Genomic DNA, 55,601 nt, shown 5'->3' with positions numbered 1-55,601 from the left:
AGCGCCTCCACCCGGCGCGACGCGGGCAGCACCTCGCGCAGCCGCTGCGCCGCGCCCGCCAGCGGCAGCACCGCCTCCACGGTGACCAGCGCCGTCAACGCCAGTACCGCGACCGCGACCTCGTCCAGCCCGGCGCCCAGGCCCGTCCACGCGACCGCCGCCACCGCGACGCCCTGTACCAGGTACCCCGCTCCGGACACACCCGCCGCGACGCGCGCCGCGGCCCGTTCCGCCCGTTCCAGCCGCGCCGCCGACTCCCGCGCCGCACCGGTGAACCGTTCCGTCGCGCCGAACACCGCCAGGTCATCCGCGCCCTCCAGCACGTCCAGCGCCCGCACGGCCAGCCCCTGCCGCTCGGCCGCCGCCCTCGCCGACGCGCGCCCGCCCGCGAACGCCGCGACCACCGGCAGCGCCAGCCCCGCCGCCGCCACCCCGCCCGCCAGGACCAGCGCCCCCGCGGGCAGCACGACCGCGCACACCGCCAGCCCCGCCGCACCGCACGCCACCGCCGCCACCGCGGGCAGCAGGCACCGCAGCAGCAGGTCCTGAACGGCGTCGACGTCGGACACCATCCGCGTCAGCGCGTCCCCCTCCGCAGCACCTCCCCGCGCCGTCCGGCCCCGTCGCCCCCGTCGCCCCCGTCGCCCCCCTCGCCCCCTCGCTTCCGTCGCCTCGCCCGGCCGTTCCGCGCCGCCTCTCGCGGACGGCCCGCCGCCCGCCCGCCCCGGACCGGCGTGGGGGAGCGGACCGGGCGCCGGCGGCTCGAGCGGGCCCGCCGCGGCGAGCGCGTCGAAGACCCGCCCGCGCAGCTCCGCCAGCGCACGCAACGCCACATCGTGGCCCGCGAGCCGCTCCAGATACCGCAGCGCGCCCTTGGCCAGCGCGAACCCGCGCACCGCCACGATCGCCAGCGACAACGCCGCCAGCGGCGGCTGCTGCGCCGCCCGCGCGATCAGCCACGCCGCCGCCGCGATCAGCCCGAGCCCCGACAGCTCCGCCGCGACCCCCGCCAGCGCCGCCGCCACCAGCCGCGCCGAGTACGGACGGACCGCGCCCCACACGCCGTTCACGCCACCGCCTCCCGTCCCCGCCGCACCACATCCGCACCGCCCGCGCCGTCCGCGGCACCGACCCCGAGGCCGAGATCGGTGGTGAGGTGGCCGTCCTCCAGGCGTACGACGCGGTCCGCCGCGCTCAGCAGCGCCGGGCGGTGGGCCACGATGACCGCGGTACGGTCCGCCAGCAACCGCGCCGCCGCGTCCACCAGGACACGTTCGCTGTGCAGGTCCAGCCGGGCGGTCGGCTCGTCCAGCAGCATCACCGGCGCGCCGGTCAGGTACGCGCGCGCGATCGCGACACGCTGCCGCTGGCCCGCCGACAGGCCCGCGCCCCGTTCACCCAGCACCGTCGCGTACCCCTCGGGCAGCGCCCGGACGAACTCATCGGCCGCCGCCGCCCGCGCCGCCTCGACGACCCGTTCGTCGTCGGCGTCCGGCGCCCCGAGGCGGATGTTGTCGGCCACCGACGCCGCGAACAGGTGCGGGCGCTGCGGCACCCAACCCAGCCGCGCCCGCCACGCCTCGGCGTCCAGCTCCGCCAGGTCCGTCCCGTCGACCAGCACCCGCCCCGACTCCGGCCGCACCAGCCCGAGCAGGACGAGCAGCAGCGTCGACTTGCCCGCGCCCGACGGCCCGGTCACCGCCACCCGCTCGCCCGCCGCCACCCGCAGCGACACCCGGTCCAGCGCCGCGGCCTCCGACCCCGGGTACCGGACCGTCACCTCCTCCAGAACGATCTCCGGCACCGCCGCCACCTCCACCGGACGCCCCCCGCACGCGCCGCGCGGGCGTCCAGCGCGGCGAACGCCTCCCGCGCCGCCGCGACGCCCTCCGCGCTCGCGTGGAACCGCGCGCCCAGCGCCCGCAGCGGCAGATACACCTCCGGCGTCAGGATCAGCACCAGCAGACCCGTCGCCAACGCCATCTCCCCGTCCATCAGCCGCAACCCGACCGGCACCGCCACCAGCGCCACCGACAACGCGCACACCAGCTCCAGCACCAGCGACGACAGGAACGCCACCCGCAGCGCCCCCACCGTCGCCCGCCGGTGCTCATCGGCCAGCTCCCGCACCACCACCGACTGATGCCCCGTACGCCCGAACGCCCGCAGCGTCGACAGACCCGCCAGCACGTCCCGGAAATGCCCGCCCAGCCGGTGCAGCAGCCCCCACTGCCGGCCCGTCAGCGCGGCCGTCCGCATCCCCACCAGCGCCCCGAACACCGGCACCAGCGGCACCGTCAACGCGACCACCAGCGCCGACGCCCAGTCCGCCACCGCCAGCCGCGCCAGCACCAGCACCGGCACCACGCACGCCGCCAGCAACTGCGGCACGTACCCGGTGAAGAACGGGTCCAGCGCGTCCAGCCCCCGCGTCAGCAACGTGACCCGCGCACCCGCGCCCCGCACCCCCGCGCCCGAAGCCGCCCGCCGGGCCCACCGCGTCCGCGTCTGCGTCCGCGTCTGCGGCCGCCGCGGCCGGACCGGCCGCCGGGACGGCCAGCAGCGCCTCACGCAGACCCCGCTTCACCGACGCCGACGCGCGCCCCGCCACCGACGTCCCCACCCACGCCAGCACCGCACGCCCGCCACCGCCCCCGCCAGCCACGGCAACGGCCCCGCGTCCAGATCCGCCACCGCACGCGCCAGCAGACCCGCCTGCACCACCAGCAGGACCCCCTGCCCCACCACCAGCGCCAGCAGCACCGCCAGCACCCGGCGCGGCAGGAAACGCAGCAACCGCCGCTCCACAGTCTTCACACCACGCCCCTACAGGTACGAAGGCGACTCGACCCGCCCCGGAACGTCCACCACACCAGCGACTGCGCCCCCACCAGCAACGGCAGCAGCACCGCCGCCGTCACCACCGTCAACGACAGCCCGACCCCGGCGCCGCGAGCTGCGACCACGGCAGCCGCAACCCGCCACCACCGGAACCACCATCAGCACCGCCGCCGTCGCCGGATACTGCCCCGGCACCCGCCGCGCCCGCTCCGCCAACCCACCCGTCAACCGCAGCCCGCGAACGCCGCCCCATGCAGAACGAACAGCAGCGCCAACGGCAGCCCCAGCACACTGCCCGCGTTCAGCCCCTCACCACCGAACAGCACCGAACCCAGCACCGACGCCCACGCCAGCCCCAGCGTCCAACTCCCCGCCACGATCGCCCCATCGCACACCGAACGCCACCGGACCCCGTCCACCCGGCCCCGCAGCCACAGCCCCATGTCCCGCACCACCCAGCCGAACACCAGCGCCGCGAACACCGGATACAGCCCCTCCAGCAGCCGGTGCTCCAACCCCGGGAACGCCCCGGCCGCCAGACCGACCGCCGACACCAGCCACACCTCGTTCCCCAGGAAGAACGGCGCGAACGACGCGATCACCAACCGCCGCTCCCGCTGATCACGCCCCAGCCACGGCAGCACCATCCCCACACCGATGTCCGCCCCGGCCAGCACCAGGTACCCGACCGTGAACACGGCCATCAACAGCACAGCGAGAGATTCCATCGATCCGGCTCCTGTTCCGACCTACGCACGTACGGAAAGCTCGACACCCGCCCCGCGGCCCCGGCCACCACCGGAACCCGCGAAACCCGACCCCACACACGGACCCGCACCCGAGCCCGCACCCCGCGACCCGCCCATCAGAACGTCGGCGTCAACGACGGCGCCGACGCCTCCGGAGCCGGCGGCGCCGGCGGAGCCGCACCCAGCCCCGCACCCTCGGGCCCCCGCCGCGCGAACCGCGCCAGCAGCCACGCGTTCACCCCGATCAGCACCGCGAACAGACCCGTGAACGCCACGAACGACGCCACCACCGTCCCCGACCCCACATCCGAGATCGCATCCCGCGTCTTCAGCACCCCGTACACCATCCACGGCTGCCGCCCCACCTCACGGAACACCCACCCCGCGATCATCGCCACGTACGGCAGCGGCACCGCCACCATCATCACCACGTGGAACACCCGCCCCCGCTCCAGCCACCGACCGAACGGGAACTTCACCAGCGCCACCAGCCCCAGCAACAGCATCACCGACCACACCGACACCATCACCACCTGGCCCGCCTCCGCCAGCTTCGGCGCCTCGTAGTCGTCCGGCCCGAACCGCGCCGTGAAATCCGCCACCGCCGCCGCCAGATCGTCCCCGCCCGTCTTCGTCGGCTGCGCGTACTCGAACTGCGCACCCCCGAACGCCACCACCGGGAACACCGACAGCACCAACGTCAGCAACCCGATCCGCATCGACCGCCGGAAGAACTCCACCTCCGCCGTACGGCGCAGCAGGTGGTAACCGCTCACACCCGCCATGAAGAACGCCGCCGTCAGCAACCCACCGAACAGCACGTGCAAGAACGCCAGAATCGCCGTCGGATTCGTCAGCAGCGCCCCCGCGTCCGTCAGCCGCGCCACCCCGTCCACCATCTCGTAACCCACCGGACGCTGAAGCCACCCGTTCGCCACCAGCACGAAATACGCCGACAGATACGCCGTCAACGTCACCACCCAGATCAGCCCCAGATGCACCCACCGGTTCAGCCGATCCCACCCGAAAATCCACAACCCCAGAAACGTCGACTCGATGAAGAACGCCACGATCGTCTCCATCGCCAACGGAGCACCGAACACCCCGCCGACCATCCGCGACATCCCACTCCAGTTCAGACCGAACTGGAACTCCATCACCAGCCCGTGACGATCCCCACCGCATAATTGATCACATACAACTGCCCCCAGAACCGCGTCATCCGCGCGTGCACGGCACTGCCCGACACCGTCGCCCGCGTCTGCATCAACGCCACCAGCGTCGCCAGCCCAACGTCAACGCCACGAACAGGAAATGCGAGCCCGCCGTCAACGCGAACTGCACCCGGGCCAGCATCAGCGCGTCCATGCGCCCCTCCAGACGGATCGTCCACCGGTACCGCACGCATCCTGGGCCCACCGCCCGCCCCCACGAATCGGGCGCGAGCGTGCACCCGCACTGCGCCTTTCGCGTACCGCCGCGCCCCCGCCTACATCCCGAGGTGTAGACGAACGCCCCCCGCCTCCTCACCGACGCCGACCCCGCCCCGCACTAACCAGGCCCGCACTCCCGCGCCAACCGCCCCGCCACCTCACGCACCCGCCCCGCGACCTCCTCCGACGCCTCCACCGAGAAATCCGCCCCCAACGCCGCCACCGCCAACACCGACTGCACCACCAACTCCACCGAATCCGCACTCAACCGCACCACACACCCCTCCGCCCCGACATCCTCCACCTCACCCAGAACCGGCCCGAACACCCCGCCCGCACCCGCTCCGCCGACAACGCCACCCGCACCCGCGCCGAATACCGATACGACGCCCGCGCGAACGAACGCGTCAGAAAACCCGCCGCATCCTCCGCCGGCAACTCCCGCGCCTCAAAACGCCGATGCGTCCCACTCGGCCCCTCGATCCGATCCACCCGGAACGTCCGCCACCCCTCCCGCCCCGGGTCGTACGCCACCAGATACCACCGCCCCGCCATCGTCACCAGACTGTGCGGCTCCACCCGCCGCACACTCACCTCCTCCACCCGGCTCCGGTAACCGAACGACACCACCACCCGGTCACGGCAGCACGACGCCAGCGCCGCCAGCACACCCGGATCCACCCGCGGCGCGTCCCGCCGCGGCACCGCCACCGTCACCCCGCCCAACGCCGCCAGCCTCGGACGCAACCGCGCCGGAAGCACCCGCTCCAGCTTCGCCAGCGCCCGCATCGAACTCTCCTCGATGCCCGCCACGCTGCCGCCCGCCCCCGTCATCAACCCCACCGCCACCGCGACCGCCTCGTCGTCGTCCAGCAGCAGCGGCGGCACGTTCCGACCCGACATCAACCGGTAACCGCCCGCCGTCCCCGTCGTGCCCTCCACCGGATAGTCCAGCGCACGCAACCGCTCGACATCGCGCCGCACCGTACGGCCCGTCACCCCGAGCCGCTCCGCCAGCTCCGCCCCCGACCACTCACGCCTGCTCTGCAACAACGACAGCAACCGCAGCAACCGCCCCGGCAGGTCCTTGCGCGCCGACTCCTCACTCACACCCACCAGACTCCCACCCCTTGAGGACACGATCCGTCCTCAACACCCGGCGGCCATCACGGCGGGGGAGCGGGGGCCCGGCAGCGGCGGCGGGGGAGCGCTACCTGCCCATCACAGCGAATCCAAGGCCACCGCCTGCGCGATGTAGTCACGGAACGCCTCGCGATCCAGATCCTCCGGCCTCCTCAGCTTGACGTGCCGCGTCGCCTTGCCCACACCCTCCAGCGCACCATGGGCGTCGGCGAACTCGGCGCCGCGCGCGAACGCGAACGTCAGATGGGTCTTGCTCACGCTGATGACCGCCAGCGTCTTCGCGCCCTTCCAGGCGGGCGAACCGTAGGCGATGACCTCCCGGGCGTCCGGAGCGCACTCGGCCATCAGCGCGCGCAGGTCGGCGACGATGGGCCGGTGGGCGGGGGAGACCTTCGCGTTCACGTACTCGTCCACGGCGTCGCTGCTCATCGGGCCCTCCCAGGGGGTCGCGTACCGGTCGGCGGCGGGATTCGCCTTCGACGCGCCCCGACGGTATAGTCCAGATCGTTGATAGTCAATATTCATGACTAAAAGACGGAGGAGAACCACCATGGCCGACCCCGACCTGGGGATGCTCACCGGCAGACTGCTGTTCTCCATCCAGCAGGAACTCTTCGACACCCTCGCCGAACAGGGCCACCCCGACGTCCGCCCCCGCCACGGCGCCGTCCTCGCCTACCTCGACACCGAAGGCACCCGCGCCACCGACCTCGCCCAGCGATCCGGCCAGCACAAGCAGATCATCGGCACCATAGCCGACGAACTGGAGAAACTCGGCTACGTCCAACGCCGCCCCGACCCCCGCGACCGCCGCGCCAAACTCATCGTCCCCAGCGAACGCGGCATCGACGAGATCACCAAAGCCCGCGCCATCCTCGCCGGCGTCGAACACCGCCACCGCACCGCACTCGGCGACGACGCCTACACCACCTTCAAAGACACCTTCCAGCAGGTCACCCGCCTCCAACGCGCCTGGCGCGACAACCCCGCACCCACCGGCGAATGACACCCGCCGGCACCCGGCGCGGGGGAGTACCCGCTTGATTTCCACCACCCGCCCGTGCGCACAGTGCCGGTATGACCCATGATCGAGTCCTCTACCTGATCTGCTGCGGATCACCCGGCGCCCGCGACGCGCACACCATGGTCGAACTCGCCCAGGCCCAGGGATGGACCGTCTGCGTACTGACCACCCCGTACGGCCGACGCTTCGTCGACGTGCCGCGCCTGGAGAAACTCACCGGCCACCCCGTACGCAGCGACTACAAGCAGCCCGACGAACCCGACGTCCTGCCGATGCCCACCGCCCTCGCCGTCGCACCCGCCACCGTCAACACCATCAACAAATGGGCGGCGGGCATCTGCGACACCGTCCCCCTCGGCTACCTCGTCGAAGCCCACGGCCTCGGTCTGCCGACCGTCGCGCTGCCGTACAGCAACCAGGCGCACCTGTCGCACCCGAAGTTCCAGGAGAACGTGGCGGCACTGCGCTCGTGGGGCGTCACCGTCCTGACCGGCACCGACCTGCCCGAAGACCATGCCCTCCGAGGCGGCCCGTCCACGACCATCCCGTGGCAACTCATCCTGGACGCCCTCCCACCCGCCTGACACCCCAACAAGCCCGGAAGCGCCGCCACCCGTACCCCGCGCGCGGGCAGTGGCCGTACGGGGGAACCGGCGAGGCCGGGGGCCGGGCGCGCTTCGCCCCCGCCTCCACGACTTACTTAACATAATGTACATTATCGACCATCCAAACGATCACCAGAAGAAGGGGCGAACCGGACGCCGAACACCGCCGTCCGGCACGTCCGCCGCCCTCGCGCGCGCACCATGGCGGCTACGGCGGTAACGACGACGGCTGCGGCGGTTATGGCGTCGCGCGGTGCGGTTCCAGGGCGCGCATGTACTCGACCAGGCGGACGCCGATCTCGAACGCGACGTCGGTGCCGTCCAGGTCGGGATCGAGCCAGAGCTCCGAGACGCGCCGCCAGGCGGCCGGGCCGACGAACGGGCCGATCACCGCGTCGTCGCCGAGCTCCGGGCGCCAGCGTTCCTCCGCGGCTTGGAGCCGTTCGACGGCCGCGGCGTTGTCGGCCTCCTTGCGGTGCTCGGCGTGGAAGCCGATCTCGAGCGCGCGCGTCCGCGCGCCGGCGACGATGTCGGCGCCGATGAGCTGGGCCTCGTAGTGCTCCCTGGCGGATTCGGGATCGCCGAACCACGCCTTGACGCCGTTGTGGCGCACCCTCAGCCGCAGCTCGCCGAGCCCGGCCGGGACCGATCCCCTGACCACCTCGCCGACCTGGTCGAACAGCTCCCAATCAGCCACCGCCCACGCACCTCCGGGCGAAATCCTAAGCGGCCCCTCCGACAGCCTCCGCATCACTGATTCCGACAAAACAACACAAACCAGACAGAAGGTGGATTCTGTTCGGTTTGTTCAACCTGATCGGACGCGGTGACACGACCCGCGCCGGAGCCATCTCTTGGACCGTGCGCGCCGTTAACGCAGACCGGCCGCGCGGTACGCCCCGGGACGCGAGCTCGATCCCCCGGGCCGTACTTCGCCTTGCAGCGGCTGATCCACCTGCCCAGGTCTCCCCTCCTCCCCCGGCGGATGCCGGAGATGTTGCGTTGCGTCTCGTTCGTCGGGTGGGCGGGAGGTTTTGTCGGTGGGCGGTTGTAGCGTCCGGTGGGTGCGTCCCTCTGATGTTCAGCGGCTCACCGTGGCCGAGACTGTTGACCGTTACGCGGAGATGGTCCGCGCGAAGACGTCCACGGGTGCGCTGGCGCCCGGTACGGCGGAGGTGTACGCGCGTGACGTGCACACGTTCGCGGGGTTGGCGGGCCCGGAGCGTGTGCTGGACGACCTGTCGGGTGAGGACGTCGACGAGGTGCTGCTGCGGTTCGCGCGCAAGCCGGATGGGCGGCGGGTGCGGCCGCCGCGTGGCGAGGGCGGGGCCGCTCCTTTGCAGAGTGCCGCGTCGCAGGCGCGTTTCCGCAGGTCGGTGTCGGCGTTCTTCCAGTACGCGACGATCGCGGGGTGGGTGCAGCTCAATCCGATGCTGGCGGTGACGTTGAAGCCGAAGCAGCGGGGCGGGTTGCGGGCGGAGCGGCGCGCGTTGACGGCTGAGCAGGCGGAGGGGTTGCTGGGGGCGGCGCGCGGGCTGGTGGAGGCCGGGCCGGACGAGGGTCGGCGGGTGGATCAGCGGACCGAGTTGCGGGACGGGTTGATCGTTCTGTTGCTGGCGGCGGTGGGTCCTCGGGTGTCGGAGCTGACGCGGGCGAACGCGGAGGACTTCTTCGTCAACGGCGGGACGCGCTACTGGCGGGTGTTCGGCAAGGGTGGGCGTACGCGTGATGTGCCTCTCCCCCGGCCTGTCGCGGAGGTTCTGGACGCGTATTTGGCGGAGGGGCGGCCGCGGTTGGATCGGGGGCGTGAGCCGAAGGCGTTGCTGTTGTCGTGGCGGGGTCGGCGGTTGGCGCGGGGTGATGTGCAGGCGGTGATCGATCGGGTGCAGGCGCGGGTGGAGCCGGGGCGGCGGCGGAGTGTGACGCCGCATGGATTGCGGCATACGACGGCGACGCATCTGCTGGCGGCGGCGACCGACATGGACGCGGTGCGGCGGGTGCTGGGGCATTCGGACTTGTCGACGTTGGGCCGTTACCGGGACGAGTTGCCGGGCGAGTTGGAGGCCGCGATGCGCGTTCACCCGTTGCTGGGCCCGGTGCAGCACCGTCCCTAGTCCGTCTCCTGTCGTCGCTGGTCCGTGTGCGCGGGTCCGCGGCCGGTTCGTGGTCGCTTGTGTTCGTCGTGCGGCTTCGGTGCTCGCACGGAGTCTCGCCGGCGTCCCGTCTGGGGCTGGTTCCGGTCTCGTCGCTGAGCTCTGTCTGTCACCGGGTTTGGCGCGGGTCCCTTTTCGGCCGTACGGGTTGGTGCCCAGTGGCCGGTATCGCGCTCCTCCGGTCCGGTCATCGCGTCCGGGGGCGTCCGGCGGGGCGTGATCGTCCGCGTAGGGTCGTCTTTGAGGGAACCGGCGTCGCGGAGCGGACACCTGGTGGGTATGAACCCGCACACCCCCACGGATGTCGAGTTGTGGCGCCGGGCATGTGACGGAGACGAGCGGGCCTTCGGGGCGCTTTTCGACCGGCATGCGCGGACGGTCTACAACTACTGCTTCCGGCGTACGGCGAGCTGGTCGGAGGCGGAGGATCTCACCTCGGTCGTCTTCCTGGAGACCTGGCGGCGCCGCGCGCACGTCTCCATGCCGTCGGAGTCGCTGTTGCCCTGGCTGTACGGCGTCGCCACCAATGTCCTACAGAACCATCGCCGGAGTCTGCGTCGGCATCGCGAGGCGCTGTCTCGGCTGCCCGCGCCGGAGCCGCAGCCGGACGGCGCGGAGGAGGCTTCGGAACGGCTGGACGCCGAGCGGCGTATGCGGCGGGTGATGGCTTCGATCGAGCGGTTGTCGCGCCGTGACCGCGAGGTGCTCGTCCTGTGCGTGTGGGAGGGGCTCGGGTACGCGGAGGCGGCGGAGGCGCTGGGCGTCCCGGTCGGGACCGTTCGGTCGCGGTTGGCTCGCGCCCGGTCGCGTCTGCGCGGCATCTCCGCCGACCCCGAGCCCGAGCCCGACCTCGACGAAGCGTCTCCGGTGGGGCGTCTTGCGGAGGGTCCGCAAGAGCCTTGGCCGGATCGGGTGCAGGGTCCGTTGCCCGGTCGTCTGCCGGAACCCGGTCCGGTGGCCGGACACAGGAAGGGTGAACGTCCCACGCCGTTCGTTTCGGAGGAGTCCTCATGAACGACCTCGTCCCCCCGTCCGGCCTGCCCGTGCGCAGGGATCTGCCTGCGGGCCGCCATGAGGCTCGCCGCGCGCATCTGATGTCCGAGCTGTCCGCGCCGCGCCGGTCGTTTCGGTCTCGTGCGTATCGGCGCCGGGTCGTGTTCGGCGGGCTCGCCGCGGGTGGTCTGGCGGCCGGTGTCGCGGTCGCGGTCGTCGTGCCCGCGGGGTCGGGGCATCGTGCTCCGGCGCTGGTGAACGTCGGCGCCACGGAGGTGCTCACGCGTGCCTCCCGGGCCGCGGCCGCGCGGCCGGATCTCAGGCCGCGTCCGGATCAGTTCCTTTACGTGGAGTCCAGGGTGTATCAGCGTCCTGGTCCGGATCCCAAGGTGGAGCCGGGTCAGGCCGGTGTGCGGCGGGCGTGGCAGTCGATCGACGGCCGTCGTGCCGGGCTGGTCCGCGGTTCGGGGGTCTCGGGGTCGGGGGTGGGGCGGGGAGCTGGTTGTGTACGGGTTCGGAGGCGTTGCGGAGGCGGGAGATCGCGGCGATCCGGAAGGGGCGGGACCTGCGGGTCGATCTCGCTCACCCGCCCACGGGCTGCCGTGATGAGCCGGCGCGCCTGTCCGGTATGCCGACGGGGGTCGAGGGCATGCGCCGCTGGCTCTACGAGCGTTCGCGGGGCAGCAATCCGCCGGACGTGCAGGCTTTCGTCACGGTGGGCGATTCCATCCGGGAGCGCTATGTCGAGCCTCGGACGCTGTCGCTTCTGTTCGCCGCGGCGGCGCGCGTGCCGGGCGTCACGGTCACGCGCGGTGTCACGGACATGGTCGGGCGTAAGGGGGTCGCCGTCGGGCAGACGTGGCAGGGCGTCCGCCACGAGTTGGTGTTCGATGCCCGTACGTACGCGTATCTGGGTGAGCGGGAGGTCGTGGACCTGCGGAGCACGTGGCGGCCGGCCGGTGCGTCGCCGTCGCCGTCGCCGTCCGGTCGGGTGGGGGCGTTGGGTGAGCACGGGGCGCTGGTGTACGCGTCGGCGGAGGTCAGGGTGGCGGTGACCGACAGGGCGGGTCAGTTGCCTCGCTGACCAGTGTCCATGGGAGGTGCGGAGGGGCGGTCCCGGTCGGGGCTGCCCTTTTCGTGCGCGGGTCAGTCGGCGTGCACGGGCCGGCGTGCGCGGGTCGTGGGCCGTTCGGTCCGGGGTTGCCGGTGGCGCGGTAGCGCGGTGTCGCGTGGTCCTTTGTGTCAGACCCAGCCGATGTCGGAGGGTTCGGGGAAGCCGTGGTGCCAGATGCCGTAGCCGGTGAGCATGATCAGGGCGGGGGCGAAGGCGAGGATCAGGGTGCGTCCGAAGGTGCGGCGGGTGAGGAGGCCCCAGAGGGTGAACGCGGCGGCGAGGGCGATGCCGGGGATGGCGTACCGGCCTTCGAGCGCGTTGCTGGTCCAGGTGAAGGCGGTGGTGGCGCAGAGCAGTGCGGTGGTGAGGGCGGGGAGGGCGCCGTGGACGGGCGGGCGGCGGGCGAGGGTCGCGGCGAGGGCGGTGAGGACGAGGGCGAGGCCGGTGTACCAGAGGTAGTGGCCGACGGTCTCGTCCCAGAGGTGGGCGGTGTCGCTGGGGGCGACGTTGCCGACGGAGTTGGCGGCGAGGTGGATGCCGTGGCCTTCGGCGTAGGTGATGGCGCCGGTGAGGTAGAGGGCCCAGGCGCGGCGTGCGGCGTGGGCGGTGTGGAGGGTGGCGGCGGCGGTGAGGAGGAGGGTGTAGGGGGTGGTGAGGTCGATCCAGTCGGCCCAGCGGGTCTCGCCGGTGGTGCCAGTGGTGCCAGTGGTGCCGAGTCCGGCGAGTCCGAAGCCGATGTGGTGGGTGAGGGCGTAGGCGGCGGCGGTGGCGGCGAGCCAGAGCAGGGGACGTCCGGTGGGGACGGTGGTGTGGGTGGGGGTGGGGGTTTTGGGGGGTGTGGGGGTCATGGAGCCTCCGTGGTGGGGTTGTCCATGATGTCGTGGGGGTGGGTTCGGGGTCGCGGGACGGGTTCCGGTCGTCCACAATGGGCGGATCGTGGCTACCTTGCATATTTTCGACATGGACGGGACGTTGCTCGCGGGGTCGACGGCGAACCTGGAGGTCGCCCGTCACCTGGGCACGCTGCCCGAGCTGCTGGTGCTGGAGGAGCGGCTGGCGGCCGGGGAGATCGACACGCGGGGTTTCTCGGCGGAGATCCACCGGATGTGGGGGCATCTGACGGCGGAGGTCGTCGCGGCGGCGTACGGGTCGGCGACGTGGTTGCGCGGTATCGCGGAGGTGTGCGCGGACATCCGGGCGCGGGGCGAGCATTCGGTGGTGATCACGATGTCGCCGGACTTCTTCGCGCGGCATCTGCTGGCGCTGGGGTTCGACGAGGTGGTGGCGTCGCGTTTTCCGGAGCTGCCGTTCAGCGTGCCGTTGGAGCCGGACGGGATCTTGACGCCCGCGGACAAGGTGCGCGTGGCGGAGGAGCTGCGCGTTCGCCACGGCCTGCCGGTGGGGCGCTGCGTGGCGTACGGGGACTCGATGTCGGACGCGCCGCTGTTCCGTCACCTGGTGAACACGGTGGCGGTGAACGCGGATCATCATCTGGCCGGGCTCGCGGCGGTGGACTACCGGGGTGACGATCTGGCCCAGGCGTACGCGCTGGGCCGTTCGCTGCTCGCCGGCTGAACGCTTCCTACGGTGCGGGGCGGCCCGGGTCGGTGGGGTCAGGGGTTCTTGCGGTCGGGCCAGAGGGCGTAGGAGATCAGGACGATGGCCCAGATGGCGAGCGGGAGCGCGGGCCAGTAGAACTTCAGGTCGCCGTCCTTGAGGCAGGTGTAGCCCCAGATGGCGTTCATGATGAGCGCGCCGCCGGCCCAGTAGCCCCATTCGTTGAGCCATGCGCGTTTGTCGGCCTGCTGCTGGGCGGTCCTGCGGGCGACCTCGGCTTTGGCCTGGGCGGCGCGGGAGACGGGCAGGTCGGCGGTGAGGGCGCGGAGTTCGGCGAGGGTGGCGGCCTGGGCGGCCCGTTCGAGGCGGCGGTTGTACTCGGCGGTGTCGAGGGCGCCTTCGGCGAGGGCGTCGCCGAGCCGTTCGATGGCGGTGTCGCGGTCGGCGTCGGCGGCGCGGACGCCGGGGACCCCGGGCGCGCCGGGCGCGCCGGGGACGTCAAGAGCGCCGTGGGCGGCGGCCTCGGTGTGGCGGTGCGGTTCCATGGCGGGTCCTCCCCCGGGTTCGCGCTGGTGTCTCCAGCTTGGCGCTGCGTGCGGGCGGGTTCGTCCTCCAGGGTGAGGAAACCGGCGTACATCGTTCGCAGGACGCAGGGCCGTCCTGATCGAAAGTCGGGGGCGGCGGTGGCCGTACGTCCGATGTCCGGGTGGTGATCGTTTTCTAGCGTTGGACGCATGGACGCTGTCATCGATCTGTTGCACACGGCTGTCACGTCGCCGTGGTTCTACCTCGCCCTGTTCGCGGTGGCGGTGATCGACGGGTTCTTCCCGGTGGTGCCGAGCGAGAGCATGGTGATCACGGGGGGCGTGTACGCGGCGTCGGGCGAGCCCGAGGTGGGACTGGTGGTGGCGCTGGCGGCGCTGGGGGCGTTCATCGGTGATCACGTGGCGTACGGGATCGGGCGGCTGTCGGGCGGGCGGGTGGAGCGCGGGCTGCGCGCGGGGACGCGGCGGCACGGGGCGTTCGTGTGGGCGCGGCGGACGATGGCGGAGCGGGGCGGGCTGATCCTGGTGGTGGCGCGTTACGTGCCCGGGGGCCGTACGGCGGTGACGATGACGATGGGGGTGGTCGGGTACCGCCTGCGTTCGTTCTCGCTGTTCGCGGGATCGCGGCGCTGTCGTGGGCGCTGTACGGGACGCTGCTGGGCTATGTGGGCGGGATGGCGTTCGAGAACGACCCGGTGAAGGGCGTCGGGGTCGGGTTGGGGTTGGCGCTGGGCGTGACGGGTGTGGTGGAGGGCGTTCGCTACGTGCGGGGCCGTCGGCGTCGGCGCCGTTCGGAGGGGGACGGCGAGGTGCCGCCCGGTGGCGTGCGGTCCGACGGCGAGCGGGAGGCGGTGGCGGCCGGTGTGGCGGGTGCGGGACCCGCGGACGCGTCCGGGGAGTCCGGGACGCTCTCGGCGTCCGAGGTGGCGGACCGCGGTTCGCGCTGAACGGCTCGCCGCGCCGGGCGTCCGGACGCCCGCCCGAGCACCCGCCCGGACGGACGTCTGGGCGGGTGCTCTGCCGTTGATGCGGCGGTCCTAGGGGCCTGGGGGAACGAATCGCCGGTCGGTCGCGAGCCGCGTGGGGCGGGCGGGGCCGATCTGCCGCCTGATCGCGCCGTTACATGACATTCTCTACAGATTCGTGAACGTAGGGTGAACTTCGGCGGTCCAGGCCGGGTCTGATCTGATGCCGGACCGCCTTGAGCGTGAGGGAGAGTATGCAAGCGCCTGAGTTCAGTGCCGACTGGTATCGCGATGTCACCGAATGGGCGCACGGCACGCCGTCGTGGTTGCATTCGGTGGCCGACGTCGGTACGGATGCGGGGCTGCTGCTGTTCGCCGTGCTGTTCGCGGCGGGCTGGTGGCGGGCGCGCGGCGGGGACGAGCGGGCGATGGGGCTGGCGTTGCTGGCGCCGTTCGCGATGGTCGGGGCGTACCTGGTCAGCGAGGTCTCCAAGAGCTTCCTCCAGGAGGAGCGGCCGTGCCGGGCCGTGGCGGGCGCGATGAACATCGCGGCGTGCCCGTCGCCGGGCGACTGGTCGTTCCCGAGCAACCACGCGACGATCGCGGCGGCGTCGGCGGCGGCGATCGTGGTGGCGTGGCGGAGGATGGCGCCGCTGGTGCTGCCATTGGCGGCGCTGATGGCGTTCTCGCGGGTGTTCGTGGGCGTGCACTACCCGCACGATGTCGCGGCGGGGTTCGTGGTGGGCGTGGTGGTGGCGCTGCTGGTGGCGCTGGTGCTGGTCCGGGCGGCCGCGCCGCTGGTGGCGGCGTTGCGGCGGGTCCCGGTGGGCGTGCTGGCGCTGGGCGCGGGTCCGGTGGCGCACGGAGCGCCCGTTCCGGCGGGAACGGTCCCCGCGGGAACGGTCCCGCGGGGGCCGCCGCGGCGGGACGGCATGCGGCGCCCGTGATGGCCGCCGGTGTCCCGGCCGCCGGTGGCGGCGCGATGCCGGGCCAGCCCGGGATGCCCAGCCCGGCCGGAATGGCAGGACAGCCGGGAATGCCGGGGCCTGCCGGCGCGATGGGCCAGGCGCCCGCGCACGGTGCCGGTGCCGGTGGCGTAGGCGGCTACGGTCAGCCGGGCGTCCAAGGCGCTCCCGGCGCTCCCGGCGCTCCCGCGGGTGGACCGGGTGCGAGGGGTGCCGCCGGGCCGGGTGGCCAGGCCGCCGAGACGATGCCGGACGTGATGGCGAACTCGGGCAAGCACCGCCGCCCGCCCGCCTGACACGTCCTCGCCGGTGCTCCCCCGGCGTGGCGTGCGCCGCGCTTTTGCCGTTACGGGCCGTTCCCCTGCTGCTCCGGCAGGTGGGGAACGGCCCGTAACGCGTTCACGCCCTCCCCTTCCCCCGGGGCCGTCGCGGCGTTCCGGGGCCGCTTCGGCCTTGACGAAAGTCAGGGGTCAGGGGTGGCGTTCGCGCACTGCGGGGGCCGGGGCGCGCTGCCTAGGTTCGTGGACGACGGGGGCCGCGAACGAGCGCGGGCTCCGCTGGAGCGGCGCGGAGGTTCGATGATCACGTTGCGGGGCCTGACGAAGCGGTACGGCGACAAGGTCGCGGTGCGGGATCTGTCGCTGGAGGTCGCGCCGGGGCGGGTGACGGGGTTCCTCGGGCCGAACGGCGCGGGCAAGTCGACCACGATGCGGATGATCCTGGGGCTGGACCGGCCGTCGGCCGGGGAGGCGCTGATCGGGGGCCGCCGGTACGAGACGTTGCGGCATCCGCTGCGCGAGGTCGGGGCGCTGCTGGACGCCAAGGCGGTGCATCCGGGCCGTTCGGCGCGGGCGCACCTGGTCGCGATGGCGCGCAGCAACGGGATCGCGGTGCGGCGGGTGGACGAGGTGCTGGAGACGGTGGGGCTGACGGCGGTCGCGGGCAAGCGGGCCGGGTCGTTCTCGCTGGGATGGGGCAGCGGCTGGGGATCGCGGGGGCGCTGCTGGGCGATCCGCGGGTGGTGATGTTCGACGAGCCGGTGAACGGGCTGGACCCGGACGGGGTGCTGTGGGTGCGGCGGCTGATGCGGTCGCTGGCGGCGGAGGGGCGGACGGTGTTCGTCTCCAGCCATCTGATGAGCGAGATGCAGCTCACCGCGGACCGGCTCGTGGTGATCGGGAAGGGGCGGCTGATCACCGACGCGCCGGTCGCCGAGGTGATCGCGGGCAGTTCGCGGAACGCGGTGAAGGTCCGCAGCCCGCGGGCCGGCGAGCTGCTGGCGCTGCTGTCCGGTGAGGGCGTGGAGGTGTCGCGGGTGGCCGAGGAGGAGCTGCTGGTGGTCGGTGTCCCGCTGGAACGGGTCGGGACGGCCGCGCACCGGGCCGGGCTGCCGCTGTTCGAGCTGAGCGTCCGCGAGGCGTCGCTGGAGGAGGCGTACATGGAGTTGACGGGGACGAGCGTGGAGTACGGGGTGTCCGAGGGCGCCGCCGGCATGGGGGCCGGGACGTCCGGGCGGCGGCGCGGCGCGCGAAGGCGGGGATGTGACGATGGCGAACGGCATGGCGACGGGCGGCACGCCGACCACGGCCGCTCCCCCGGCCGGAGGCCCCGCCGGCGACGGGGACGGCGGCGGCTCGGCGTCGGGGCTCGGCCGGGTGGTGGACGCCCGGATGCGCGGGCGGTGGCGGCGGAGTGGACGAAGCTGTGGTCGGTGCGTTCGACCTGGTGGGGCCTCGTCGCGGCGTTCGGGCTGATGGGGGTGATGTCGATGATGCTGGCCAGCTCGGTGGTGTCCAACAACACCAACGACCTGGCCAACGACGACCAGGGGGTGGCCTCGGTCAGCGGCGTCGCGGTCAACGCGATGGACATGGTCCAGTTCGTGGTGCTGGCGCTGGCGATGCTGATGATCACGGGCGAGTACTCGACCGGCAGCGTCCGCTCGACGTTGCAGTGCACGCCGTCGCGGGCCCGGATGCTGCTGTCCAAGGCGGTGGTCGTGGTGGCGGTGATGTTCCCCGCCGGGACGCTGATGGGGCTGCTGGGCACGGCGGTCGCGGCGCCGACGCTGGGCGAGTGGGGCCGGTTCTCGGCGGGCGACGCGGTGTGGCACGTGACGGGCTGCGGCGTGTACCTGGCGTTGATCAGCGTGTTCGTGGTCGGGATCGGCACGCTGCTGCGCAGCACCGCCGCGACGCTCACCACGGCGTTCCTGTCGCTGATGGTGCTGCCGATCATGCTGGGGAGCGCGAGCGTGACGCCGCTGAGGCGCATCTCCGACTCGCTGCCCAGCAGCGCGGGACGGCACTACATGAACGACGACGCGCACCCGTACCCGGCGCTCGCGGGCCTGGCGATTCTGCTGGCCTGGACGGCCGCCGGACTGCTCGCCGGCCACACCGTCCTGCGCAAGCGCGACGCCTGACCCCCCGCCCCCCGGCACCGTCCCCGCACGAACACCACCCGCGCCCCTCTCCCAGCGCACTGGTGCACCGACCGGGCGCGGGCCGTACGCGGGGTGGGAGCTGTGCGGCAGCCGGAACGGAAAGGCACGGCCCGTACGCCGGACCGGAGCCGGGCGGCAACCCGACGGGAACCGGACGGGGAACCGGGCGGGAGGCCGATCGCGGAGCGCACAGCGGGCGCACGTTGCCGAGGGCCCCGGATCCACTCCGGGGCCCTCAACGCCTACCGCACGCCCACCGCACACCTGCCGAATATCTGCCGAACGGCGGGCGGTGGCGGGACGGGGGGCGGCGACCGGACGCGGGCGTTCTCCGCGGCCGGTCGACAGGGGTGGCGGCGGCGGGGGGTCAGGGGCGGGCGGCGTCGTCGACCAGGCCCGCCTCGTAGGCGACGATCGCGGCCTGGACGCGGTTCCTGACCTCCAGGCGGGTGAGGATGGCGCTGACGTACGCCTTGACGGTTCCCTCGACGACGTGCAGGCGGCCGGCGATCTCCGCGTTCGACAGGCCGGAGCCGAGCAGGGCGAGGACCTCGCGTTCGCGGGGCGTGAGGGCGGCGGTGCGGCGGCGGGCCTCGGCGCCGTGCTCCATCCGCCCGCCGCTCAGCTCGGTGATGACGCGGTGGGCGACCTTGGGCGACAGGTAGGCGGCGCCGCCCGCGACGGCGTGGACCCCGGCGAGGAGCTCGTGCGGGTCGCCGGACTTGAGCAGGAACCCGCTGGCGCCGCCGGACAGGGCGCGGGCGATGTACTCGTCCTCCCCGAAGGTGGTGAGGATGATGACACCGGTCTCGGGGGCGGTGCGGCGCAGCTCGGTCGCGGCGGCCAGGCCGTCCAGGCGGGGCATCCGGATGTCGAGCAGGACGACGTCGGGACGGTGCGACTGAGTGAGGGCGACGGCCTCGCGCCCGTCGCCGGCCTCGGCGACCACCTCGATGCCGGGGTCGGCGGACAGGATGGCCCGTACCCCGGCGCGGATCATGGCCTCGTCGTCGGCGAGCAGTACGCGGATCAAGCCTGCTGGTCCTTCCGGTCGTCGGTGCGCCGCTGCGGCACCGGTGTTCTGGCGTGGGATCGCCGTGGTCAGGGGGTCGGGGCGCCGCCGCTGCGGTCGGGGTCCCGGGGATGCAGGATGTTCTTGTACATGAGCCGTCCCTGGACGAAGCACAGCCGGTAGACGCGCCCCGACGTGCCGAGCAGGCTGGCGTTCGGCCGGTAGTAGCGGCAGTCGGCGCCGGCGGGCTCGGGCTCCTGGACGCGGACGGTGCCGGCGCTCATCGACTCCATGCTGGGCAGGGACCGTTCGACGTCGGCTTCGGGCGCGCCGATGCGCAGTTCGGCGAACCGGTCGGGAGGCAGGACCGAGTTGAACGTCACGATGACGTAGTAGCCGACCATGACCGCCGACAGCACGGCCAGGAGCGCGGCCGGGACGGCGATGGCGGTGATCAGACCGCGCTGGACCTGGCGGCGTCCGCGCGCCAGCCGCAGGGCCGATTCCGACGCGATCTCCGACGCGATGCCCGCCTCGGCGCCGTCCGGTGTAGCGGGGGCGTCGGTGAGGTGGGCGGGCCGGATGCCGGTGACGGGGTCGGCGCCGGAGGCGGAGTGGGAGGTGTCGAGGGCGGCGTCGGTGCCGGGGAGCTCGGCGGCGACCCGGAAGCCGCCCTCGGCGGTGGGACCGGTGGTCAGGGCGCCGCCGACGAGCCGGACCCGTTCGGCGAGGCCGGTCAGCCCGTGGCCACCGCTCACCCCGCCGTGGCCGTGGGCGTGGGCGCCGGCGGTGTCGGTCGGCGGGTGGAGGGGGCGGCCGGTGCGGGGCGCGGGGCCGTTGCGGACCGTGACGGTGAGCGCGCCGTCCGCGGCGTGGTCGAGCCGTACGGTCACCTCGGCGCCGGGGGCGTGCTTGGCGGCGTTGGTGATCGCCTCCTGGACGACGCGGTGCGCGGCGATAGCGACCATGGGCGCGGCCGTTCCCGGGACGTCCCGCCCGACGAGGCGGACGGGGATGCCCGAGGCGGCGGCCCGCGCGACCAGGTCGGTGATGCGTTCACGGGCGGGCCGCATCGGCGCGCCGCCCCGACCGTCCGCGCCGTCCCGACCGTCCGCGCCGTCCCGACCGTCCGCGCCGTCCCGACCGTCCGGGGCGTCCGGGGCGTCCGCGTCGTTCGCCAGGCGCGGGCCCGGAGCGGGGCCGGGGCGGGCGGCCGAGGGGGCGCCGGACGGGGGTGCTTCGGTGGCGGGGGCGGTGTCCACCCGCAGGACGCCGATGATCCTTCGGAGCTGGTCGGTGGCGTCGGCGGCGCCCGCGCGCAGTTCGGCGGCGGCCTTGCGGTGCCGTTCGTCCAGGCCGGGCGCGACCTGGAGGGCGCCGGCGCGGACCGCGATCAGGGCCAGCTCGTGGCCGAGGGAGTCGTGCATGTCCTGGGCGATGCGGGACCGCTCGCGGAGGCGTTCGCGTTCGGCGACGATGCGGTGCTCGCGTTCGAGCTGCTCGGCGCGTTCCCATCCGGCGTGGACGAGTTCCTGGTACTGCCGCCAGTACCGTCCGGCGAGCCAGGGCAGCACGCCGATGAGCACGAGCCAGATGGTGGTGGGGAACCAGACGGTCACGTCGGTGCCGCGGACCAGGTTCAGCGCGGTGCCGCCCACCAGCACGCCGGTGAACCCCCACAGCACCGGCCGCGCGTGGACCATGCGGCGGCCGGTGAGGTAGGCCATGACCGGCAGGCCGAACGCGAAGTTCCCATGGATCACGATCAGGGCGGTGACCGTCAGCATCGACGCCAGCGGCACGGAGCGGCTGACCGCGACCGCCCCGGCCAGCGCCGCCATGCCGCCGACCATCGTCCACCAGGACCCGTCGGCGAACCGGGGCGGGATCATGTCGCCCGCCAGCACCGGAACCCACAGCGCCAGCCCAGCAGCACGTCCAGCAGCACCGCGCGCCGCGACGGCCGCCGCACCAGGCGCCGCAGCCCTCCGCGCACGTCCACCCGCAGGCCCGGACCAGTGCCCGCCCGTTCCGTCCAGCCCGCCCGGTCGATCCAGCCGGTCCAAGCCGTCCGCGCCGTCCGCCTCATCCGCCTCAGACGAGCCGTTCGACCCGTTCCGGCCGGTCGCGTTCGGGCGGGGCGGGGCGCGGCGGCGAGGCCCGGCGCGGACAGGCCCTCGGACGCGGAGGAACGGTCCGGCGCGGAGGGACCCTCGGACGGGGGGCCCTCGGACACGGACGGACGGTCCGGCGCGGGCAGGCCGTCGGGTGCGCGGTCCTGGGCCGGGTCCGGGGCGGGGTCGGACGTGGACGGGCGGGCGTCCCGGTGTGCGGCCGGGGCGCCGTCGTGGTGCGGGAGGGGCGGGAGCGGGCCGCCGAGTCGTTCACCCCTCCCACGCTACAAGCGGGTGAACTGCGCCGATACTGACGAAAGTCAGGTCCGCCGCGTTCGCCCGGGACGCCGGGAACGGTACGGTGATCGTCGGGACGGTGCGGGGCGGCCCGCTGGATTACGGTGGGGCGGTGAGCGTGACCCGGACGCGGTGGCGTCCCGGCGGCCGGTGGGCGGCCGGGCGGGGCGGCGACGTCGCGCTGGCGGCCGGGGCCGCACTGGTCACCCTGGTGATGTCGGCGCTGGCGGCCAAGCCGCACGACACCCCGCTGTGGCCGGGCGGCGCGGCGCTGATCCTGGTCGCGACGCTGCCGCTGGCGGTCCGGCGGCGGCACCCGGTCGTGGTGCTGGCGATCTCCGGGGTGGTCTCGCCGCTGTACTACCCGATGGGGTTCCCGGACGGGCCGGTCGCGTTCGTGTTCCTGGTGGCGCTGTTCACCGCGGCGGTCGAGTGCCGGATGATCGTGTCGCTGCTCGCGGTGATCGGGGTGGACGCCGCGTTCGTGGTCGTGCGCGTCGTCCGCGGCGGGACGACCGACGACCCGGCCGCGATCGACGACTCGGGGACGGTCGCGAGCCTGAGCGCGTTCCTGCTGATCACGGTGGCGGCCGGGCAGTACGTGCGCAGCCGCCGCGACCGCGTGGAGGCCGCCGAGCGGCGCGCGGCCCAGGCCGAGCGGGGACGCGAGGAGGAGGCGCGGCGGCGCGCCACCGAGGAGCGGCTGCGGATCGCCCGCGAGCTGCACGACGTGCTGGCCCACCAGATCTCGCTGATCAACGTCCAGGCCGGCGCCGCGCTGCACCGCCGCGACGACCCCGCGCAGGCGTACGCGTCGCTGGAGGCGATCAAGCACGCGAGCAAGGAGACGCTGCGGGAGCTGCGCGGCGTCCTCGGGGTGCTGCGGCAGGTCGACGAGGACGACGGCGGGGCCGCTCCCCCGGTGTCGCCCGCGCCGTCCCTGTCGCGGCTGGACGAGCTGCTGGAGCAGACCTCCGCGGCCGGCCTGACCGTCCTGCGCGCCGGCGACCTCGCCGCACACACCCCGGCGCCCTCGCCCGCGCCCGCTCCCGCCCCGGCGTCAGCGGGCGTGGCGAGCGCGGGAGCGGCGGACCCGGAAGCGGACGAGCGGCCGGAAGCGATGCCCGTCCCGCCCCCCGCAGCCGCAGCCGTACACGAAACGACCGCACACGAAACGACCCGCGAAACGACCAGACACGGAACGACCGCGCGCGGAACGAGCGCGTACGGGACGGACCGCGGGGCCGGGCACGCGGGGGTCCCGGTACCGTTGCCCGCGCCCGTGGACCTGGCGGGATACCGGATCGTGCAGGAGGCGCTGACCAACGTGGTCCGGCACGCCGGCGCGGTGACGGCCACCGTCGACATCCGCCGCACGGCGGACGCGGTGATCGTCCAGATCGACGACGACGGCGCGGGCCCGGCCGACCCGGGGGCGCTGGAGCGGGGCAACGGGCTGCGCGGCATGCGGGAGCGGGCCGCGGCGGTCGGCGGCGAGATGACTGCGGGGGCGGGCCCGTCGGGCGGCTTCCGGGTATGGGCACGGCTACCGCTGGAGGGTCCGGCGGGACGGACGGAGGAGATCGCGTGATCCGGGTGGTTCTGGCCGACGACCAGACGCTGGTACGGGCGGGGTTCCGCTCGATCCTGGAGGGCGAGGACGACATCTCGATCGTCGCCGAGGCCGGGGACGGGGAGCAGGCGATACGGCTCGCGGCCGAACTGCTGCCCGACGTGGTGCTGATGGACATCCGGATGCCCGTGCTGGACGGCCTGGAGGCCACCCGCAGGATCATGACCGACCCCCGGCTGGCGTCGGTGCGCGTGGTCATCCTCACCACGTTCGACCTGGACGACTACGTCTACGGCGCGATCAAGGCCGGGGCCAGCGGCTTCCTGGTCAAGGACACCGAGCCCCCGGAGCTGATCCACGGCGTGCGGGTCGTGGCGCGCGGAGACGCGCTGCTGGCCCCGACCGTGACGCGGCGCCTGATCGCCGAGTTCGCGTCCCGGATCACCGCGCCGCCGCCCGCCGCCGAGCTGAACGCCCTCACCGACCGCGAGCGCGAGGTCCTCGAACTGGTCGCCGCCGGGCTGTCCAACGAGGAGATCGCCGCCCGGCTCGTGCTCTCCCCCGCCACGGCCAAGACCCACGTCAGCCGCATCCTGGCCAAGCTCGGCGCCCGCGACCGCGCCCAGCTCGTCGTCCTGGCCTACGAGACCGGCATGATCCGCCCCGGCTGGCTGAGCTGACCCGCCCCGCGCCACCACCCGCCGCCCCCTCCGCTCCCCCGCCATGGAGCAGAATGTGACGCGTCCCCGTCCTGGAAACCGGGGTGCAACCAGGCGGGACGCCACGGGGTTGAGGGGATGTGACGGCTACGACGGACGAACGACCCAGCACGGCGGCCGGACCCCCGACGGCGCCCGCACGGCCGCCCCCGGCGGCCCGCGCCCCGCTCCGCGCCCCGGCACCGCGAACGGTGAGGCCCGCGCGGCGACCGGAGACGACGCGCAGGCGGGGGCCGGCACCGTAGACCAGCCGGCCGGCGGGGCGGACGGCCGGACGGACGGCGCGGCGGCGGTCACCGAGGCGGTCCTGGCGGCGCTCGCCGACGACCTGGACGGCGGGTTCGCCGCGCTGTACGAGGCGTACCGGAACGCGGTGTTCTCCACCGCGCTGCGGCTGACGGGCCGCTGGGCCGAGGCCGAGGACCTGGCCGCCGAGGCGTTCCTGCGCGCCTACCGCGCCCTGTGCGGGTACGGGCCGGACCGGATCGCGTCCCTCAAGCCCCGCGCGTGGCTGCTGACCATCGTCACCAACGTGTGGCGCAACAGCCTGCGCACCGCGGCCCGCCGCCCGCCGCCGGGCCCGCTGGAGGACGCCCCCGACCCCCTCGCCCCCGGCGAGGCCGTCGAGGACACCGCCGCCCGGCACGAGACCGGCCGCGAACTGGCCGGTCTGCTGGGGGCGCTGCCGGAGTCCCAGCGCGCCGCGGTCGTCCTCCGCCATGTCGCCGACCTGCCCGTCGCCGAGATCGCCACCGTGATGGGCGTGCCGCAGGGCACCGTCAAATCCCACATCTCCCGGGGCCTGGCCCGGCTCCGGGCGCTCCACGCCGCGCAAGGGGGCACCTCATGACACGCACCGACCCGCCCACCGGGCCCCAGGACCAGGACCGCGACGGCGGCCCCGGCGCGTTCGACGACCTGCCCGCGGGACTCGCCGGGCTGGCCGCCGACGCGCCCGCCACGCTGCTGGACCGCATCGCCGCCCGCCGCGTCCACGTGCCCGGCCCGCTCACCGGCCCGGACGAGGACGACGCGCTGTCCGACCTTCAGGTCGCCTACACCGACCAGGGCGTCGCGTTCGTCCGCGCGGGCCTGGACGAGCGGGAGTTCGCCGCGGCGTTCCGCGAACGGTTCGCCCGGCCGCTGCTGCCCTCCGACCGCCTGCCCGCCGGGCTCCTGCCCGCGCTGCGCAACGGCCGGCTGGGCGGGCTGCGTCTGGACCTGCGCGGACTCAGCCCGTTCGAGGCCGCCGTCCTGCGCGCCACCGCGACGATCCCGCGCGGGCAGACCCGCCCGTACGCGTGGGTCGCCCGGCAGGCCGGCAACCCCAAGGCCGTCCGCGCGGCCGGGTCGGCGCTCGGCCGCAACCCGGTGCCGCTGCTGATCCCCTGCCACCGCGTCACCCGTTCCGACGGGACGCCGGGGCAGTACGTGTTCGGCGCCCCGGCCAAGGAACGGCTCCTGCGCGCCGAGAACGTCGACCTGGACGGCGTCGCCGACCTCGCCCGCCAGGGCGTGTTCTTCATCGGCAGCGACACCACCGGCATCGTCTGCTACCCCACCTGCGTCGACGCCCGCCGGATCACCCCGGCGCACCGGCACGGGTTCCGCACCGTCGCCGCCGCCGAGGCCGCCGGCTACCGCCCCTGCGAACACTGCCGCCCCGCCCTCCCCCAGTCCGCCTAACCCACCAGAACGGCCGACCACCCGGACGGCTGAACGGCTGAACGGGCCGTTGGCCGACGGCTAACGGCCGAAGCCAACCCCGCCCAGGGGCCCGCGCGACGTCCGGCTCAAGGACCAGTACCAGGACCAGGCGGGCCCCGGCGTCCAGCAACGGTCCAGCCAGCGACGACGCGGGCAGTAACGGGCGAGCAGAAACTGGGCGGGCAGCGACGGCCCAGATCAGGAGGGTCGGGTCAGCGGCGGCGGTCGGGGCCTGAACGGGAGGAGGCCGAGGCGCAGGCGATGCACCGGGACGTTCCGGGGCGGGCCTCCAGCCGTCCCGCCCCGATCGGGCCCCCGCACGCCGCGCACACTCCGTAGGCGCCGGCGTCGAGCCGTTCGACCGCGCGGTCCAGCTCGGCCAGGCGCCGGCGGGCCGCGTCCAGCAGTCCCTCCACGTGCGCCCGCTCGAATCCGAGCGTCACGCCCTCGGGGTCATGCTCGTCGTCCACCGCGACCAGCGACGCCGATTCGACGATCCCGGCCCGGTCCCGCGCCAGCGCCGCGATCCGCGTCCGGACGCGCTCGCGCTCGGCGTCCAGGACCGCCCGCACGTCGGCGTTGTCCTCCCCGCCCGCGGCGTGCCCCTCGTCCATGACCATCCGAACGGCCCGCCACCCGCCGCCCATTCCCTCACCACCCCTTTCGGGCCCCCGGCACCGGACGTTCACGCCGCGAGCAAAAAATATCGCGGTACTATTTTTTCATGACACGGCATGCCGATCCGGACACGCGTCGCCAGCAGATCGCCGAGGCGCTGGTGAGCACTCTTGCCGAGCGCGGGCTCGGCCGCACCACGCTCGCCGACGTCGCGGCGGCGGCGCAGGTGTCGGTGGGTCTGGTGCAGCGGTACTTCCGTTCCAAGGACGAACTGCTGGTCTTCGGGATCGAGCACATCTACCGGCGGGCCACAGAACGCGCCCGCAGCGTGCCGCTCGCCGTGCCCGTGCGCGGCATCGTGACCCGGCTGATGGAGACGTTCCTCCCGCTGGACGAGGAACGCGAACGAGAGCTCCGCGTCTGGCTGAACTTCCTCCAGGCATCGCTCACCAACCCCGAGATGGCCGCCATCCACGGGGCCGCCACCGCCGACCTGATGAACGGCATCGTCGAAGCCCTGACCGCCGCCCGGCGTACGGGCGAGCTGCCCTCCGGCCTCGACCCCGAACGGGAGGCCGCGGCGCTGATCGCGTTCACCGACGGGCTGTGCCTGCACCACGCCACGACCGGTACCGGCTACGGCACCGCCGACATCCGCGCGGCGCTCGGCGCGTACATCGCGCGGCTGTTCGGCGAGCGGGCGCCGACGTGACCCCGGCGCTCGCACTGGTCCTGGCCGGGCTCGCGCTGGTGGACAGCACCAGCTTCGGCACCCTGCTGATCCCCGTCTGGCTGCTGCTGGCCCCCGGACGGCTGCGCCCCGGCCGCATCGCCGCGTACCTGGCGGTGGTCGCCGCGTTCTACTTCTGCGCGGGGGCGCTGCTGGCGCTGGGCGCCGAGCCGGTGCTGAACGCCGCGCGGACGGCCGCCGCGGCCGTTCCGCCCTCGGTGCTGAAGTCGGGGCAGCTCGCCCTCGGCATCGCGATCATCGCGTTGAGCTACCGACTGGAGGCCCGCGCCCGCCGCCGGGAGGGCGCCGAGGGCAGGGTCCAGCGGTGGCGGGCGCAAACGATGTCGGGCAGCGGCGGCACCGGGGCGCTGATGAGCCTGGCGCTGCTGGCGGCCCTGCTGGAGGCGGCCACGATGCTGCCCTACCTGGCGGCCGTGGGCCTGATCGCCGACGCCGACCTCGGCTGGCGCCTGACCGGCGCCACGCTCGCCGCATACTGCCTGGTGATGACCCTGCCCGCCGCCGTACTGGCCGTCGTACGCCTGACCGCCCACCGGATGGTGGAACCGCCGCTGCGGCGGATCAACGACTGGCTGACCCGCAACACCCCGCGGGCCCTGGGGTGGACCGTGGGCGGCATCGGCATCTCCGTGACCCTGAACGCCGCGGCCGGCCTCCTCCTGGAACACTGAAGCCGAAGCAACACCAGACGGCATCCCCCCGGACGGCGTCCCCGGTCCGGGACGGCGGTTGCGCGGACGATCAGCGGGTAGCCCGGCGGGCATGTTCGAGGGATTCGCGCTGGAGCACATCGAGGTCGGCGACGTCCGCCTGCGGGTACGGCACGGCGGGTCCGGGCCGGCCGTGCTGCTCGTCCACGGGCATCCGCGGACGCACACCACCTGGCACCGGGTGGCGCCTCTGCTCGCCGACGCCGGGTACACCGTCGTCTGCCCGGACCTGCGCGGGTACGGCGGCTCCACCGCGCCGCCCGACCGTCCCGACCACTCGCAGGCGAGCAAGCGCGCGATGGCCGGCGACCTGGTCGGCCTGATGCGGGCCCTCGGCCACGAGCGGTTCGTCCCGGTCGGGCACGACCGCGGCGGCTACGCCGTCCAGCGCCTGGCCCTCGACCATCCCGGCGCCGTCGAACGCGTCGTCGTGCTGGGCGACGTCCCGATCGGCGAGGCGCTGGCCCGCTGCGACGCCCGCTTCGCCCAAGCCTGGTACCACTGGTTCTTCATGGGCCAGGACGCCCCGCTCGCCGAACGCCTCATCGCCGCCGACGTGGACGCCTGGTACGGCCTGGACCCCGAGCGCATGGGCGCCGGGAACCACGCCGACGCCCTGCGCGCCGTCCACGACCCGGCCGTCCAGCACGCGATGTGCGAGGACTACCGCGCGGGCCTGGGCCCGGACCGCGCCGCCGACGACGCCGACCGCACCGCCGGCCGCCGGATCTCCGCTCCGCTGCTGGTCCTGTGGGGCGTACGCGACGACCTGGCCGAACTGTACGACGACGACGTCCTCGGCGTCTGGCGCCCCTGGGCCGACCGCCTCACCGGCCACGCGATCGACAGCGGACACCACATGAGCGAGGAGTCCCCGCACGAACTGGCCGACGCCCTGCTGACCTTCCTCACCACCGACCCCACCGACTCCACCGCCTCCCCCACCGCCACGTAGCGAACCCCGCGCCACGCGGCGGCACCCGCGTGCGCGGCGAAGCCCGCGGTAGTTACGTTACGGGGACCGCGGCATACGGCGGGGACGGCGCCGCCCGCTACCGAACGAGCCTTGCGGCGCGTCGCGAGGCTCGCGGCGCGTCATCCGGTGGCGGCGCGGCGGGCGATGCCGAAGGTGAGCTCGCGGTTGATCTCCGGGAGGTCCCAGCGGCCCTCCCGGGTGGCCTCGTTGGTGATCCAGAAGACCATGACGCCCCGGTCGAGGAACCGCGCGTACTCCCGAACGACCAGTCGTTGCCGCCGTCGTGCTCCACCACCCGGCCGAGCTCCGAGCGCGGCAGCACGCCCCAGCCGTACCCGTAGTAGAGCTTGCCCTCGGGCCCCTCGCCGGCGACGGCGTACGGGGTGAACATCTTCCTCTTCGCGGCGGCCGGGAGGACGGCGTCGCCGTTCAGCGCGCGGTGCCAGCGGTACATGTCGCGCGGGGTGGACAGCAGCCCGCCGTTGCCGCGCAGGTACCAGTACGGCCCGTCGGCGGCCCACGGGTGCTCGAAGGGCCGGCCCATCCGCCGTCCGCGAGAGTCGTACTCGACCGCGACCTGCCCCCGCCGCCAGCGCGGAAGCACGTACCCGGTGTGCGCCATCCCCGCGGGCCCGAACAGGTGACGGCGCAGGAACCGTTCGTACGGCATCCCGGACACCTTCTCCACGATCGCGGCCAGCACGCTGTATCCGAGGTTGGAGTAGCGCATCTCCGCGCCCGGGACCGAGGCCGGCCGGGACCCGAGCGCGGCCCGCAGCATGGCGTCGCGGGAGACGGGGTCGTAGTCGTCGCCGACGTCCTCCAGCCCGGAGGTGTGCGTCAGCAGGTGGTGCAGCGTGATCCGGCGCTTGTCGGCCGGCACCGGCCCGAGGTACCGGCCCATGCGGTCGCCGGTCCGCAGCCGTCCCATCAGTTCCAGCTTCATGACCGCGGCGGCGGTGAACTGCTTGGTCATCGACATGATGTCGTACGCGGTGTCGCACCCGGCGGGGATCCTGCGCTCCCGATCGGCCCAGCCGAAGCCCGCGCAATGCACCAGCCGCCCACCCCGAGCCGCCGCGACACTACCGCCGGGCCCCTTCGGCAACGTCCGTTCCAGATACTCCTGAACCGGCCAATGCACAGGATCCCCCGACAACGATCCCCCGCCCCGACCTCCCCGGCAGGAGCGGGCCCTGCGGACAGCTCGGACAGCTCGGGCAACGCGACCCGGGCGACCGGCGCGGGCCGAGCGGGCACGCGGACCGGAGCGAACGACGCAGGCCGAGCAGGACGGACCACCGGAGCGAACGGCGCGGGCAGGACGGCCAGGCCAGACGGCGCAGACGGCGCAGGCCGTTCGGACAGGGCAGACGGTTTGACCGAAGCAGGCAGGGCTGACAGTACGAGCCGTGCGGACGGAGCGAGCAAGACAGACGGCGGGGCGGACAGCGCGGGCCGGGTGGACCGGATGGACCGGATGGCCGGGGCGGGCGAGCCGGCCGGTGCAGACGGGGCGGCCAGCGCAGACGGTGCAGACGCTGCAGAGGGCGGGGCCGATGCAGAGGGCGCGGCCGGAACGGACGGGGCCGCGATCGCCTGCGGCCCGCACGTCAGGAACGCCGGCCCGGCCACCATCCCCGCGGCGGCGATGCGAAACGTCCGGCCCATGGAACCTCCCGATGAACGACGCGACGGAAACCGCGTCCTATCGTGATCGCGAACGGCTCGCCGCCGCGTCCCCGCCGCGCGTGATCCCCCCGTCCCCTCCACGAGGGACCCGAACGAACACGGCGCCCGACATACCCGCCCCGCCCCAACATCAAGCCAGGCGGCTGCTCGCGAAAGCCTCCGAGGGGCCGTACGAAACGCGCGCAACGCCCTCGCCCCCGACCGCCAACACCGACACCGGCAGCGGCAGCGGCCCCGCACCTGACCGCCGACCGTCGATGCCGCTACCGGCGGTGGAGAGGCAACGGCCTCAGCACCGTTCCACGGCTCGTGCGCGGCCGGTGCGCCACCCCCTCACCACCAACATTCACCAAGATCCCTCCCGCTGGCGCGCCCTCACCATCAGCACCCTCACCATCAGCACCCTCACCATCAGCACCCTCACCATCAGCACCCTCACCATCAGCACCCTCACCATCAGCACCCTCAGCGTCAGCACCCTCAGCGTCAGCACCCTTGGCATCAGCCTCCGCTGCGTCAGGGACTGGGCACCGAAGGCATGGCATCAGCCAGCACACTCGGCACCAGGGCCGGCCGGCGTCAGGAAGGCGGTCGGCGTAAGCGATGGTCGGCGTCAGCGGCGGTTGGCGAGGAGGACGCCGGCGGCGCCGAGCACCAAACCCATCAGCGCCAGCGGGTGCAGCGCCTGCCCGACCAGGGCGAACGCCATGAGGGCGGTGACCGAGGGGGTCAGGAAGAACAGGGTGCTGACGCGGCTGGCCGACGAGCGCCGCAGCATGGTGTTCAGCAGGACGAACGCGCCGATCGAGTTCACCGCGACCATCCATCCTAGGGAGCCGCCGAACGCGCCCCAGTCCGACACGCGCGGCGTCTCCAGCAGCAGCGCCAGCAGGCCGAGCGGCGGCGCGGCCACCAGGAACTGCACCGCCGTCCCGCTCCGCACGTCCATCTCCGGGACGAACCGCTTCTGGTAGAGCGTGCCCAGGCTCAGTCCGAGCAGCCCGATCGCGCACAGCACCACGCCCCAGGGGGAGAACGCCACGCGGTCCGCGACCGCCAGCAGGACGCCCGCGGCGCCGAGGCCGAACCCGACCCACTGCCGCCCGTTCACCCGCTCCCCCAGCAGGCGGGCGGCGAGGACGGCGATCACCACCGGGTTCAGGCCCTGGACCAGCGCGACGACCGCGGCGGGCAGGCCCATGCCGAGCGCGCTGTAGAGGGCGCCGAACTGCACGGCCTGGACCAGCAGTCCCGACACCGCCACGTGGGCGAGCGTGCGCCCGCGCGGCCACGGCGCCCGTACCGCCCGGGCGAACGCCGCCAGCAGCAGACCGGCCGCGGCGAACCGCGAGAACATCAGCAGCAGCGGAGGCGCTGCGTCCACTCCGATCACCCCGGCGATGAACGCGCTGCTCCACAGCACCACGAACACCCCGGGCACCGCCGCGCCGGACGCCGCCGGCAAGCGCCGCAACAGCCGCGACGGCCGTGAACCGGGTTCACGCGTGATCTTGCTGTGGATCTCGCGTTCGGCGTCCAGCGCCATGAAGCACCCCTACCCCGGATAACCGTCGAAGCCGGTTATCCAGTCTGCGAACCGGCCGCATAACCTGTCAAGACGGTTACCATGGGTTTCATGAGCTTCACCTTCGTCAGCGGGGCCCTCGCCCTCGACTTCGCGGGGACCGTCAAGCACCGGAGGCTCGACCGCGTCGACCTCCTCGTAGCTCCCGCCGACCTCGCCCGCTGGACCGTCGAGGCGGGCCTGCTGACCACGGCCCCGCCCGCCGACGACGCCGGCCTCGCCCGAGCCGTCGAGCTGCGCGAGGCGATCTACCGTTCGGCCACCGCCGCCCTGCACGGCGCCCCGCCCGCCCCCGGCGACCGCGACCTGATCAACGAATCCGCCGCGGACGCCCCGCCCGTCCCCCGCCTCGCCCCCACCTCCGACGGCCCCGACACCGCCGAACGCGCCGGCGACCTGGCCTCCGCCCTCGCGGCCGTGGCGCGTTCCGCCGTCGACCTGCTCGGCGGCCCGTCCGCCGCCGCCCTCAAGGAGTGCGAGGCCCCCACCTGCACCCGCGTCTACCTCGACACCTCACGCCGCCGTTCCCGCCGCTGGTGCGACATGCGCGAATGCGGCAACCGCGCCAAGGCCGCCGCCTTCCGCGCCCGCCACCGCACCCCCACCCACTGACCCCCGCCTCCCCCGCCGCCGCGTCCGTCTCCCCGCCGCCCGCGTCCACGCCGCCCCCAGGCCCTCGTCGCGATCGACCGGTCGGCGAGCCTCGTGAACGGCTCTGTTCGCCCCTATCCTGGCGGGATGTCCGCGACGCCGGGCTGCGGCGCGTGCGGCGGGACCGTCGCCCCGACGGCCATTGCTGGGACTGCGGCACCGCGCAGCCGTCGTTCCGCGCGCACGTGGAGGCCACCGCCGGCCCGGGCGCGGCGGCCGTCAGCGACCGCGGCCTGCGGCGCGCCGTCAACGCCGACGCGATGGCGCTGGTCACGGCCGGTCCCTGGACGATCGGCGTGGTCTGCGACGGCGTGTCCATGTCCCCCCGTTCCGAACGGGCCGCCCGGGTCGCCGCGCAGACCGGCGCGGCCACCCTCGCCGCGCGACTGGAGGCGGGAGCGCTCCCCGAGGACGCCCACCACCGTGCCGCGGTCCGCGCCGGACGCGCGGTCGCCGCCCTCGCCGCGTCCGTCGACGCGGCACCGGCCTGCACCTACGTCGCCGCGACCGCCGGACCGCAGGGCCTCTGGTGCGGCTCGGTCGGCGACAGCCGCGCCTACTGGCTCCCCGACCACGGCCCCGGCATGGCGCTCACCGAGGACGACACCGGCGAACACGACGCCCTCGCCGCCTGGCTCGGCGCCGACGCCCCCGAACCCGAACCGCACATCCGCAGCTACCGTCCGCCCGGACCAGGCCGCCTACTGCTGTGCACCGACGGTCTGTGGCGCTACCTGCCCGACCCCGACTCCCTGCGCGTCCACCTCACCCCGCACCCCTCCGCCATTCGCGCGACCACTGCCCGGCTCTCCGACATCCAGCCGCCCGCCAGCCGTCCGCCCAACGTCCGGCAAAGCGACGACCTCGCAGACCGTACGCGGCTGGACGGCTCCCGACTGGCCAGCTCCCCACTGGGCGATGCCCGACCGGACGGGGCCTCGCACCCGGACGACGCCGGGATCCCGGACGGAGGCGAGCTTCTGGACGGAGGCGGACTTCTGGACGAGGCGCGAGCACTGGTGGCGCATGCACTCGACGCGGGCGGCCACGACAACGTCACCGCGTTGCTCATCGCCGTCCCCGCGCCGATGGCCCGCGACGTGTCTGGCCCGTTCGGCCCCCGCGCCGTCCCCCGAACATGTTGAGCGAACGCCCGACACAACGCCGCCCCCGCACGCCACGCACGCCGTACCCGTACGGACGCACGGCCCCATGAAGGCGTGGACGCGCAACGCAGCACGAACGCGCGCGGCCCAACGTAGCGGCGCACCCGCACTCCATACCCGCGCGAACGCACCGACGTGGAGTAACGCGCGGGCGAACACGCAGGCCCGCGCGAACGGACGCGCGAGCAATGCAGCGCACTCGTACCCCGCGCCCACATGGACGCGTGGACGCACAGCTCGGCACACACGAATGCGCGACGCGACGCAACACACTCGTACACCGCACCCGCACGACGCGCGGCACAGCGCGGACGAACGCGCCCGCAGCGCAACCCAACCGCGCACGTGCACCACCCCCGCACGCTGCACTCCGCGCGGACGCACGGACACCCGCGGCCGTACAGACACCTGCGGAGATCCGGCTCGGCGCGCACAAACGCGCGACGCATTGCGAGCCGACGCATTGCGAGCCGACGCGTTGCGAGCGGCACACAGCGCGCGAACGGGCGCGCGGCGCACCCCAGTCCCCAGCGCACCGGCGCGCACCAGCACCCCCGCGCACCAACGTACCAACGCACCAGGACGAGGCGCTCCCAGGGAAACGTTCCCTGGGAGACGCTCCCCCGGGGGACAAAGTCAAGGGTGGAGGTCGGTTACGCCCTTGCCGGTGGTGATGTCGAACGGCACCGAGACCTGGTCGTGGGTGACCAGCCAGGTGCCGTCGGTCTTGCGGAAGCCGAACGTGGCCCTGACCCACATGCCGTTCGTCGCCGGCCCGTCCTTCAGGGTGCCGCTGAGACGGCCGAAGGCGTGCCCGAACGCCACGGTGTCGCCGACGGTGAGGACCAGGTCGCGGAGCTCGTAGGACACCTCCTCGAAGAACGCGAAGACGTTCGACCAGTTCTTGAGCTTTGCGTCTATGCCCACGTGCTGGAGCGGGGGCTCGACGTCGAACGACACCACGTCCGGTGCGTACGCCTGCCGCAGGCCGTCGAGGTCCTTGGCCCGGATACCTTCGATGATCTTGTCGACCTGCCGGCGGATCTCGGCTTCGTCCGTCTCGCGTTGCGTGGGCATCGCCATCCCTGCCTGCCCTTCCCCAGCGGAACCCTGGCTTCTCACGCGCCCGACACTATGGCTCGTCGGTTATCTTGTCCAAGACCACTATCGCTATCCGGTTATGCGCGTGGGGGCATGGGCCGTCATGGATCTGAACTCGCTCAAGCAGTTCCTCGTGGTGGCGCGGCTGGAGCACCTCAGCCGGGCGGCCGAGGAGCTGCACATCGCCCAGCCGTCGCTGAGCCGTACCATCGCGCGGCTGGAGGGCGAGCTGGGCGTGCCGCTGTTCGACCGGGGCGGGCGGCTCCGGCTGAACGACACGGGCAGGATCTTCCGCGAGCACGTCGAACGCGCCCTCGGCGAGCTCGACGCGGGACGGCGCGCCGTCGCCGAGTCCACCAGCCGGGGCCTTGGCACGGTTCGGCTGGCGTCGGAGACCTTCCTGACCCTCACCGGGCCGCTGGCCGCCTACAAGCGCGCCCACCCCACCGTCGACACCGAGCTCCAGTGGTCGCCGCCGGAGGACATGGCCCGCCGCCTGCGCGCGCAGGAGGTGGACCTGTGCGTCGCCTCGCAGCCGATCCACGCGGAGGGGCTGGCGTCCGCGCGGCTGTTCGACGAGGCGGTGGGGGCGTGCACGCCCCTGGACCACCCGCTCGCGGGCCGTACGTCCGTGACCATCGACGAGCTGGCCGACCAGCCGTTCGTCACCGCCCGCAAGGGGCACTGGGCGCGGCGGCTGCTCGAACGGCTCTTCGCCGCCCGCGGGCTCACCCCGAGGATCGTCTGCGAGAGCGACGAGCACAGCTCCATCGCCGACCTGATCAGCGCTGGACTCGGCATCGGCCTCGTGCCCGCCTTCGCGCGCCGCAGCGCCACGCGCGCCCCCGTCGCCTGGATGTCCGTCGACAGCCCCGACTGCCGCCGCACGGTCACCCTGTACTGGGGCGCCGACAGCCACCTGTCGACCGCCGCCCGGCTGATGCGCACCACGATCACCGGCTGGGACTGGATCAACGGCGACCCCCAAGAGAAGCGCTGACGAACGGCCCGCGCGGCGAGCACAGCCGGCCCCGGCGCACACGGTGCGAGACGGCGCACACGGCGGCACGCGACGGGGACGCGACGGGACGCGGCGTGGGTCCCGGCGTGGGCCCCGGCGTGGGGTCCGGCGTGGGGTCCCGGCCCAGCGGCCGCCCCGCCCCGGAGGGACGAAGCCTCCAAAATGTGACCGGATCGGTCCGGGAGGAGGCGCGATCGTGTCTGCCCGCGAGCGGTCCGGGACGGCACGATCGGGTCATGGACAGAGCACTTCTCGTCATCGACGTCCAGGAGTCGTTCCGGCGCCGCCCGGCCTGGGAGGCGGTGTCGGACCCCGGCGTCGCGGACAAGGCGGCGCGGCTGGTGGACGCCGCGCGCGCCGCCGGGGACCTGGTCGTGTGGGTCCTGCACGCCGAGCCCGGGTCGGGCACCCCGTTCGACCCGCCGCTCGGGCACGTGCGGCTCATAGACGGCCTGGACCCCGCCGACGGCGAACCCGTCCTGGTCAAGACCTCCCGCAACGCGTTCACCACCACCTCGCTGCACCGCACGCTCACCGCCGCCGGCGTCCGGGAGGTCGTGATCTGCGGGATCCAGACCGAGCAGTGCTGCGAGACCACCGCGCGGCTGGCCGCCGACCTCGGGTTCCAGGTGACGTTCGTGACGGACGCGACCGCGACGTTCCCGATCCCGCACCGCGACGCCCCGCCGGACCGGCCCCTCGCCGAGGTCCTCGCCGACCCCCGCACCCTGCCGGTCGGGCGGTCATCGACCGCACCGAGTACGCCCTGGCCGGACGGTTCGCGACGCTCGCGTCGGTGGACGACCTGGCGCCCGCGCGGAGGCCGGTAGGCTGACCGGATCGTGACCCGCATCGTCTTCGCGCTCGTCCCCGGCGTGCACCTGCTCGACCTGGCGGGGCCCGCCCAGGTGTTCTCCACGGCCGCCGGGCTCGGCCACCCGTACGAGCTGTGCCACGTGTCCGAGCGGGCGGACGTGCCGAGCGCGCAGGGCCTGACCCTGCGGGCCTCCACGCACTGGCCCGCGCTCGGCGCCGGCGACATCGTCGTGGTCCCCGGCTGGCGGCGAGCCCCCGGGCACCCGCCCGCCCCGTCGTCGCCCCGGCCACCGCCCGCCGCATCGCCGCGCACCACGCGGCGGGCGGCCTGGTCGCGAGCGTCTGCGCCGGCGCGTTCGCCCTCGGCCAGGCCGGGCTGCTGGACGGCCGCCGCTGCACCACCCACCACGAACTCCAGGACGACCTGGCGCGCCACCACCGCAGCGCCACCGTCGTACGCGACGTCCTGTACGTCACCGACGACCGTGTGGTCACCTCGGCGGGCATCGCCAGCGGCATCGATCTCGCGCTGCACCTGGTGGCCGCCCGGCACGGACCCGCGACCGCCGCCCGCACCGCCCGCGCCATGGTCGTCTACGCCCGCCGCAACGGCGACGCGCCGCAGGCCGGGGCGATGCTGCGTCACCGCGCGCACCTCAGCGACGCCGTCCACCGCGCCCAGGACCTCATCGACGCCCGCTACACCTCCCCGCTGCGGCTCACCGACCTGGCCGCCGCCGCGGGCGTCAGCGAACGAACCCTGACCCGCAGGTTCACCGCCGCGACCGGCCTCACCCCCCTGCGCTACCAGCAGGAGCTCCGCCTCGAACACGCCGAGCGCCTCATCGGCCAAGGCACCACCGTCGAGGCCGCCGCCCACGCCGTCGGCTTCACCGACGCCCGAATGCTCCGCCGCCTCCGCCTCCGTTCCCGTATCCCCGCCGCCCCGACCGCCGCACCCGCCGCCACCGCCGACTCCGTCGTCCTCGCCGCTTCCACCTGACCCCGGCTTCCGGCTGACCCCCGCCTCACGCAGCCGACGTCGAAGACGAAGACCCGGACCTTCCCACCGCCGCCGTCGATCTCCACCGCGCCATCCCGCCCGCGCGGACGACCTTGGAGCCGCCCGGCTTCCCGCGCCTTCACCGTTCGAACGGCCACCGTCGTCCCTTCAGGCCCTCACCGCCGTACGGCCCATCGGGCACGGCGCCCAAGAACGCGTTCGCGACAACGCGCCTGCCAGAACGACCTGGCAGACCACCATCGCCCCCGCAGCGCTCGCCGCCGCGTACCCAAGCAACCGCCCTCCCCGGCCCGTTCGCGACAACGCGTCCGCCGGAACGCCCCGGCAGATCGCCGCAGCGCCGCCCGCAGCCACCCGAGCCGGCACTCCACGTAAACGCACCCGATCCCCGACTTCACGGAACGCGCTTGAGCGCCGCCCTCCGTACTCCGGCCAAACGAGCCACGCGAACGCGTCTGAACGCCGCCGTCCACACGAACGCGCTGGGACACCGCACTCCGCGCGAACGCGCCACATAAGCGCCCCTGAACGCCGCCGCCTCCCCCGCGAGCGCTTCAGGAATCGCCTTCCGCGTTCCGCGCAAGCGCACTCCGCGCGAACGCGCTTGAACGCGCCGTCCACACCAACTCGGCGGCGTATCCGGCGCTGCGGTCGATCGTCCCGGCTGGGCCGTCCCCGCAGCGCCCATGCGCCTATGCGCCCATGCGCCTATGCGCCCATGCGCCCGTGACTTGTGCGCAGCATCGTGCGGCATCGAGACCAGCAGTTTCAGCAGTTTCAGCAGGCTCAGGGAGCCGTCCGGGGCGGTGCGCCGGTCCTGCCGTTCGCCCGCCTCCTTGCCGGTGCCGAGCACGGGGAGCGACGGCCCTCGTACGGCGTTGTCGGTGCGGTCACTCCTGGACGGGGATCTCGATGTGGCCTGCGGCGCCGCGCCGCAGGCGGGCGCGGCCCGCGGTGGCCTCGGCGGCCCACGCCTCGAAGTCCACCAGGTCCGCGAGCGGGACCGGGACGTCGGCCTGCACCTCGTCCCCGTACCGCACGTCGGACGGATGCGCGCCGCGTCCGTGCAGGTCGCCCAGGAACCGGCCGGCCAGCGCGTGGTCGAGGCCGACCGTCACCGTCACGACCGGCCGCAGCTCCACCACCCCGACCGCGTCGACCGCGCCCGCGACGGCCTGCCCGTACGCGCGCACCAGGCCGCCCGCGCCGAGCTTCACCCCGCCGAAGTGGCGGGTCACCACGGCGACCACGCCGGTCAGGCCGCGTCGGACGAGGACCTCCAGCATGGGGATGCCCGCGGTACCGGCCGGTTCGCCGTCGTCGCTGCTCTTGGTGATCTCGCCGCGTTCGCCCACCACGTACGCGGTGCAGTTGTGGGTCGCGTCGCGGTGGGCCCTGCGGTGCCGCGCGATGAACTCCACCGCCTCGGCCTCGTCGCGGACGCGGGCGAGCGTGCAGACGAACCGGGACCGGCGGATCTCCAGCTCCCGCGAGCCCGCTTCCTTGATCATGCGCATGGTGTCCCCCGAGTCTAGAGGCCGCCGAGCCACCGGCGTCCGCACGGCCCGGCGGATGCGCCCGCGGGCGCGGCATGGCGGATGCGGCCCGCGGCGCGGGTCGTACGGGGCGCGATGACAGACTTCTGAACGTGAACGAATCCGTCGTCCCGCAAGCGCCACCCCCGGCGCCGGCCGCGAGAACGCCACCGGCGACACCGCCGACACCTCCGCCGAGACCGCCCCCGCGGACACCGGCCAGGCCCCTGCCGCCGCCGTCCAGCCCGGTGACGACCAGGCGCAGAGCGACGGTCCCGGCCGCGACGACGGCGACGGCGACGGACGCGGGAAGCGTGCCCAAGGCGGGCGTGATGTCCCCGCCGGTCGAGGGGAACGGACGCCCGGGAGAGACAAAAAGACGCGCGGCGCCGGGAAGGGCGAGGCGACGCGCGGTACCGCGAGGGGTAAGGGGACGCGGGGGCGTCCGGCTCGGCTCTCGCGTGAACGGGTGGTGGACGCCGCGCTGGAGATCGTCACCCGCGAAGGCGGCGACGCGCTGTCCATGCGCCGTGTCGCCGACGCGCTGGGCAGCGCGCCCATGAGTATCTACCGGCACGTACGCGACAAGGACGAGCTGCTCACGCTGCTGATGGAACGGGTCGTGGCCGGGCTGCCCCGCCCCGATCCCCCGGCCCCGCCCCGGGCGCGCCTGCTCGCGCTGCTGACCTGGCAGCACGACGAACTCGGCGCCCATCCCTGGATCGTGGACGTGCTGGCCAAGGGCGACCTGATGGCCCCTTCCATCCTGTGGCTGCTGGAGGACGTCTACGCCGCCTGGCTCGACTGCGGCCTCACCCTCCCGCAGGCCGCCGACGCCAACCGCATCGCCTGGAACCTCATCATCGGCGACCTCGTCCAGCGCACCGCCCGCGCCGCGTCCCCCGCCGACAAGCCCCGCGACGGAAAACCTGGTGGCACGCAGCCCGCCGGGGACCAGCCGGGTGGGAAAGGGCCCGAGCGCGAACGGGCGGCCGGAGCCGGGGGCACGGCCCCCGCTTCCGGGGACGGGCCGGGGGCCGGGCGGGTGGAGCGTCAGGTGAGCGTGCCCGCCGCCGCGGATCCGGCCGTGTACCCGACGCTCGCCGCGCTCGGCGCGTACTGGACGGCGCCCGACCGCCGCGACCGGTTCCGCGACGATCTCGCCACGCTGGTGAACGCGCTGGTGGACGCCATGGCCGGGCCGGACGGCACCGGCGTTTGACATTAAGCGTACGCGTACGCACCATGGGGTCCATGAACCCGATCGAGACGCTCTACCGCCGTTGGCTGTTCGACCTGTGGCACGGCGACTTCGCCGTCGCGGACGAGATCCTCGCCCCGGACGCGCTCGGGCACTGGCCGGAACGCGAGGTGCACGGCCCGGACGGCTTCGTCGAGCAGGTCCGCCAGTCCCACGCGGTCTTCGACGACATCCGCAACACCCTGGACGTCGGCCCGGTCGTCGGCGACGGCATGGTCGCGGCCCGCTGGACCTTCCACGGCGCGTACCGCGAGGGGATCCCCGGCGCCACCGCCGCGCCCGGAACGCCCATCGCGTTCACCGGCCAGGACATCTTCCGCGTCCGCGACGGAAGGCTCGCCGAGTACTGGGTCGTGTCCGACGCCCTCGGCCTCATGACCGCGCTCGGCGCCGTCAAGCCCTGAACGCCCGCGGTCCCGTCCCTCGCGGAACGCGCGTCAAGTCCCGGCCGGTTCCGGCGTCCGTTCCTCGCGCCGCCCGCGATCGCGCGAACGGTGAACGCGGGCGCACGGACGGCGAACGGCCGACAGAGGGAAGCACCAGGACCGGCGAACGGGACGTCAGGGGTCGATCATGTCGATCACGTCGGCGATGGACGGGACCACGTGGGAGGGGCGGAACGGGAAGCGTTCGACCTCGTCCTTGCGGGTGACGCCGCTGAGGACCAGGATCGTCTCCAGCCCGGCCTCGACGCCCGCGACGATGTCGGTGTCCATGCGGTCGCCGATCATGGCGGTGCTCTCGCTGTGGCCGCCGACGCGGTTGAGCGCGGTGCGCATCATCAGCGGGTTGGGCTTGCCGACGAAGTACGGTTCCACGCCGGTCGCCCGGGTGATCATCGCGGCGACCGCGCCGCAGGCGGGCAGGGACCCTTCGGGGGACGGGCCGATCGGGTCGGGGTTGGTCGCGACGAACCGGGCGCCGCGTTCGATCAGCCGGATCGCGCGGGTGATGGACGAGAAGCTGTAGGTGCGGGTCTCGCCGAGGACCACGTAGTCGGGGTTCAGGTCGGTCAGCACGTAGTCGGCCTCGTGCAGCGCGGTGGTCAGGCCGGCCTCCCCGATCACGTACGCCGTGCCCTCCGGCCGCTGGTCGGCCAGGAACCGCGCCGCCGCGAGCGCGGAGGTCCAGATCGCCTCGGCGGGGACGTCCAGGCCGAGCTGGCCCAGCCGCGCCGACAGGTCGCGGCGGGTGTAGATGGAGTTGTTGGTCAGCACCAGGAACGGCCGCCCGGACGCCGACAGCCGCCGGATGAACTCGTCGGCGCCGGGGACGGGCCGGCCCTCGTGGACCAGCACCCCGTCCATGTCCGACAGCCAGTACTCGATCGGCTTGCGCTCCGTCATGCCCCCATTGTCGCAGGTCGCGATCTCCAACGGGAACGCGCGCGCCCGGCCCCGCCCCATCCGCGCACGGCTGAGCGCCCCACCGCAGCGCCCCACCGCAGCGACCCACCGCAGGGACGCACCGCAGGGACGCACCGCAGGGACGCAGCCGGAGCGCGCGCCCGCCTCGCGGCCTGCTCCCGCAGGCCCGGCGGTGCCCCCCTCACACCCGAGGAACGCGTCGAAAGCACGCGCCACCAGAACGTGCCGGAGCGGACCCGCAGCGCGCCCCGCGCAGGGGCGCCGCAGACGGAAGAGAGTCCCGCCAGGACGGCCCAGAGCGCCGCACCGGATCCGGACGGACGCGGCCAGCGGGGACGCACCCCGAGCGCGCGCCGTCGGAGCGCCGCACGGATGGACGCACCAGGCGGACCCCACCGGGCGGACGCGGCGCAGGGCAAGAATGCGGGCGGCGGGCAAAGGAGCAGGGGCGGCGAAGCGCGCGCGGGAGGCACAAGGACCCCACGGACAACGGTGCAGCGGGGTAGGAGGGAACCGCGGAAACCACCGAGGCGAGTGGTGGGTGGGCGTTGACCGGGGATCCGGAGGGATCGTAGATTCGGGCAGGGCGGGCCGAACCTCGTTCGGTGTACGGGCGCGGGAGCGCGGCGCCGCCGGGATCGCCGGAGGTGCGCATGCGGAGCGTCGCCGAGGTCCGGGCCGCGATCACCGCGCCCGGCCTGCCCTTCGAGATGGACGAGATCGACGTGCGCGGGGTGCGGACCCGCGTCTGGAAGCACGCCCCGCCCACACTGCGGGCCGTCCTGGAGCAGTCGGCCGGGTACGGGGACGCGCCGTTCCTCGTGTACGAGGGCGAGCGGGTGTCGTTCGCCGAGCATTTCGCGCAGGCCGCCGCGTTCGCCCGTGCGCTGGTCGAGCGGTACGGGATCGTCAAGGGCGACCGGGTCGCGATCGCGATGCGCAACTATCCGGAGTGGCCGGTGGCGTTCTTCGGCGCGGCCGTCGCGGGCGCGGTGGCGGTGCCGCTCAACGCCTGGTGGAGCGCCGCCGAACTGGAGTACGGGCTGCGCGACAGCGGCGCCAGGGTCCTGGTCGCCGACGCCGAGCGCGCGGAACGCCTCGCGGCGGCGCTTCCCGGCCTCGGCATCCCGGTCATCGTCGTGCGCGGCGAACCGGCCGGCGCCAACGCCGCACCGCCGGGTGCGGGCGGCGGAGCGGCCGGCGCGGGCACCGAAGCAGCGCGGACGGGCGGCGCGGGCAGCGGACCGGCGGACGCGGGCCGCGGAGCGGCGGACGCGCGTCCGGGGAAGGGCAAAGCGGGGCCTGCGGGTGTGGACGCCTACGAGGACGTGCTCGGGGACGTCCGGGCGGGGGGCGAGCCGGTCCTGCCGGACGTGCCGTTGGAGCCGGACGACGACGCCACGATCTTCTACACCTCCGGTACGACGGGGCGCGCCAAGGGGGCGCTGGGCACCCATCGCAACATCACCACCAACCCGGTCAGCCTCGCCTACGGGCTGGTGTCGGCGGACGTGCGGGCGGGCGGCGATCCGGAGCGGGCAGCGGCGGCGGCGCGGCGGGTCACGTTGCTCAGCGTGCCGTTCTTCCACGCCACCGGCTGCCACTCGGCGCTGGTGTCCAGCGCCTTGCAGGGCGGCACGATCGTGCTGATGCGCAAGTGGGACGCCGAACGGGCCCTGGAGCTGATCCAGCGCGAGCGGGTCACCTCGTTCGGCGGCGTGCCGAGCATGGCGTGGCAGGCGCTCACCCATCCGCGGTTCGCCGAGTACGACACCTCCAGCCTCACCGGCGTCAGCTACGGCGGCGCGCCCGCGCCGCCGAGGCTGCTCGGCACGATCACCGAGCGGCTGCCGGAGCGGGTGGCCGGCAACGGCTACGGGCTCACCGAGACCTCCTCGGTCACCACCTACAACGCGGGGGTCAACTACCTGGAGCGTCCCGACAGCGTGGGCCCGCCCGTCGCGGTCTGCGACGTGCGGGTCGTCGGCCCGGACGGCGGCGAGTTGCCCGCCGGGGAGGTCGGCGAGCTGCTGATCAAGGGCCGAACGTCATCAAGGGCTACTGGAACAATCCGGAGGCGACCGCGCGGGCGTTCCGGGACGGCTGGTTCCGCAGCGGGGACCTGGCGCGGGTGGACGCCGACGGGTTCGTCTACATCGTCGACCGGGCCAAGGACATGCTGATCCGCGGCGGCGAGAACGTCTACTGCGCCGAGGTCGAGGCGGCCCTCTACGAGCATCCGGACGTGCTGGACTGCGCGGTCATCGGCGTCCCGCACGAGGTGCTGGGCGAGGAGGTCGGCGCCGTCGTCCGCCTGCGCCCCGGCGCGGCGGCCGGGCCGGACGGGCTGCGCGCGTTCCTCGCCGAGCGGATCGCCGCGTTCAAGGTCCCCGCCCACCTGTGGTTCCGCGACGAGGAGCTGCCGCGCAACCCGAGCGGCAAACTCCTGAAGACCCGCCTGCGCACCGAACTCCTCACCTGACCCCACCCCCGCCCCCATCGCCGCCAGCGCCAGCGGCGACACCTGGGGGGCCGCGGCGTCCCGGTGACGGTGCCCGGGACAGCGGTAACCCGGTGACGGTGCCGGGGCGCGGCGGTTGAAGGGCGAGCACCGAAGGCCGGTGGCCGAGGGCCGGTGGCCGAGGGGCTGCGGCCGAGGGGCGGCGACCCGTGGGTGACTGCGAGCGCGTGACGTTGACGAGGGGCGGTGTCCGGGGAGGGAGCGTGTTGGCGTGGGGTGGGCGGGTGTGCATACCCTGGCCATCGATGATCGAGAACGACTCCGCCGTACGGCTCGCCACCCCGGACGACCTGCCCGCCATCGCCGACACGCTCGCCGCCGCGTTCCACGACTACCCGTGGATGCGCTGGACCGTCGCGGCCGACGGCCACACCAACCGCGTTCGCTGCCTCCAGCTCTACTTCACCGAACGGATCGGCCTGCCCTACGGCCGCGTCTGGGTCGCCGAGTCCCCCGGCGCGCCGGACGGGATCGCCGCCGTCGCGGTGTGGACGACGCCTGCGACGCGCGTTCCGGCCGAGTTGTTCACCGCGCCGGAGCTGGACGCCTACTACGGCGACCGGGCGGCGCACGCGGTCGCCGCCGAGCAGGCCGTCGCGCCGTACCGGCCGTCCGCGCCGAGCTGGTTCCTGGCGACGATCGGGGTGCGTCCCGAGCATCAGGGCCGGGGCCTCGGCGCCGCGGTCCTGCGCCCGGGGCTGGCCGAGGCCGACGCGGAGGGGTCCGCCGCCTACCTGGAGACCGCCGACGAACGCAACGTGCGCTTCTACGCCCACCACGGGTTCGAGGTCACCGGCGAGGCGGACGTGCCCGACGGCGGCCCGCACGCGTGGTGCATGACGCGCCGCCCCGCGCCGACCGGATGACCGGGCCGTTCCACGCGGGCGGGATGAACGAGCCGTCCCGTGCCGGCCGGATGATCTGGCCGTCCGTGTCCGGCGCTACGTTGATCACATGACCGACCAGCACTCACGCGGCGGCGGCGTCCGCCGGATCGCCGCGCCGGGCCTCGCGCCCGGCCCGGCTACAGCCATGTCGTCTCCGTGGACGTTCCCGGACGGCTCGTCGTCGTCAGCGGCCAGATCGCGCTGGACGGGCGCGGCGAGCTCGTCGGCCCGGGAGACCTGGAGGCGCAGACGCGGCAGGTGTTCACCAATCTCGGCGCCGCGCTGGACGCCGCGTCCGCCGGGTGGGAGCACGTGATCCGCCTGGGCTACTTCCTGCGGGACGCGGATCAGGTCGGCGTGGTCCGCGCGGTGCGCGACGCGATGCTGCCGCGGGGCGTCGAACCGGCCAGCACGCTGGTGGAGGTGTCCCGGCTGGTCCGCGACGACCTGCTCATCGAGGTCGAGGCCCTCGCCGTCGTCCCCCTGCCCTGATCCGACCTGAGACGCCGACCGCGCCAAGCGAAGCGCCAAGGCGCGAGGCGCGAGGGCGCGTAGTAATGCCGTGCGGACGTCGTGCAAGGCCGTGCGGTCGCAGAGCGGTGGCCCGCGGGCGTGGTGCGGTGGCGTGCGGACGAACGCGGTGCCGTGCCGCGCGGGCGGCGAACGGGAACGGCGAACGGGTGCGGGTGCGGAAAAGGGCGGGCGGCCCGCGCGTCATGCGCGGGCCGCCCGCCCGTTCCGTCTGCGGAACCGGTCCTCGGAGCGGGACCGGTCGGTCAGACGTTCACCCCGAAGTCGGACGCGATGCCCGACAGGCCCGAGGCGTAGCCCTGGCCGACCGCGCGGAACTTCCACTCCGCGCCGTTGCGGTACAGCTCGCCGAAGACCATGGCGGTCTCGGTCGAGGCGTCCTCGGACAGGTCGTAGCGGGCGAGCTCGCTGTTGTCGGCCTGGTTGACGACGCGGATGAACGCGTTGCGGACCTGGCCGAAGCTCTGCTGGCGGCCGTCGGCGTCGTAGATCGACACCGGGAACACGATCTTGGCGACGTCGGCGGGGACCGTCGCGAGGTTCACCTTGATCTGCTCGTCGTCGCCCTCGCCCTCACCGGTGAGGTTGTCGCCGGTGTGCTCGACGGACCCGTCGGGGCTCTTCAGGTTGTTGAAGAACACGAAGTCCTGGTCCGACCGCACCTTGTTCTCCGCCGAGCACAGCAGGGCGCTGGCGTCCAGGTCGAAGTCCGTTCCGGTCGTGGTCCGCACGTCCCAGCCCAGACCCACCACCACCGCGGTCAGTCCGGGAGCCTCCTTGGTCAACGAGACGTTGCCGCCCTTGCTCAGACTGACTCCCACTGTGTCTACCTCCGTATCGACCTCCGAGCGGGCTCCTGTGCCCGCGCGGTCTGTAACGAGAACGGTAGCCATCTTGCACTGGTTCCCCAGCTCCTTGTGAAAGTACGGGCGTGGCGTGCGGCTCCGCCGCGCAAAACACCCCACATACCCCCAGGGGCGGACGTTTGAAGGGCCTTCCAGGGGCCTTCGGGGGCTGCGTGGGGCGGGTCGCGTACGACGGTCGCGGGGCCGGGGCGTTCGCCAGGACGCGCCACCGGGGCGGGCGAGGACGAGCCGGGACGGGCCCCGGGGTCAGGGGCGCGTCGCCGGTGCCGTCATGCGGGCGGCGTGCCGAACGGACCGCCGGCGGACGGATCGCCCGCGGACGGGCTGCCGGACGGACCACCAGAGGGGTCGGGGGCGGGGTGGTGAGGAAGGCGGTGGGGGCGGCGGTGATGTCGGTGGGGAGTTCGAACGCGGCGGCCAGGGCGGCGGCGTGGGGGGTGAGCTCGTCGCAGACGGCGCGGCGCAGGGCCCACACCTCGTCGAGGACGCCGGGCGGGACGACGCCCTCGTTCAGCAGGTTCCCGGCGCGGCGGTCCAGCCAGCCGAGGGCGTGCAGGCGCAGGGCGGGGCGCAGGAGCGCGGGGCCGGTGTCGTGGGCGGCGGTGAGGATCTCCAGGACGGTGCGGTCGGCGCAGGCGGTAGCGGTGCGGGTGGCCAGGGCCAGGTTGTCGTTCCAGGCGGTGAACGGGTCGTGGCCGCGGGCGCGGGCGGCGGCGACGCGTTCGGCCAGGCGGTCGCGCATCCGGCGTTCGCAGTCGCGGGCCAGGTGCAGCCAGACGCGGGGCGAGGCGAGGTCGCCGCCGTCGGGCGGCCCGGCCGCGGGCGGGGGCGGGGGCGGCTGGTAGCCGTCCAGGTCGGCCATGGCGCGGGCGGTGTCGAACAGGATCAGCTCGTTGTCGCCGCCGGCGCTGGTGTAGGCGTGGGCGAGGCCGCGGTAGGCGTTCAGCCGGTCGGTCGCGGCGAAGCCGGGCGCGCCGCTGTGCGTGCGGCAGCGGGACACGGTGTCGTGGGCCTGGGCGGTGGCGGCGGCCTTGAGCAGCGCGAGGTCGCGGTCGACGGCGGACCAGGGCGCCCACGCGGTCGCGGGGCCGCCGGTCCCGGTCGCGGGCGGCGGGGCGGCGCGGCGGGACTTGGCGTGTCCGGCGACGGCGGTCAGCGCGTACGCGGAGGCGAGCGCGCCGAGGACCGCCTCGTTCTGGTTGCGGTAGTCGGTCAGCAGGCGGCGGGGCGCGAGGCGGCCGAGGGTGGTGCGGCCGGTCGAGTGGGCGAGCAGCACGCCGGCGGACGCGCGGGTGATCGCGGCGGAGGCGGAGACGACGGCGCGCCACACCGCGGGCGCGACGGCCATGGAGCGGGTCAGGCGCTGCGCCGGGCCGCCGGCGGGGTCGTGGAACGAGCCGTCCTCGCCGATGCGGGCGCCGTCGCGCAGCCACGCCTCGCGGGGGACCCACAGGCCGTCGAGCCGGACGGCCGCGTAGTCGACCTGGAGGCCGGTGGTCTCGGGCGCGGGGGTGATCCGGACGCCCTGCGGGATCCGTCCGTTCTCGCCGCGCAGCGGCACCACGAACACGAACACGCCGCGTTCGCTGCCGCCGTGGACGAGCGTCGCGTACACCGCGGCGGTCTTGGGGACCTGCGGGTGCGCGGTGTTGGTGGGGAACTTGGCGGCCTCGGCGTCGGGGGTGGTGAGGACGAACCCGCCGGTCCCGGGGTCGTGGCGGGCGATGGTGCGGGGCGACAGGTGGCTGTTGCTGCGTCCGGCCTCGGTCATCAGCAGGGTGCCGAACGAGGCCATCGTCTCCAGCGCGTCCCGTGCCTCGCGCGGCCCTTCCCGGTCCGCGCCGAACCGCAGGATCGGCCCGAGCGCGAGGGTGTAGTGCAGCAGCATGACGTGGAACAGGGCGGGGTCGGCGATTGCGGCGCGGTCCAGCAGCGCGCACAGGGCGGGCGGGTCGTCCAGCAGTTCGGGGCGGGCGGGCGGCGAGCCCGGCGCGGCGCAGCCGGGCGTAGGTGAGGGCCTGGTGCTCGCGCGCGGTGAGCCCGCCCGGGTAGGAGAAGAAGCCGGGCGGGACGGCGTCGGCGACGCGCAGCCGCGTCTTGGCGTCGAGCGCGTCCCGCGCACGAACTCCAGCAATTCCGGATCCGCCGCCCCGCCGCCGGCCGCTGCGCGCCCCCGCCGCCGCCACCGGCCGTCGCAGGCCCGGTCCCCGATCCGTCGGCCTGTGCGCTATCCCCTGCCGTGCCCGGTCCGGTGCCTGAGCCGGTGTCTGTGCCGGTGGGCGGTCCTGTGGGCGGTTCGTTGTCTCGTCCGGTGGCGGGGTGGCGTCGCTGGGGCCGGTTGCGGGTTCGGGGGCGTTGGGGGTGTGGCCGTTCATCACGATGCTCCCCTCAGGCGTTGGTCCGGGCCGCGGTTCGCTTGGCCGTCCGGGGTGCGGCCCGTGTGGGCGTCCGCGCGGCTGGTCGTGCGGCCGTCCGCTGGGCCGTCCGTCCGAGGGTCCGGCCGGGAGGCGGTCGGGGTGTTCGCGGGGGTGGGCGGGGTGTGGTGAGCGTTGCCATCGCCGTCCGGGCCGGTGAGCGGGGCGGCTGCGGCGGAGGGGGTGCGGTGGGCGGGGTTTGAGAGTCTCCGGGAACGGTCCCGGGTGGGGGCGCGCAGGGGTGCGAGGGTGCGGGTGCCGGGGAGGGTGAGGCGGGCGCATTGGCAGAGCGCGTCGCCGGCGCCCGCTTCGGCGAACGCGGTGGCGCCGGCGGCGCGGACGGCGCGCAGGGTGGCGGGGAGGCGTACGGGTCTGACGATGCAGTCGGCGAGGGCGCGGTGCAGGTCGTCGTCGTCGCGGTAGGCGCGGCCGCGGACCGGGGAGTGCACGGGCAGTTCGAGGGGGCGCTGCGGGAGGGGGCGGATCAGTTCGTACCACTCGTCGTCGGCGCCGCTCATCGCCGGGTGGTGCGCCAGGTAGGGCACGGCGAGGCGGACGGCGCGCACGCCGGTGGCGCGGGCGGTCCGCAGGACGTGTTCGAGGGGGCCGTCGGGTCCGCTGATCACGGTGGCGGCGGGGGCGTTGAGGCAGGCGACGACGACGTCGGGTTCGGCGGCGCGGCGGATGCGGTCGCGGGCGGCGTCCTCGCCGGCCTCCAGCAGGCCCATGCCGCCGCCGCGGCCGCGGCGGGCGAGGACCTCGACCAGGGCGGCGGCCATGCGGGCGCCGTCGGTGACGGTGAACGCGCCGGCGCAGACCAGGGCGGCGATCTCTCCGAAGCTCTGCCCGACCGCGTACGCGGGGGTGACGCCGGAGGCGCGCAGGACGCGGTCCACGGCGACCGAGGCGGTGTAGGAGGCGAGCTGGGCGACGCCGGGCGCGCGGGCGGCCTCGCGGTAGCGGGCGGGCCGTTCCAGCAGCAGGTCGCGCAGCGGGGGCGCGGCGGGCGGCAGTCCCTCCTGGACGGCGTCGGCGACGTCGGCGGCGAGGCGGCGGGCCGCGGGCCCGGCCGCGGTCAGCGTCCGCAGGTCGGGGGTGCCGCCGAGCCCGTCCCGGGGAACAGGAAGGCGCAGGCGTCGTCGGGCCCGATGTCCTGGGGCCAGGGGGCGGGTACGGGCACGCGGGTCTCCTTACCTCGACGGAAGGCTCACTTTCCTTAACCGACAAAGCCCGCTTTACCGAACGTTATGGATAAAAAGTCATGAAATGGGATTATTCGCTCAAGGGATCGGTCTGGCAACCATCCGTGGCGATACAGCGCCGGACCAGGCCCGACGGCCACACGCCCCGGCCCGGCGGGCCGGGGAACGGGAACGAGCACCCCCGGGCGCCGGCCGGCGCCGCCGGGGGGTGGGGAGCGACGCATGACCGAGCAGTCGTTCGACGGGCGGCGATGGGCGATCCGCGGGACCGGGGCGTACCTGCCCGGCCGCCGCGTCGGCAGCGAGGACCTCTCGCGCGCGATGGGCCTGGACCCGGGCTGGATCGAGGCGCGCACCGGGATCCGGCACCGGCACGTCGCGGCGGCCGGGCAGGCCGCCTCGGACCTGGCCGCCGGGGCCGCCCGGGACGCGCTGGAACGGGCCGGGCTGCGGCCGGCCGACCTCGGGCTGATCGTCCTCGGCACCTCCACCCCGACGAGCTCGGCCCGTCCACGGCGTGCCGGGTGCAGGCGCTGATCGGCGCGCGGCGGGCCGCCGCGTTCGACGTCGCCGCCGCCTGCACCGGGTTCGTGTACGGGCTCCAGGCGGCGGTCGGCTGGCTGTCCACCCAGCGCGGCGGGTCCCCGTACGCGCTGGTGATCGGCGTGGAGGTCTACTCCAGGTTCCTCAACGGCCGGGACCGGGCGACCGCGGCGCTGTTCGGCGACGGCGCCTCGGCGGCGGTGGTCGGGCCGGCGCCCGCCCCGTACGGGATCGGGACGGTCGCGCTCGGGTCGGACGGCTCGCGCGCGGGCGACGTGCTCATCCCGGCGGGCGGCAGCCGCGCGCCCGCGAGCGCGGGCACGCTGGCCGGGCTCGGGCACACCATCCACATGGACGGCCGCGCGGTGCGCGACTTCATCGCCGACATCTTCCCCGGCTGGTCGCCGAGGCGGCGGACGCGGCCGGGATCAAGCCGTCGGACCTGGCGCTGGTCGTCCCGCACCAGCCGAACCCGCGGCTGGTCGCCTCCCTCGCCGCGGACGCGGGCCTGGACCCGTCCCAGCTCGCCATCGCCGGGCACGAGGTCGGCAACATCGGCGCCGCGAGCCTGCCGTACGCGCTGGACCGCGCCGTGCGCACCCGCGGCGTCGAGCCGGGCGAGCTGGTGCTGCTGGCCGGCTTCGGCGCGGGCCTCACCTGGGGCCACGTCCTGATCACCTGGCCTCCGCCCACCGCCCCGCCCCGCGTCCCGGCCCGCCACCCCGCCGCCCTCGCCACCTGACACGGCGCGCACGGGGCCGTACGGCCCGTACCGCCCGTCCCCCCCGCCGGGCCGCGGGGTGGAGGGGACCCGGGGGTCAGGGGCGGGGGTTGAGGGTGAGGTAGGCGGTCAGGGTGAGGGCGCCGGTGGCGGCCTGGGCGGCGGCGAGGGACGGGGACGGGCCGTCCGCCAGGGCTTGGAGGGCGGGGGCGCAGCCGAGCGCGGCGAGGTCGGCGCCGGTCAAAGCCCACAGCAGGGGGCCGGTGGGCAGGGAGCCGATCGGGCTCAGGAGCACGGGCAGGGCGTGGTCGACGGGGCGGCGCCGCGCCATCCGCAGGGCTCCGGCGGCGAGTGCGGGCGCGCACAGGGCGCCGAACGGCCACCAGGGGCCGGGCGGGAGCGCTCCGGCGGCGTTCAGCGCGGTGAGCGCGAGGGTCAGCCAGGCGCCGCCGAGCAGGGCGGGCAGGAGGGCGCGGGCGGCGAGGACGGCGCGGCGGGGCGCTCGGGTCAGGCGGGCCAGTGCGGGGTCGTCGGCGTCGCGCCGCGCGCCGGTGGTGGCCGCGGCCGCGGCGGCCAGGGCTCCGGCGGCGAGGACCGCGACCGCCGCGGCGGGGACGGCGTGCGCGTGGGGGGCGAACGCGCGGGCGGTCAGGGCGGGGACGGCGCAGGCGGCGGCGAGCAGGGCCAGGCGGACGGGACGGCGCGACAGCCTGCGCCATTCCTGCCAGGCCACCGCGAGGGCGCCGCGCACGCGCACGGGGCCGAACGCGGCGGGCCAGGGGCGGGAGCGCAGGCGGCGGCCCCGCCAGCGGGCGTCCTCGGCGATCCAGGTCAGCGTCGCGGGGTCCAGGTTGAGCGCGGCGGCGGTGGCGTTGCCGGAACGGGTGGAGGCGTCCAGCAGGACCCGCGCGGGGATGCGGCCGAGCGCCGTCCAGGCGCGTGCGGCGACCGCGGCGGCGGCCGCCGACGCGGACGCGGCGGCGAGCCATGCCGGGACGGGCGCGGCGGCGATGGCGGTGGTGAGGTGGCGGCCGGGTCCCATGCTCGTGACCGCGGCGAGGGCCGCGGCGGCCAGCGCGACGCCGATCGCGGCCAGCAGCCAGGCGTCCCACCGGTGCGACGCCTGCGCCAGCACGGCCGCCGACGTCCCGCCGACCGCCGTGGCGGCGCCCACCGCCAGCGCGGCCAGCAGCCGCAGCGTGGCGTGGTCGGGCGCGCCGAGCGCGGCGAGCAGCGCCACCCCGAGCGCCACGCCGGCCACCGCGGACACCGCCAGCAGGATCAGCGCGCTGCGGCGCAGTACCGCGCGGCGCGGCAGCGGCGACAGCAGCAGCCACGCCGCGTCCGCCGGTGACAACGCCACCGGCCCGAACGCCCGCGCCGCTGCCAGCGCCCCGGCGACCAGCAGCGCGATCAGGGCGAGTCCCGCGCCCGCCCGCGCCGGGTCCGCCGCGCCGGGGACCGCGCCCACCGCCCGCCCGGCCGCGGGCGCGGCCAGCACGAACGCCACCGCGGCCCCGAACAGGATCGTGTACCGGTCGGTCCAGGTCCGTTCCCGCCGCCGCGACCGCACCAGCCCCCGCACCGCCGCCACCCCGACACCGACGTCGGGCCCGCGAGCGCCGCCAGCGCTGGGACCAGGACCCGGACCGGGTGGGGGTGGGGGGCCGGTGGGGCGGTCCGCGGGGTCATGCGGGCTCCAGGGTGAGGACGCGGGCGCCGGTGGCCTCGGCGAGGCGGGGGTCGTGGGTGGCCATCACCACCGTGCCGCCGTCGGCCGCGTACCGGGTGAGGAGGTCGGCGAGCCGGGTGCGGAACGCGGCGTCCAGGCCGCGTTCGGGCTCGTCGAGCAGGAGCAGGCGGCTCGGCCGCAGCAGGGCCATGGCCAGCGACAGCCGCTGGCGCTGCCCGGTCGACAGGGAGAGCGGCGCCAGGTCGGCCCGCCCGGTGAGCTCGAACAGCTCCAGCGCCGCGGCGGCGTCCATCCGGGCGGGCCCGTGGACGGCGCGCATCAGTTCCAGGTGTTCGCGGGTGCTGAGCCCGGGGTACCAGGAGGGTTCGTCGGCGACCAGGACGACGTCGCGCCAGAACCCGGGTTCGTCGGCGGGCGCCCGGCCGAACACGCCGATCCGCCCGTCCGCGCGCTGGAGCCCGGCCAGGCAGCGCAGCAGGGTGCTCTTGCCGACGCCGTTCGGGCCGACGACCGCGACGAGGTCGCCGGGGGCCGCGGTCAGGTCCACCGCGCGCAGGATCGGCGCGCCGCCGAGCTCGACGCCGACGCCGCGCGCCTCGATGACCGCCTCGATCGTCTCCGCCATGCGCCCGACCCTAACGGGGACGGCCCGCGCGTCCTGCGCGGGCCGTTCCCGTCCGTTCTGCCGTGCGCGTCCGTCCTGCCGTGCGCGTTGGCTCCGCGCGGGGGTCAGCGCTTGAGGGTGCGGAGGAGGGCGCGGGTCTCGGCGCGGCGGTCGCGGGCGATGAGCGCGAACACGGCGGCGAACGCGGCGGGCAGCGCCGCCCAGGCGGGTTCCAGCACGAGGATCTGGGTGAGCGCGGCGCCGGCCATGAGGCCGATGAGGGCGGTCGCGGCGACGCCGGCGAGCCGCGGGATCAGCAGGCCGATCGCCCCGGCCGCCTCGGCGGCGCCGGTCACGTACCGGAGCCACTGGCCCCAGCCGATCTGGTTGAACGTCTCGATCGCGTCCTTCTGCCCGGCGAACTTCGGCATGGCCGACCCGATGAGCAGGAACGCCGCCAGCAGGATCTGCGCCGCCCACAGCACCCGCCGCGCGGTGCGGTTGGAGGAGGCGGAGGTGCCGGCGGTGGGGGTGGCGGTGGTGTGCGTGGTGGCGGTCATGGTGGCGTTCCTTCCGTGCCGGGTCGTTGCCTTCTGCTGACGCGTCGCACGGGCGGTCGCCGATTCGACATCGCCGCCGATTTTTCTCCGACTTTTTTCTGGGACCGGTCTTTCCGCAGGTCAGGCGGGTGCGTGGGGTGGGGTGGTCACCTGAGGAGGAGGCCGTGGCCGTCGCGGACGGCCGCGCGGAGCCAGCGCAGGCAGTCGTCGAGCCACGGGTCGTCCACGGCGGCGGCGAGGAACTCCTCGAAGTCGGGCGGCAGCGTCACGCGGACCTTCTGCCCGTGGGGGACGCGGCGGTTCCACTCGCGGGCGAGGCGGGCGTAGGGGGCGGCGTCGACGGTCCGCGCCGCGGCGCCCTCCGCCCCGTACGAGCCGTCCGCCCCGTACGGGGTGCCCGCGGTCTCGGGGCGGTGCGCGGGGGTGGCGGGCCAGGACGGGGCGGGCGGGGTGGGCGGTGGCGGTTCGGTGAGGACGCGGTCGCGGATCTCGACCAGTTCGGGGCGCGCCGCCCACTCGTCGGCGCTGCCGCGTGCGGTCAGGGCGCGTTGGCGCAGGGGTTCCCATTCGTGCGCGAGGGTCCGGGCGGTGCTGTGGGCGTACCAGGCGCGCAGGTACGGGCGGTGCCGTCCGTCGCGTACGGCGGCGAGGTGCTCGGTCCAGCGGCGCAGGCGGCCGGGGAGTTCGTCGGGCAGGTGGGTGCGGTAGGCGGCGAGCCGCCATTCGGCGGGCAGGACGGGGCTCAGGCCGACGGTGTTGACGCGGCGGGCGCTGTCGGGTCCCGGGTCGATCTCGACGTGGTCCCACAGCGGGTCCCTGCCGTCCGCGCC

Annotated in this window: 55 protein-coding genes and 6 pseudogenes (2 of these 61 cut by a window edge); 31 read left to right on the top strand and 30 right to left on the bottom strand. The window is 74.6% G+C overall.

What is annotated here, in order from left to right; translation table 11 throughout:
* From cydC to GEV43_RS41215, 10 genes and pseudogenes are all read right to left on the bottom strand, one after another.
* A pseudogene (gene cydC / locus GEV43_RS52555) lies at positions 1–1,061 on the bottom strand (thiol reductant ABC exporter subunit CydC); its annotated part reaches 670 nt to the left of the window's first position; the annotation flags it as partial.
* Between the two features lie 5 nt (positions 1,062–1,066).
* On the bottom strand, positions 1,067–1,804 hold the full coding sequence (locus GEV43_RS48730; protein WP_206681621.1) for an ATP-binding cassette domain-containing protein: 738 nt from the start codon (positions 1,802–1,804) through the stop codon (positions 1,067–1,069).
* Positions 1,777–2,466 carry an ABC transporter transmembrane domain-containing protein gene (locus tag GEV43_RS48725; protein ID WP_206681620.1) on the bottom strand — a complete coding sequence of 230 codons (690 nt, stop codon included), beginning with the start codon at positions 2,464–2,466 and terminating at the stop codon, positions 1,777–1,779. Before GEV43_RS48725 ends, GEV43_RS48730 begins: the two co-directional genes overlap by 28 nt.
* Positions 2,467–2,583: 117 nt before the next feature.
* Positions 2,584–2,817 (bottom strand): hypothetical protein, encoded by a 234-nt coding sequence (locus GEV43_RS48720; RefSeq protein WP_206681619.1) that lies wholly within the window; start codon positions 2,815–2,817, stop codon positions 2,584–2,586.
* The gene (locus GEV43_RS48715; protein ID WP_206681618.1) at positions 2,814–2,966 is read right to left on the bottom strand and encodes a hypothetical protein; all 153 of its coding nucleotides are present in this window, start codon (positions 2,964–2,966) and stop codon (positions 2,814–2,816) included. Before GEV43_RS48715 ends, GEV43_RS48720 begins: the two co-directional genes overlap by 4 nt.
* 99 nt (positions 2,967–3,065) lie before the next feature.
* Positions 3,066–3,569: a cytochrome d ubiquinol oxidase subunit II gene (locus GEV43_RS41230; protein WP_206681617.1), complete on the bottom strand. Its 504-nt coding sequence runs from the start codon at positions 3,567–3,569 to the stop codon at positions 3,066–3,068.
* A gap of 137 nt (positions 3,570–3,706) precedes the next feature.
* The gene (locus tag GEV43_RS55615) at positions 3,707–4,096 is read right to left on the bottom strand and encodes a cytochrome ubiquinol oxidase subunit I (RefSeq protein WP_241684449.1); all 390 of its coding nucleotides are present in this window, start codon (positions 4,094–4,096) and stop codon (positions 3,707–3,709) included.
* 201 nt (positions 4,097–4,297) lie between these two features.
* Positions 4,298–4,857, bottom strand: a pseudogene (locus GEV43_RS55610) (cytochrome ubiquinol oxidase subunit I); the annotation flags it as partial.
* A 430-nt stretch (positions 4,858–5,287) separates the two neighbouring features.
* Positions 5,288–6,133 carry a WYL domain-containing protein gene (locus GEV43_RS41220; protein WP_309240224.1) on the bottom strand — a complete coding sequence of 282 codons (846 nt, stop codon included), beginning with the start codon at positions 6,131–6,133 and terminating at the stop codon, positions 5,288–5,290.
* Positions 6,134–6,244: 111 nt separating this feature from the next.
* Complete coding sequence (locus GEV43_RS41215) at positions 6,245–6,595, bottom strand: DUF1801 domain-containing protein (protein WP_160825983.1); 351 nt, start codon at positions 6,593–6,595, stop codon at positions 6,245–6,247.
* A 121-nt stretch (positions 6,596–6,716) separates the two neighbouring features.
* On the opposite strand from GEV43_RS41215, the gene GEV43_RS41210 reads away from it, so the two are divergent.
* Both GEV43_RS41210 and GEV43_RS41205 read left to right on the top strand, forming a co-directional pair.
* Positions 6,717–7,172: a MarR family winged helix-turn-helix transcriptional regulator gene (locus GEV43_RS41210; RefSeq protein ID WP_241684239.1), complete on the top strand. Its 456-nt coding sequence runs from the start codon at positions 6,717–6,719 to the stop codon at positions 7,170–7,172.
* A gap of 71 nt (positions 7,173–7,243) precedes the next feature.
* Positions 7,244–7,774, top strand: coding sequence for a flavoprotein (locus GEV43_RS41205; RefSeq protein ID WP_160825982.1), 531 nt, complete (start codon positions 7,244–7,246; stop codon positions 7,772–7,774).
* 259 nt (positions 7,775–8,033) lie between these two features.
* On the opposite strand, the gene GEV43_RS41200 is transcribed toward GEV43_RS41205, so the two are convergent.
* Complete coding sequence (locus tag GEV43_RS41200; protein ID WP_160825981.1) at positions 8,034–8,492, bottom strand: hypothetical protein; 459 nt, start codon at positions 8,490–8,492, stop codon at positions 8,034–8,036.
* 367 nt (positions 8,493–8,859) lie between these two features.
* On the opposite strand from GEV43_RS41200, the gene GEV43_RS41195 reads away from it, so the two are divergent.
* From GEV43_RS41195 to GEV43_RS41185, 3 genes are all read left to right on the top strand, one after another.
* The gene (locus GEV43_RS41195) at positions 8,860–9,909 is read left to right on the top strand and encodes a tyrosine-type recombinase/integrase (protein ID WP_160825980.1); all 1,050 of its coding nucleotides are present in this window, start codon (positions 8,860–8,862) and stop codon (positions 9,907–9,909) included.
* Between the two features lie 318 nt (positions 9,910–10,227).
* Positions 10,228–10,962, top strand: coding sequence for an RNA polymerase sigma factor (locus tag GEV43_RS41190; RefSeq protein WP_160825979.1), 735 nt, complete (start codon positions 10,228–10,230; stop codon positions 10,960–10,962).
* 628 nt (positions 10,963–11,590) lie between these two features.
* Complete coding sequence (locus GEV43_RS41185; protein WP_160825978.1) at positions 11,591–12,025, top strand: hypothetical protein; 435 nt, start codon at positions 11,591–11,593, stop codon at positions 12,023–12,025.
* A gap of 158 nt (positions 12,026–12,183) precedes the next feature.
* Here the strand turns inward: GEV43_RS41185 and GEV43_RS41180 are convergent, their stop codons facing one another.
* A complete protein-coding gene (locus GEV43_RS41180; protein ID WP_160825977.1) occupies positions 12,184–12,903 on the bottom strand; it encodes a hypothetical protein in 720 nt (239 codons plus the stop codon).
* Between the two features lie 112 nt (positions 12,904–13,015).
* On the opposite strand from GEV43_RS41180, the gene GEV43_RS41175 reads away from it, so the two are divergent.
* Complete coding sequence (locus tag GEV43_RS41175; RefSeq protein ID WP_175251007.1) at positions 13,016–13,630, top strand: HAD family phosphatase; 615 nt, start codon at positions 13,016–13,018, stop codon at positions 13,628–13,630.
* A 38-nt stretch (positions 13,631–13,668) separates the two neighbouring features.
* On the opposite strand, the gene GEV43_RS41170 is transcribed toward GEV43_RS41175, so the two are convergent.
* Positions 13,669–14,157, bottom strand: a complete 489-nt coding sequence (locus GEV43_RS41170) for a DUF1707 domain-containing protein (protein WP_160825975.1) — start codon at positions 14,155–14,157, stop codon at positions 13,669–13,671.
* 189 nt (positions 14,158–14,346) lie between these two features.
* Between GEV43_RS41170 and GEV43_RS41165 the strand changes: the two genes are divergently transcribed.
* From GEV43_RS41165 to GEV43_RS41155, 4 genes and pseudogenes are all read left to right on the top strand, one after another.
* Positions 14,347–14,856: a DedA family protein gene (locus tag GEV43_RS41165; RefSeq protein ID WP_241684238.1), complete on the top strand. Its 510-nt coding sequence runs from the start codon at positions 14,347–14,349 to the stop codon at positions 14,854–14,856.
* On the top strand, positions 14,832–15,104 hold the full coding sequence (locus GEV43_RS52540) for a hypothetical protein (RefSeq protein ID WP_241684237.1): 273 nt from the start codon (positions 14,832–14,834) through the stop codon (positions 15,102–15,104). The genes GEV43_RS41165 and GEV43_RS52540 overlap by 25 nt, the downstream gene beginning before the upstream one ends.
* 272 nt (positions 15,105–15,376) lie before the next feature.
* Complete coding sequence (locus tag GEV43_RS41160; RefSeq protein WP_160825974.1) at positions 15,377–16,069, top strand: phosphatase PAP2 family protein; 693 nt, start codon at positions 15,377–15,379, stop codon at positions 16,067–16,069.
* 596 nt (positions 16,070–16,665) lie between these two features.
* A pseudogene (locus GEV43_RS41155) lies at positions 16,666–17,570 on the top strand (ABC transporter ATP-binding protein); the annotation flags it as partial.
* Positions 17,571–18,900: 1,330 nt separating this feature from the next.
* Here GEV43_RS41155 and GEV43_RS41150 read toward each other — a convergent pair.
* From GEV43_RS41150 to GEV43_RS41140, 3 genes are all read right to left on the bottom strand, one after another.
* Positions 18,901–19,566, bottom strand: coding sequence for a response regulator transcription factor (locus GEV43_RS41150; RefSeq protein WP_160825973.1), 666 nt, complete (start codon positions 19,564–19,566; stop codon positions 18,901–18,903).
* Between the two features lie 68 nt (positions 19,567–19,634).
* Complete coding sequence (locus GEV43_RS48710) at positions 19,635–21,437, bottom strand: sensor histidine kinase (RefSeq protein WP_206681615.1); 1,803 nt, start codon at positions 21,435–21,437, stop codon at positions 19,635–19,637.
* Positions 21,434–21,634: a hypothetical protein gene (locus GEV43_RS41140; protein ID WP_160825972.1), complete on the bottom strand. Its 201-nt coding sequence runs from the start codon at positions 21,632–21,634 to the stop codon at positions 21,434–21,436. Before GEV43_RS41140 ends, GEV43_RS48710 begins: the two co-directional genes overlap by 4 nt.
* Positions 21,635–22,068: 434 nt before the next feature.
* Here GEV43_RS41140 and GEV43_RS52535 point away from each other — a divergent pair, with 434 nt between their 5' ends.
* The 4 genes from GEV43_RS52535 to GEV43_RS41120 all read left to right on the top strand — a co-directional run bounded on the left by GEV43_RS52535 (position 22,069) and on the right by GEV43_RS41120 (position 25,934).
* Positions 22,069–23,547, top strand: a complete 1,479-nt coding sequence (locus GEV43_RS52535) for a histidine kinase (protein ID WP_309240223.1) — start codon at positions 22,069–22,071, stop codon at positions 23,545–23,547.
* Positions 23,544–24,209 (top strand): response regulator transcription factor, encoded by a 666-nt coding sequence (locus tag GEV43_RS41130; protein WP_160825971.1) that lies wholly within the window; start codon positions 23,544–23,546, stop codon positions 24,207–24,209. Before GEV43_RS52535 ends, GEV43_RS41130 begins: the two co-directional genes overlap by 4 nt.
* A gap of 109 nt (positions 24,210–24,318) precedes the next feature.
* Positions 24,319–25,098: an RNA polymerase sigma factor gene (locus GEV43_RS41125; protein WP_241684236.1), complete on the top strand. Its 780-nt coding sequence runs from the start codon at positions 24,319–24,321 to the stop codon at positions 25,096–25,098.
* Complete coding sequence (locus GEV43_RS41120) at positions 25,095–25,934, top strand: methylated-DNA--[protein]-cysteine S-methyltransferase (protein WP_160825969.1); 840 nt, start codon at positions 25,095–25,097, stop codon at positions 25,932–25,934. The genes GEV43_RS41125 and GEV43_RS41120 overlap by 4 nt, the downstream gene beginning before the upstream one ends.
* 233 nt (positions 25,935–26,167) lie before the next feature.
* On the opposite strand, the gene GEV43_RS41115 is transcribed toward GEV43_RS41120, so the two are convergent.
* Positions 26,168–26,569: a TraR/DksA C4-type zinc finger protein gene (locus GEV43_RS41115; RefSeq protein WP_160825968.1), complete on the bottom strand. Its 402-nt coding sequence runs from the start codon at positions 26,567–26,569 to the stop codon at positions 26,168–26,170.
* Between the two features lie 110 nt (positions 26,570–26,679).
* On the opposite strand from GEV43_RS41115, the gene GEV43_RS41110 reads away from it, so the two are divergent.
* The 3 genes from GEV43_RS41110 (at position 26,680) to GEV43_RS41100 (ending at position 28,989) form a co-directional block, all read left to right on the top strand.
* The gene (locus tag GEV43_RS41110; RefSeq protein ID WP_160825967.1) at positions 26,680–27,285 is read left to right on the top strand and encodes a TetR/AcrR family transcriptional regulator; all 606 of its coding nucleotides are present in this window, start codon (positions 26,680–26,682) and stop codon (positions 27,283–27,285) included.
* Positions 27,282–27,995: a GAP family protein gene (locus GEV43_RS41105; RefSeq protein WP_160825966.1), complete on the top strand. Its 714-nt coding sequence runs from the start codon at positions 27,282–27,284 to the stop codon at positions 27,993–27,995. Before GEV43_RS41110 ends, GEV43_RS41105 begins: the two co-directional genes overlap by 4 nt.
* Positions 27,996–28,086: 91 nt before the next feature.
* A complete protein-coding gene (locus tag GEV43_RS41100) occupies positions 28,087–28,989 on the top strand; it encodes an alpha/beta fold hydrolase (RefSeq protein ID WP_160825965.1) in 903 nt (300 codons plus the stop codon).
* A gap of 97 nt (positions 28,990–29,086) precedes the next feature.
* Here the strand turns inward: GEV43_RS41100 and GEV43_RS41095 are convergent, their stop codons facing one another.
* The 3 genes from GEV43_RS41095 to GEV43_RS41085 all read right to left on the bottom strand — a co-directional run bounded on the left by GEV43_RS41095 (position 29,087) and on the right by GEV43_RS41085 (position 32,248).
* On the bottom strand, positions 29,087–30,154 hold the full coding sequence (locus GEV43_RS41095) for a serine hydrolase (RefSeq protein ID WP_206681614.1): 1,068 nt from the start codon (positions 30,152–30,154) through the stop codon (positions 29,087–29,089).
* A gap of 894 nt (positions 30,155–31,048) precedes the next feature.
* Positions 31,049–31,204: a hypothetical protein gene (locus GEV43_RS41090; protein WP_160825964.1), complete on the bottom strand. Its 156-nt coding sequence runs from the start codon at positions 31,202–31,204 to the stop codon at positions 31,049–31,051.
* Positions 31,205–31,315: 111 nt separating this feature from the next.
* The gene (locus GEV43_RS41085) at positions 31,316–32,248 is read right to left on the bottom strand and encodes a DMT family transporter (protein ID WP_160825963.1); all 933 of its coding nucleotides are present in this window, start codon (positions 32,246–32,248) and stop codon (positions 31,316–31,318) included.
* 90 nt (positions 32,249–32,338) lie between these two features.
* Between GEV43_RS41085 and GEV43_RS41080 the strand changes: the two genes are divergently transcribed.
* Positions 32,339–32,899 (top strand): ABATE domain-containing protein, encoded by a 561-nt coding sequence (locus GEV43_RS41080; protein ID WP_160825962.1) that lies wholly within the window; start codon positions 32,339–32,341, stop codon positions 32,897–32,899.
* Between the two features lie 152 nt (positions 32,900–33,051).
* Positions 33,052–34,083: a protein phosphatase 2C domain-containing protein gene (locus GEV43_RS41075; RefSeq protein WP_309240222.1), complete on the top strand. Its 1,032-nt coding sequence runs from the start codon at positions 33,052–33,054 to the stop codon at positions 34,081–34,083.
* Between the two features lie 657 nt (positions 34,084–34,740).
* Here GEV43_RS41075 and GEV43_RS41070 read toward each other — a convergent pair.
* Positions 34,741–35,181: a nuclear transport factor 2 family protein gene (locus GEV43_RS41070; protein WP_160825961.1), complete on the bottom strand. Its 441-nt coding sequence runs from the start codon at positions 35,179–35,181 to the stop codon at positions 34,741–34,743.
* A gap of 127 nt (positions 35,182–35,308) precedes the next feature.
* On the opposite strand from GEV43_RS41070, the gene GEV43_RS41065 reads away from it, so the two are divergent.
* The 3 genes from GEV43_RS41065 to GEV43_RS41055 all read left to right on the top strand — a co-directional run bounded on the left by GEV43_RS41065 (position 35,309) and on the right by GEV43_RS41055 (position 38,045).
* Positions 35,309–36,205 (top strand): LysR family transcriptional regulator, encoded by an 897-nt coding sequence (locus GEV43_RS41065; RefSeq protein ID WP_160825960.1) that lies wholly within the window; start codon positions 35,309–35,311, stop codon positions 36,203–36,205.
* 257 nt (positions 36,206–36,462) lie between these two features.
* Entirely contained in the window at positions 36,463–37,056 is a 594-nt protein-coding gene (locus tag GEV43_RS41060; protein ID WP_309240221.1) for a cysteine hydrolase family protein, read from the top strand.
* 119 nt (positions 37,057–37,175) lie between these two features.
* Positions 37,176–38,045: a helix-turn-helix domain-containing protein gene (locus tag GEV43_RS41055; protein ID WP_309240220.1), complete on the top strand. Its 870-nt coding sequence runs from the start codon at positions 37,176–37,178 to the stop codon at positions 38,043–38,045.
* A gap of 911 nt (positions 38,046–38,956) precedes the next feature.
* Here the strand turns inward: GEV43_RS41055 and GEV43_RS41050 are convergent.
* Positions 38,957–39,583: a YigZ family protein gene (locus GEV43_RS41050; RefSeq protein ID WP_160825959.1), complete on the bottom strand. Its 627-nt coding sequence runs from the start codon at positions 39,581–39,583 to the stop codon at positions 38,957–38,959.
* A 487-nt stretch (positions 39,584–40,070) separates the two neighbouring features.
* Here GEV43_RS41050 and GEV43_RS48705 point away from each other — a divergent pair, with 487 nt between their 5' ends.
* Together GEV43_RS48705 and GEV43_RS41040 are read left to right on the top strand one after the other, a co-directional pair.
* Positions 40,071–40,823 (top strand): TetR/AcrR family transcriptional regulator, encoded by a 753-nt coding sequence (locus GEV43_RS48705; protein ID WP_309240219.1) that lies wholly within the window; start codon positions 40,071–40,073, stop codon positions 40,821–40,823.
* A 32-nt stretch (positions 40,824–40,855) separates the two neighbouring features.
* Positions 40,856–41,266 (top strand): ester cyclase, encoded by a 411-nt coding sequence (locus GEV43_RS41040; RefSeq protein ID WP_160825958.1) that lies wholly within the window; start codon positions 40,856–40,858, stop codon positions 41,264–41,266.
* Positions 41,267–41,422: 156 nt separating this feature from the next.
* Here GEV43_RS41040 and GEV43_RS41035 read toward each other — a convergent pair whose 3' ends face one another.
* On the bottom strand, positions 41,423–42,208 hold the full coding sequence (locus GEV43_RS41035) for an HAD-IIA family hydrolase (protein ID WP_160825957.1): 786 nt from the start codon (positions 42,206–42,208) through the stop codon (positions 41,423–41,425).
* Between the two features lie 674 nt (positions 42,209–42,882).
* On the opposite strand from GEV43_RS41035, the gene GEV43_RS41030 reads away from it, so the two are divergent.
* From GEV43_RS41030 to GEV43_RS41020, 4 genes and pseudogenes are all read left to right on the top strand, one after another.
* Complete coding sequence (locus GEV43_RS41030) at positions 42,883–44,412, top strand: class I adenylate-forming enzyme family protein (protein WP_241684235.1); 1,530 nt, start codon at positions 42,883–42,885, stop codon at positions 44,410–44,412.
* Complete coding sequence (locus tag GEV43_RS52530) at positions 44,361–44,711, top strand: class I adenylate-forming enzyme family protein (protein WP_375539133.1); 351 nt, start codon at positions 44,361–44,363, stop codon at positions 44,709–44,711. The genes GEV43_RS41030 and GEV43_RS52530 overlap by 52 nt, the downstream gene beginning before the upstream one ends.
* A 284-nt stretch (positions 44,712–44,995) precedes the next feature.
* Positions 44,996–45,616, top strand: coding sequence for a GNAT family N-acetyltransferase (locus GEV43_RS41025; protein WP_160825956.1), 621 nt, complete (start codon positions 44,996–44,998; stop codon positions 45,614–45,616).
* 153 nt (positions 45,617–45,769) lie between these two features.
* A pseudogene (locus GEV43_RS41020) lies at positions 45,770–46,129 on the top strand (RidA family protein); the annotation flags it as partial.
* Positions 46,130–46,413: 284 nt separating this feature from the next.
* Here GEV43_RS41020 and GEV43_RS41015 read toward each other — a convergent pair.
* The 3 genes and pseudogenes from GEV43_RS41015 to GEV43_RS41005 form a co-directional block, all read right to left on the bottom strand.
* Entirely contained in the window at positions 46,414–46,989 is a 576-nt protein-coding gene (locus GEV43_RS41015) for a TerD family protein (protein ID WP_160825954.1), read from the bottom strand.
* A gap of 502 nt (positions 46,990–47,491) precedes the next feature.
* Positions 47,492–48,382 (bottom strand): annotated as a pseudogene (locus GEV43_RS56735) (hypothetical protein); the annotation flags it as partial.
* A 1,026-nt stretch (positions 48,383–49,408) separates the two neighbouring features.
* Positions 49,409–50,344, bottom strand: a complete 936-nt coding sequence (locus GEV43_RS41005; RefSeq protein WP_309240218.1) for an acyltransferase domain-containing protein — start codon at positions 50,342–50,344, stop codon at positions 49,409–49,411.
* 528 nt (positions 50,345–50,872) lie between these two features.
* Here GEV43_RS41005 and GEV43_RS52520 point away from each other — a divergent pair.
* From GEV43_RS52520 to GEV43_RS52510, 3 genes and pseudogenes are all read left to right on the top strand, one after another.
* On the top strand, positions 50,873–51,187 hold the full coding sequence (locus GEV43_RS52520; RefSeq protein WP_241684234.1) for a hypothetical protein: 315 nt from the start codon (positions 50,873–50,875) through the stop codon (positions 51,185–51,187).
* Positions 51,175–51,393 (top strand): annotated as a pseudogene (locus tag GEV43_RS52515) (3-oxoacyl-ACP synthase); the annotation flags it as partial. The gene GEV43_RS52520 and the pseudogene GEV43_RS52515, both read left to right, overlap by 13 nt.
* 197 nt (positions 51,394–51,590) lie before the next feature.
* A complete protein-coding gene (locus GEV43_RS52510; protein WP_309240255.1) occupies positions 51,591–51,935 on the top strand; it encodes a 3-oxoacyl-[acyl-carrier-protein] synthase III C-terminal domain-containing protein in 345 nt (114 codons plus the stop codon).
* A gap of 76 nt (positions 51,936–52,011) precedes the next feature.
* On the opposite strand, the gene GEV43_RS40995 is transcribed toward GEV43_RS52510, so the two are convergent.
* The 4 genes from GEV43_RS40995 to GEV43_RS40980 form a co-directional block, all read right to left on the bottom strand.
* Entirely contained in the window at positions 52,012–53,508 is a 1,497-nt protein-coding gene (locus GEV43_RS40995) for a DUF6297 family protein (protein WP_309240217.1), read from the bottom strand.
* Positions 53,509–53,602: 94 nt separating this feature from the next.
* On the bottom strand, positions 53,603–54,232 hold the full coding sequence (locus tag GEV43_RS40990; protein ID WP_160825953.1) for an ABC transporter ATP-binding protein: 630 nt from the start codon (positions 54,230–54,232) through the stop codon (positions 53,603–53,605).
* Positions 54,233–54,336: 104 nt separating this feature from the next.
* Positions 54,337–54,771 (bottom strand): DoxX family protein, encoded by a 435-nt coding sequence (locus GEV43_RS40985; protein WP_160825952.1) that lies wholly within the window; start codon positions 54,769–54,771, stop codon positions 54,337–54,339.
* 146 nt (positions 54,772–54,917) lie between these two features.
* A protein-coding gene (locus GEV43_RS40980) for a hypothetical protein (RefSeq protein ID WP_160825951.1) crosses the window boundary here: on the bottom strand, positions 54,918–55,601 show its 3' portion. 183 nt of this gene lie beyond the right edge of the window; only the last 684 of its 867 coding nucleotides appear in the window; the start codon falls outside the window, past its right edge; the stop codon is at positions 54,918–54,920.

Source organism: Actinomadura sp. J1-007 (assembly GCF_009793335.1).
Lineage (GTDB): Bacteria > Actinomycetota > Actinomycetes > Streptosporangiales > Streptosporangiaceae > Spirillospora > Spirillospora yumaensis.
Note: the sequence above shows the minus strand (reverse complement) of the source record. Positions and strands in the feature narration are given on the sequence as shown.

Bases quoted from the DNA above. Each gene is read 5' to 3' on its own strand.
- GEV43_RS41230 (WP_206681617.1), bottom strand. From the start codon at position 3,569: ATGGAATCTCTCGCTGTGCTGTTGATGGCCGTGTTCACGGTCGGGTAC.
- GEV43_RS55615 (WP_241684449.1), bottom strand. From the start codon at position 4,096: ATGCTGTTGCTGGGGCTGGTGGCGCTGGTGAAGTTCCCGTTCGGTCGG.
- GEV43_RS41215 (WP_160825983.1), bottom strand. From the start codon at position 6,595: ATGAGCAGCGACGCCGTGGACGAGTACGTGAACGCGAAGGTCTCCCCC.
- GEV43_RS41210 (WP_241684239.1), top strand. From the start codon at position 6,717: ATGGCCGACCCCGACCTGGGGATGCTCACCGGCAGACTGCTGTTCTCC.
- GEV43_RS41205 (WP_160825982.1), top strand. From the start codon at position 7,244: ATGACCCATGATCGAGTCCTCTACCTGATCTGCTGCGGATCACCCGGC.
- GEV43_RS41190 (WP_160825979.1), top strand. From the start codon at position 10,228: ATGAACCCGCACACCCCCACGGATGTCGAGTTGTGGCGCCGGGCATGT.
- GEV43_RS41185 (WP_160825978.1), top strand. From the start codon at position 11,591: ATGCGCCGCTGGCTCTACGAGCGTTCGCGGGGCAGCAATCCGCCGGAC.
- GEV43_RS41180 (WP_160825977.1), bottom strand. From the start codon at position 12,903: ATGACCCCCACACCCCCCAAAACCCCCACCCCCACCCACACCACCGTC.
- GEV43_RS41175 (WP_175251007.1), top strand. From the start codon at position 13,016: ATGGACGGGACGTTGCTCGCGGGGTCGACGGCGAACCTGGAGGTCGCC.
- GEV43_RS41170 (WP_160825975.1), bottom strand. From the start codon at position 14,157: ATGGAACCGCACCGCCACACCGAGGCCGCCGCCCACGGCGCTCTTGAC.
- GEV43_RS41165 (WP_241684238.1), top strand. From the start codon at position 14,347: ATGGACGCTGTCATCGATCTGTTGCACACGGCTGTCACGTCGCCGTGG.
- GEV43_RS52540 (WP_241684237.1), top strand. From the start codon at position 14,832: ATGGCGTTCGAGAACGACCCGGTGAAGGGCGTCGGGGTCGGGTTGGGG.
- GEV43_RS41160 (WP_160825974.1), top strand. From the start codon at position 15,377: ATGCAAGCGCCTGAGTTCAGTGCCGACTGGTATCGCGATGTCACCGAA.
- GEV43_RS48710 (WP_206681615.1), bottom strand. From the start codon at position 21,437: ATGATCCCGCCCCGGTTCGCCGACGGGTCCTGGTGGACGATGGTCGGC.
- GEV43_RS41140 (WP_160825972.1), bottom strand. From the start codon at position 21,634: ATGAGGCGGACGGCGCGGACGGCTTGGACCGGCTGGATCGACCGGGCG.
- GEV43_RS41120 (WP_160825969.1), top strand. From the start codon at position 25,095: ATGACACGCACCGACCCGCCCACCGGGCCCCAGGACCAGGACCGCGAC.
- GEV43_RS41115 (WP_160825968.1), bottom strand. From the start codon at position 26,569: ATGGACGAGGGGCACGCCGCGGGCGGGGAGGACAACGCCGACGTGCGG.
- GEV43_RS41110 (WP_160825967.1), top strand. From the start codon at position 26,680: ATGACACGGCATGCCGATCCGGACACGCGTCGCCAGCAGATCGCCGAG.
- GEV43_RS41100 (WP_160825965.1), top strand. From the start codon at position 28,087: ATGTTCGAGGGATTCGCGCTGGAGCACATCGAGGTCGGCGACGTCCGC.
- GEV43_RS41090 (WP_160825964.1), bottom strand. From the start codon at position 31,204: ATGCCAAGGGTGCTGACGCTGAGGGTGCTGACGCTGAGGGTGCTGATG.
- GEV43_RS41085 (WP_160825963.1), bottom strand. From the start codon at position 32,248: ATGGCGCTGGACGCCGAACGCGAGATCCACAGCAAGATCACGCGTGAA.
- GEV43_RS41080 (WP_160825962.1), top strand. From the start codon at position 32,339: ATGAGCTTCACCTTCGTCAGCGGGGCCCTCGCCCTCGACTTCGCGGGG.
- GEV43_RS41070 (WP_160825961.1), bottom strand. From the start codon at position 35,181: ATGCCCACGCAACGCGAGACGGACGAAGCCGAGATCCGCCGGCAGGTC.
- GEV43_RS41065 (WP_160825960.1), top strand. From the start codon at position 35,309: ATGGATCTGAACTCGCTCAAGCAGTTCCTCGTGGTGGCGCGGCTGGAG.
- GEV43_RS41060 (WP_309240221.1), top strand. From the start codon at position 36,463: ATGGACAGAGCACTTCTCGTCATCGACGTCCAGGAGTCGTTCCGGCGC.
- GEV43_RS41050 (WP_160825959.1), bottom strand. From the start codon at position 39,583: ATGCGCATGATCAAGGAAGCGGGCTCGCGGGAGCTGGAGATCCGCCGG.
- GEV43_RS41040 (WP_160825958.1), top strand. From the start codon at position 40,856: ATGAACCCGATCGAGACGCTCTACCGCCGTTGGCTGTTCGACCTGTGG.
- GEV43_RS41035 (WP_160825957.1), bottom strand. From the start codon at position 42,208: ATGACGGAGCGCAAGCCGATCGAGTACTGGCTGTCGGACATGGACGGG.
- GEV43_RS41030 (WP_241684235.1), top strand. From the start codon at position 42,883: ATGCGGAGCGTCGCCGAGGTCCGGGCCGCGATCACCGCGCCCGGCCTG.
- GEV43_RS41025 (WP_160825956.1), top strand. From the start codon at position 44,996: ATGATCGAGAACGACTCCGCCGTACGGCTCGCCACCCCGGACGACCTG.
- GEV43_RS52520 (WP_241684234.1), top strand. From the start codon at position 50,873: ATGACCGAGCAGTCGTTCGACGGGCGGCGATGGGCGATCCGCGGGACC.
- GEV43_RS40990 (WP_160825953.1), bottom strand. From the start codon at position 54,232: ATGGCGGAGACGATCGAGGCGGTCATCGAGGCGCGCGGCGTCGGCGTC.
- GEV43_RS40985 (WP_160825952.1), bottom strand. From the start codon at position 54,771: ATGACCGCCACCACGCACACCACCGCCACCCCCACCGCCGGCACCTCC.